Source organism: Providencia sp. PROV269, assembly GCF_028477785.1.
In the GTDB taxonomy this organism is placed as follows: Bacteria; Pseudomonadota; Gammaproteobacteria; order Enterobacterales; family Enterobacteriaceae; genus Providencia; species Providencia rettgeri.
The window spans coordinates 173015-230685 of sequence record NZ_JAMPLV010000001.1 but is presented as its reverse complement, the minus strand read 5'-3'; the positions used below and the strand labels follow the sequence as shown (position 1 = coordinate 230685).

The following is a 57671-nucleotide window of genomic DNA, read 5'->3' as shown; positions in this document are numbered from 1 at the left end:
CTCTAAAGATGGCGCACGTAAAGACAATGGTGACGGTTTCGGTTTCTCTACCGCTTATGACTTAGGTTGGGGCGTAACACTGGGTGGTGGTTACTCTAGTTCTTCACGTACTCCAGATCAAAGAGACACTACTATCAACCCTAACTATGCTGGTGGTAAAAAAGCACAAGCATGGAACGTGGGTGGTAAATTCGACGCTAACAACGTTTACTTAGCGGCTATGTACGGCCAAACTCAAAACATGACTCGTTTTGGTGATAACGGTATTGCAAACAAAACTGAAAACGTTGAATTAGTTGCACAGTACCTGTTCGATTTCGGTTTAAAACCATCTATCGGTTATAACCAATCTAAAGGTAAAGACCTGCGTGCATATGGCAACCAAGATTTAGTTAAATACATCTCTGTAGGTTCTTACTACTACTTCAACAAAAACATGTCTGCAGTTGTTGATTATAAAATCAACCTGTTAGACGACAACAAATTTACAAGAGCTGAAGGTATCAGCACTGATAACGTTGTTGGTTTAGGTTTAGTTTACCAATTCTAATTATCAGTTAACTGATAAGTTAGAAAACGGTAACATGTTTTTGTAAGCAGCGCTTCGGCGCTGCTTTTTTATTTCTCTTTTTCATCTCTAGCATAAATTCCTCCTCCACGAAAACACCAGAATTATCAATAAGACAGACTGATTCACCATCCTTATAGATATTTATGGTCAGATTACATGCAATTCCTACCTAGTTCACAAGATCTCGCCAATTTTTGGTAAAACGGTTGGCAAAAAGCCTTTATCACGTTACCCTGAGAACTCGACTCGTTCGACTAAACCCGTTTTCAGCTACACCCGCGAGTTTCGTATGGTCTGGGCAGATTACAAGCAAGGATAGCCAACCGCGTTCTCACTTATGCCTTCATACCTTAGGAACTGTGTGGGTACCACTACAGAGCTTTGGAATCGACAACATGTTTGAAAAAATTACTTCTGCCCCTGCTGACCCAATCTTAGGTCTTGCTGATAGTTTCCGTGCTGATCCCCGCGATAATAAAATCAACTTAGGTATTGGCGTCTATAAAGACGAATCAGGGAAAACCCCTGTGCTTGATACCGTTAAAAAAGCAGAAAAATACCTGCTGGATAACGAAAACACCAAAAACTATCTTGCGATTAGCGGAATGCCAGAATTTGGCCGTGTAACACAAGAACTGTTATTCGGTGCACAACATGAAATTGTCACCTCAAAACGTGCACGTACAGCGCAAGCTCCTGGTGGTACAGGCGCACTGCGTATCGCCGCTGACTTTATTGCCAAACAAACCAATGCAAAACGTGTTTGGATCAGCAACCCAACTTGGCCTAATCACAAAAACATCTTTGAGGCAGCTGGCTTAGAAGTTTTAACTTACAACTACTATGACGCAGCCAACCACGGTATGGATTTTGACGGCATGCTTAACAGCTTATCATCTGCGGTAGCGGGTGATGTGATTGTTTTACACGGCTGCTGCCATAACCCAACGGGTATTGACCCAACCGCTGAGCAATGGACAAAACTCGCCGCATTATGTGCAGAAAAAGGCTTATTACCGGTTTTTGACTTTGCTTACCAAGGTTTTGCAAAAGGCTTAGATGAAGATGCCGAAGGCCTGCGCATTTTCACTAAAAACAACCCTGAAATGATTGTGGCGAGCTCATTCTCTAAAAACTTCGGTTTATACAATGAGCGTGTCGGCGCTTGTACCATCATCGCTAAAGACAGTGACAACGCAGAGCGCGCATTCAGCCAAGCGAAAGCCGTTATTCGTGCAAACTACTCAAACCCACCAGCACACGGCGCCGCAGTGGTAACAACCATCCTTTCTGATGACGTGTTAAAAGCTGAGTGGATCCAAGAGTTAACCGCAATGCGTGAACGTATTAAACGCATGCGCCAATTGTTAGTGAAAACATTGGAAGAAAAAGGCGCTAAACAAGACTTTAGCTTCATTATCAACCAAAATGGTATGTTCTCCTTCAGTGGCCTAACAAAAGAGCAGGTAGAGCGTCTACGTAGCGAATTTGGTATCTATGCGGTCAGTTCTGGCCGTATTAACGTGGCAGGCTTAACACTGGAAAACATGGTTCCTTTATGTGACGCTATCGTGAAAGTGCTGTAATTATTCGGATGCATTAAAAATTAAGCATTGAAAACGATAAAACAGCGTTTTTAATATCATGCCAGTCAGTTACGTTACTGACTGGCATTTTTTATAAAAAACTATTTAAGATGGCTAAGGAAGCGCTCCGTTATTTGTACCGCTCCCCAATTCTTCCGGTAATTATCATTAGTGATACTAAGGTCGAGATTTCGTTCGTAATCAATGCGCTCTTCAACAAGTAACTGAACCAAGCGATCAATGGTTTGCTCTATATGTTGTTTCGATAATTCCTTGTAATTATTGAAATGACGCACCTGCATGACACTATGCATTGACCCAACATGGTTGTTATGAGATAGCGTCACTTGCCTTCCACTCTTTGAGCGATATGTTGTTTCTGCAACCTTAGCAGACAATTGTTTATAACTAACTTCTTCAGTATTAAAATCAATTAGAACCACTTGATTGCGTCCCTCAACATCCGTGATCTTCACATCACCTTTTCCATGACCGCTGACAATATAGAGGTCATCACCTTGAGTTCCCGTTAATTGATCTTCTCCATTTAAAGAGATTAGCACGTCTTGATGCATCCCTTGTGCCAGTAGTACATCATTACCTTGCCCGCCATACAGTACATTTTCACCGCCTAGGGTAATCAGCTTATCGTTACCACTACCCCCCTTAATAATACGCCCTTGTTGAGACATATCCATAACATTATCATTGCCGGCTAAGGTATCAATAAGCCAATTATTTCTCGTGCAATCCTGTTGTAATACAATCCCATCATCTTTCAATGTTAGGTTTAAAGGTCTCGCTCCGTCATTGGCTACCACGCCATTTAATGTGCTTGTAAGCTCATCAATGGGTTTCCAAGTGGTAAACTCCCCTGACTGTTTGGCTTTATGGAGTTTTTCAGAGAGATAATTAACGAGCGGGGTCATCCCGTGGCTCGTGGAGCAGTTAAATTTTTCATCCAGCCGCTCATAGTGGTGAATATTGAATTTACCCTCACCATCATCGATAGAAACCTTAATTTTGACAAGCTTGCCAGCTGATGATTCATAAAACTGGTATTCTGTATCACTCTTTTCAGTTGGCTGATGTTTAAAATTGATTAAATGAATATGGTTATTCCCAATCTGGTCTTTAATATATACCTTACTCGGCTGGTTACCATCGATGATATAGTGGTCATCCCCTACGCCTCCCAATAGTTCATCGTTTCCCTGACTTGATAGCAGCAAATCATCCCCAGACCCACCACTAATAGAGTTATCCCCCGCACCACCATATAAAATATTATTTCCAGCACTAGCTTTAAGATTATCATCGCCATCTCCCCCCAACAGGACATAACTTTCTAATCCTTTATTAATAATAGTGTCGTCACCACTTTGCCCATCAATGACATGCTTTTCAGATAGATACCCTATCGGTAATATAATTTCATCGTCGCTCGTGCTGCTTTCTTTAACTGGGTTTACTGGTGATAAGCGGTTTGCCTGTAAATTGACTTTAAATAAGTTGCTATGCTTATCTTGGATTAAAACAGCATTAGAGATCTTATTACCTACGTTGCTAAATTTAATAGCCAATTTTTTTTGCCCAAATTTATCTACGCTGTATAGCTGCCCATCATCCTTATAGAGTGAATAACCATTCTCTGTAGGTAACAATAGGCACAGGCTGTCTTTATCTGTAAAACTGTCATTTACTTTAGAGAAATCAAACTCAACCTCACCATACTCTTCTTTGCCTTGCACAATTTGATAGGTATCTATTCCATGGCTAACTTCAATATGGCTACCTAATTTTATCAGGGGTAATACGTTGTTTTGACTATTTCCACGGTAAGTTAAATGATTAGCATGGCCTATTGGCACAAACCATCCCCATGTTGGCTTTTTATAATGACGAGATTGGTTTATCGTTATGATCCCCGCAGATTCATCTATTTTGACGGATTTTCCTTCTGTAGAGGGAAGTTGATCACTTTCTTGTACATAGCTTAAGCTGAAATACTGGTTAGGATGTTTTTCATCTATCACTGTTGTCATCACCCAACCATCAAGTGTTTGTAGCTGATATCCATGATGCGGTGCCTTCAACGCCGCATCTTGAACATTTTCGAGGACAATGGTGACTTCACTTTCCACATGTTGAAAAAAATGGCCATCAATACTACTTTTTGGTTGTTTGAGGGTTAAAACCAAGTGGTTGCCGTCAATTTGAACGTGCTTTATTTCATCTAGAAAATACTCTAAAGTGACTCTGCTTTGTAAATAATTAGATTCTTTAATAACCACCTTTGCCTGAAACTGATGGCTACCTTCTGTATAGCTAGGGTTAAGAGACTTTCGCGTTTTAACTGCTTTCTCTTTTCTGTCGAAATAACGCTCTGTAAGGTACAAATCATCAACATGTTCAAGCCACTCATAGCGGCGAATATGATAGTTGTCATTTCCATCACCACCAGCTGCAATTCCTTGCGTTAAAATGAGTTTATCATCCCCTTCTTTACCCTCTAAGATATCCTTACCTAGTCCACCATCCAGTATGTTTGCAGTGTCATTCCCCTGTAAATGATCATTGCTATTCCCCCTGACCATCACATTTTCCATATTTTGCAAATGCGCAACGGGAATAAAAGGATGATCCCCTCCTCTTTGGTAATGCAGCCTATTTTCGTTTAAGTCTACAGACACTCGGTAGCCATCGGGTAGGTTATCAATAATGACGATATCCTGCCCTCCTTGACCGTCAAGGTACTTAGTCGGCTTGTTATCTTCTCGCGATGTTAACGAGGCTAAACAGCTATCTCGGATAAAAAATAGATCGCTCTCATCTCCTCCCGCAAAGTATTTCTCACCTGATAACACCTGAAAGGCATTTTTTTGTACTTTTTTACCAATGACAACATCATTACCATTCGCTGTATTCCAGCTGGTTCCTTCGCTATTAGTATTTTCAATATATAACGCTGTCCGCTGGCTGTTATTCACTATATGCTCACTAAAAGCACGTTCGTTTTCTCTGAGCATATGTTGCCCTAAGACGCCAAACTCCGTTTTTTTCGAATAAAAACTAATTTGTTCCGGGTTAGAATTTATTAACTGATATTGCAGGGGTAATGATAATTCATTATCTAAAATTTGATGTCGTGCTTTAAATGCCTCAAATAACGGGCTCTTATAAGCAGAATTTAAAGAGTAACGCTCGTGAGTGGCGATACTTCCGATATTTTTAAGGTCAAATACCGCTTTCTCTTTTGATTGAAGGCGAAAATTATGGCGAATAGACCAGCCCATTTTTTCATATAAAACCTTTAAATTTTTAAACCACGCGGTGGTTCTGACAATTTTATTTTTTAAAATAAAATCAATCTCATCAGCCGTAAATGTGGGAGCCCCTTTACGTACAAACCGCACAGAAGTATCCCCTGCCCCCATATATAGATTTCCCAGCTTACCGTAGAAATAATTACCATAATTATCAACTAAATAATATTTCGGCTCATTTTCATAAGTCGGCTTTTCAATAATACTGAGGTGATGAGCAAATCCTGCCTGTAGAATATTATTTTCAAATAAAGCTAGATCCATATGCCAATCTTGCTCTTTGAACGCATTAATATAATGCTGTATATTCATCTCTTGCTGGCTACGTAAGGTTGGGTCTAAGCCTAAAGCACCGCGGATCCCTTCTTCTAATTCACGATCCCAATCAATATCAATAACTTGTTTGATGTTTTCAACCGCACGAACGCCGCTATAAATCCAGCCTCCTACCAGTAAGATCCCACCAATAACTAGCCCAGCGACTGGAATTGTAGAAGACCCCACTAAGATACCAATAACGGTGACCCCATTGATCACCGCACTCGCAATAGAGAAAGAAGCATTCACAATAAGGTCTTGGCGCTGTTTAGGGTCTGTTACACTGTCCAGTTTAGATAAGCTGTCGTAAGCTTGATAGATATCAATTCCCATCCCCACCAAATTGAAAATCACCACCGTCCCCGTGGCGATCCTCGCGCGGACTAACGAAGTCGCACCCTTACCTGATGCGATATTTAATAGCATTGGTTGCACTATCATATCGCCATAATTAAATAGAGCAGACGCAGCAAGTAAATAAAACTGTTTTTCTAGCTCTTTAATTTCTTCGTCACTAAGATCTGGGTTATCTAATTTGTCCAAAATTGCATACGCGCTGATCAGGCTTTGGATAGCACCGGTTGCGCCCATTAGTTGACCAGCACGATTGGCTATGCGCTGAAATTGAGGAAGCTTATGACCTGCTTGACGAACCTTAGCTAAAGTGGAAGGCGCTATAGTCTCCTGTTGAGCATCAACATTATTCGCTAAATATTTAAACTGTCTTTTCAATACCCCCGATTCAGCAAAATTAACTTTGCGCTCGACTAGCTGATGGATATCTGCTGATTTTAATTGCTCATGGAACACTTTAATGAAAGCGAGATCTTCTTTTCCACCTTCCATCAGTGTGAAATACATCGCTAGTTTATCAGGAGAAAAACGGATTTTATTATGTAAATCAATGGATTTTAGGTCGCCTAGAGAAATCGGTTTTCCTTTAATAGTTGCACCAAGTTGTTGTAATTTGGCAAAAGCAATTTTTTCACCATTGAGCGTGACCCAGCGGTTTTTTGGTAGTGTAAATTCAGCTTGGTCAATAATTGTTTGTCGTTGGTTACGCATAGAAGACAATACGGTTTTAAAACCTGTCGAATCCAAGTCAATAAACTGGAAGTCTGCTCTAAATTCGCCATTAGAAAGTTGGAGGTTTTCACTAAAATAATGCTTAATTTTCCGTTGGAATTGCTGCTGAGCTTGCTGAGAAGATCTGTTTTTTACACTTAACTGAATCCCTTGAGGATCAAATAAGCTGATTTCATAACCTCCATTACGTTGCACATGAGTGACGGTGTAAGTTACCGATTTCCCCTTTAAGAATATTATTACGTTATTCGTATCTGTAACTGCTGAAAACAGATTTCCTATCGGTTGATCCGCTATTGATATTCCATTTTTGTGAACTTCAATATTAATATATTGGCTATACTGTTCCATCTTTTTCAACAGTGATCTTTCTGCTGATGTCGATGTATTTTTCACTATAGCTTGCTCTATTTGCGATTTACGTTCAATAAAGTCTCGTGCTAAATGACCGTCTGCTAAATAAAATTCAATCGCGTATGTCCCCCCCAACGTTTGATCCATACCTCGGTTTTGAGAGCCAGAACGAATAACCCCATGGTTCAGTAACTCAACCTTATTACCATACATTAATTGTTGGTTAAATTGTGCCAATCGCTGTGCTTGGCTCTGTTCATAAAAATAAAACGCTTCTGTAAAAGAATATTTTTTGAATGGTGCATTTTTCCCAATAAAATTAGCTGAAGATAGTTCACTAAACTCATTTAACCTATTGTTAAATGAAATCAGTTTATGATTATCAGTCACTAACTCTAAAATTTTACCTTTATCTATTCTATCCCCAGCAGGAAATAGTTTAATTAATATATTCTGCGAACGCTCACTTAAGTGATTTAATATTGATAAATCATTTTTTATCGCGATCAATAATGTCTGAATATCACTCGCTTGTTGTTTATAACTACTTGATATTGAGGGTTCTAAGAGCAACTCTAATGATAATATATTCGTTTCAGCGTTTTGACTTAGATATTCATTTAGTTTTCGGTTAACTAACGGGTCTGATACTGCAATTTTTAATTTTTTAATATCTATATTTCCATTTCCATCTGAAAAATACGTCAATAAATAAGCGTGATCTGTCTTATTGATATCTTGAATAGAAATTTCTTTTAACGCTATTTTTTCTAGTAATACAGTTAGCTGGTGGTGTGGCTGCCACTCTAATTTGGCAAACGGTTTACCGAAATTATTTTCAATATTATCAATGTATCCACTTTGAGTTTCTTTACCTTCAATAAAATTTCGCACAGCGATAGGAATACTTTTCTTACGCTGTATCTCTCTACTTGCATTAATATAGCTATCCGATATTTTTCTTTTTGGATTAAAGTATTCAGCATATTCCCCTTCACGCCAGTTAGCATTAAGAGGAGCACGATATCCCTCATTGATTAATAACTGTTGAAAATTTGAAAGGCTTTCAACATCATTAATAATAACCGCACCCGATGAATTCATTTGGAAATATGTACCTATCGACTGACGTGTTCCTGATAATTTATTTTTTCCTTTTAATTTATCCGGTAAGAAAAAAGTAATCGGAAAGTTATCTTTCATCACACTTCCAGGATTGGCATCATCAGCCCCATGATGTACTAACTCTAATCCAATGGGGCGCTCTAATTTTTTATTTAACTCTTGATTAATCTCCTTGATTTTTGCATTCGTAATACCATTATCTTTCCCCTCTCTTTTATTATATTCAGCTTCATTGTGATAAAGCTTTTTCTGTTCATTTGTGAGTTCATCATAGTTAACACTCGCTTTCCACTCTTGCCATGAAGGCATTTCTGACACTTTAACGTAATGCTCTAGCTCAGAAACTGGATAGATAACACTAAAGAGATCATAATCTGCTGTCATAGCTTTCCCTGTTTTAGGGTCACCGACTACCAGGAAAGGAGCTGTTTTATGACCAGACTGATAAAAGACTTGCCATAACTTAGTTTCTCCTCGTGTTATATTATTCAGAATAAAACTATGTGGTACATTATCCACTTTGGCAGTTGTTCTTCTTATATGGTCCCCCCTGCCTATATCCTCCAATGAAGTCACAGCCCCATATTTAAGTAGCTCATTCATACGCTCATGAGTTACTTCAAGTATTACCGGCTTTGCATGCCCTTGCTCAATAGACTGCGTTATATAACCATTATATTTTTCTTGCTCATCCCGGCCTGATTTTTTAGCAAACTGCTGCAAAATAGGAATAAAGCCACTATGAGGCCCCCAATCTGAACTTTTACCTTTAATCATGAGCCCTTTACTGCCATATAAGCCAGAAGCGATTAAACTTGTCGATTTATAATCAATAGGTCGCATACCTATAATAACATTATAGTCATTAGCAACTTGCGTAATGGCTCGTTGATGATTTTCTGGGATCCCTGTAATAGCCTTAGGTTCATTACTGGATAACGGTTTTAAATGCAAGTTGGTACGAATATAATCCCTTGCAATGTTTTGGTTATTATGGCTTTTATTGATATTTTCAAAGGTCTTGATGTCGAAATTTTTATTTATCGAATATATTTTATATCCATCTTGAGAGATAAAAACATCTTTTTTAATTTTTGCTATAGTTTCAGGATTATTAATTATCCGTGTATAAAGGTCTTGTCCATCTAAAATATCCGTATATGCTATAAACTCTGTGCTCCCTGTGACAACCTTAATTTTTAATAAACAATTTTCCGGATTAAATTCTTTATATATTATTTTACACTTACTCCCCTTCTTCTGATAAGTGATTCCCCTCTCAGCTAAAAGTACATTTTCAGTTATTTTTAAACTGGTATTATTTATTTTTTTAAAATCAATCCCACTATTTCCATTTTTTACAAACTCACTAACAGCTATATTATAATCATTCTCAAAAATAGGTATTTTGCTTTCTTTAGCAATTTTCTTAATATGACTATCTAAATAAGAAAAAAAATCAACCTGTTTGTTAATCATCGAAACACCATAATTAGGGTCAAAGAATTTATATTCCCATGATTTATTTTTATTGTTATACTTTGCGCTAACAACAACTACGTGGTTACCTAAAATCAATTGATAATAGAGTGGTGTTTTATTTTTAGCTGTATGGCCAATAACGACGTCCTTAAACCTCTTGACTGTCGTTCCCTTTAATGTATTGAATGAATAATTCTGATGTATATTATTTCCTTGAACACCTCGTTTTTTATTTATTAATTCTAACTTTAAATAATTATCTCTATTAACACTTTCAGATATCGAATCAATAAAAAAATTTGCATCAGAGACGGAGTATTTATTTCCTAATACCTCCCCACCCCGAATAAATCTATCTTTTAATTTTAAAAATATAGGGTCAGAACTAATAATCTCTCCTTCCTTTGTATTAAAGAAATCTTCTCCTACATATAGTGCATTGATATATTCTTTAAGTTTTATTTTTTGAGATTCATAAAGATACTGATAATACACTTTATCTTTTTTATTTTCATTTACTGCTTTATTAAAATTTTTATCAATTATATCATTAAGATAATCACGAAAAACTCTATTATTAATTTCATCATAGGCTAGGCTATCAAAATAAGTTTTATTCCTTAATGAGTTATTATGAATTCCCTGAATTTTAATAAAACCATAAATATAGTCATTCAATAAAACTTGGGCGTGCATTTTCAAAGCATCATACTTTACTTTATCTATTGCAGATAAACCCTCGCTATCAAAATTAATAATATCATATAAATAATTCAATTGCTGAATGTAATCAGCACCTTTATTGTTTATTTCATAGATTAAAAACTCATTTGTCAACCCATAACAATAACCTGGTGATTGACTATGATTGATACCATACTCAGTCATCATATTGATAAAAAATGTTTTGTTTTTAGGAGCATTAATATAATTATATAAATTATATTGCATGAAATTAATAGTTTGGTCATTTTCTTTCATCTAGTAATTATCCATAATTATTATTTAAAATAGAAAAATAGCAAAACCAATACTTTCATTCCATAAGTAATATAAAATTAGGAGTAAATTTAACTACACTCATAAAAATAAAAATGCCTCAATAATGAGGCATCAATGGATAATATAAATAGTTTTTAATTACCAAACTGGTTGTTCATCTTGCAAGAAAGGGTTTGTTTTTCGTTCAAAACCGAGATTAGACATCGGCCCGTGACCTGGTATAAATTGAAAATCATCACCAAGAGGTAATACTTTATTTTTAATAGAGGAGATTAAGTCTTGGTGGTTACCGCGAGGAAAATCACTTCGCCCGACTCCCCCTTTAAACAATACATCACCCATTGAAATTAATTTATCAGCGTGATTCACAAAAATAATATGACCAGGGGTATGACCGGGACAATGCAACACATCAAATGTGATATTGCCACAAGTTACTTTATCCCCTTCTTCTAACCAGTAATCTGGCGTAAAATCAGGGCATTCGCCAATGTAAAACATCGCATTTTGCTCTGCGAGGTTTTCAATCCAAAAAGCGTCTTCTTTTTGTGGGCCATAAATAGGCACTGAAAAGTGCTTAGAGAGGATAGCTGATGCACCGATATGATCAGAATGGCCATGAGTTAACAGAATTTTAGTTAACTTCAACCCAAGGTTTTCAATAGTAGAAATTAATTTTTCCGCTTCTCCTCCGGGATCAACAACAACTGCATCTAACGTATTTTCATCCCAAATAACTTGGCAGTTTTGCATAAACGGTGTTACTGGGATAATAGTATATTTCATCGAGCAATTACTCCGTAATCTATGTCACCTATGCACAGATTACCACGTTCTTGCTGGTCCTGTATCGATATGTATAAAATTGCTTCGAGGATAATAACCAACGCCACCCGCTTTCATTTTCAATGCGGCTTTACGGATATTGCTCAACTGTAAACCTTCAATATGGAAATCCATTGCCTGCCCGCGTGTGTGGTAGCTTTTTTTCGCCACACCAGAGCTTTTACTGCGTAATTTATTATTAGTCTCTAAAGAACGATAACCAGAAATAAGCTGCACAGGTTTATTTGTTCCCATCATCATTTGTAATAAATAGATTTGATCAAACAGTTTGGGGTCGATGGTTTTCACTTTGTCACAACGATAGTCACGGAAAAAATGATTTAAACGTGCTAGTTCAGACTTATTGTAGCGGCGCCCATCAAAAAATTCAGTTTTTAACGATTCGCCTGTATTAATATTTTGAAAACGTAAAATACGTGGTCGAGGGGTCGTCATTGCAGCAAATACATGGCTTGGTAATAAACTAAGGCCAATCGTTGCGGCCCCAATACCTAACCATTTTCTGCGGGATTGATCAATTATATCCATAGGTGATAGCTCAGACTCTAATAAATTCAGTATTAATCGATAAAATTTTGGCAACCTATTGAGTCTAGCAAATCATGCCTAGCTTTAATGTATAATAATGTAAAGATATGCATACTTCACAGAAATTTTATTGCAATTTTCGTCAAAAAGAGAGTTTTGTCACTCAAACCGCTCGAAACATGCAATTTAAAACACAAATTATGCTGCCTTTTTCAAAGGTGAATAAAATGGTAATGGCTGAATAGCCATAAAACAATAGAATAAACAGGATAAAACGGATTTTAGTGGAATTTTGCTGAATGGAAATGTACAGCAAAGAATATTCAGACAGTTAATTTAAATATCTAAGGGGAGAAAAACTCCCCTTTTAAATAAACAATTAGTTTAAAATCTTTTTCAAAATTGGCAAATATTTATCTGCATTATTAATAGAATTATCATACTGATAAATATCGGCTCGATATTGTGGTTGCTGGTCTTTATCTACCCAAGCAGTTTGATAGTACAGAAAAACTGGGATCCTATCGGGTATATTCACATACCGTGTTGCGCCTTCTTTCAATGCACCATCAATTCGTTTTTGTTCCCAACCAGCATCACCTAACAAAATACTGGCTAATTCGCTTGCTTTATTCACTCGCACACATCCAGAGCTTATTGCACGTGCATTACGATTAAATAAACTATGGTTTGGTGTATCGTGTAAATAAATCGCATCTGAACTCGGCATATTAAACTTGTAGCGCCCTAATGAATTGGTAGGGCCAGGGGCTTGTCGAATGCGATATGGGAAATTCGCTGGGGTGATATTTTCCCAATCTATCGCATAAGGATCAATTTCGTACGAATCGGAGCCTCAACCTGAATACACTGTATACCCTTTACGGCTAAAATAACTTGGATCTTGCTTTCCTTTTGGTGCGATATCTTTACGAGCCATACTGGTTGGCACGCTCCAAGGCGGATTAATAACCACGTTATTTAGTGCACTACTCATGATCGGTGTTTTGCGATCAGCACGACCAACAATCACTTTTGAATCTAAAATCACTTCATCATTTAAATAGAAATCTAAAGAATAGCCAGGAATATTGACTAAAATTCCGGTACCACTACTTGCAGGAATAATACGCAAGCGCTGAATATTAAGTGCCATTAAACCCGCTTTCTGCTTAGGCTGCATATTTAGCCAAACACGCGTACCTTTTCCAACCACACCATCTGCTTCTAAACCATATTGTAATTGGAATTTTTTTACAGCCTCGACGAGTTCTTGGTCATAGACTTTCGACACAGCGCTCGCTGGTGTTTCTGATGGTTCGACTGTTTGTTCAACCGCCTGTTCTGCGACTTGAGCCATTGTCTCAGGAGGTTCAATTTCTTCGGTTACACTTCCACCTTCAAGTAACCCTTCACGTTGTAAGATTTGACGTAACATAACCACATCATCGCTAGACTGCCCTGGCTTTAATGTTTTCGTTCCCACAATTTCCAAATTATCTTCAGGCATCGCCAATAATTTCAACATTTCCTTGCGCATTGGCACATACATTGGATGATTTGGCGCCTGTGATTTTACCCAACTACTTAGGTTATTAGACTCAACTGCATCTAGCCATGGTTTCATTTGAGCCGTCGTGGGCGCAATAATTTTATATGGCCGATTCGTGTATAACCAATACTGCCCACTCGCTTCTATCGAAGATAAATACTGTAAATAGCCAAGCATGGCATCAGACAAAATAGCGTCACGGCCCAACTCATTTAATTGGTTATTTTCCAATATCGCCAACCATTCCCCGAATTGCGGCTGAACGCCAGCAAGAGATAATTCTGCCAATTGCTGTTGAAATTGGCTAATTGCTGTTTCATCTTGCCACAATAGCTGCATTTGCCTTTCAGCATATAGTTTTGCTAATTGCGTAGAAAAAATGGGTTTCACATCCGTAGGAAGCGACTGTGTTATTTTGGCTAAACTTTCTGTTGGTGTAACTGAAGCTATCGTTTGAACTTCAGAAACACTTTGCTGCGTATTTTCTTCGTTTGAAAATGCAGGAAATTGTAACGCCATCAACCCGCATATTACTGAGACTTGCAGAGCTCGCACTCTTCTCTTCGCCATACATCCACCTTAATTTACTACATGGATAACAATATTTTTATTATAATTACAATTTTATTGTATTTGATTTTAGCAGTAATGTTATAGGAATAGACTAATTTTCCTTTTTTCAGATTATATGCAGTTACGTTAACAATTAGTGAGAAAAAGAATTATTTTCATCATAGATAAATTCAAACATTTATTGGTGCCTTAAACATAGATGAAATTTATTTTAATTAAAAGCTTTAACTAATGCTTTCTTTGCCACTTAATTCCATATAAAAAAAGTGGTTTTTATCATGGGATAATATATTTTAAAAATCGGGTTTTATTCAAATTAATTAATAATCCTGTGAAACTGCTTCTATGCTATTTGTTAAATATAAAAAAACCGATATTCATTCCTAAATACCGGCTTTCATTTTATTCACAAAGACTATTATTGCAATGAGGGTGCTTGTACATTCGGGTTTTCTTGCCCGAATCCCTTTAGGCCAACAACATGCACATGCTCATGTGTGCCAATCACTTTACGAACTAATTTATACGTCGTGCCTTTCTCTGGGCTAATATTTTCTGGTGCGGCAATAATCAATTGCATTTCAAGCCTATCGCACAGCTCAAATAACGTCGCAATAGATTTAGCATCTAATCGCGCAGCTTCATCTAAGAATAATAAACGACAAGGAATAATATCTTTCGCACGTAAACGACGAGACTCTTCTTCCCAGCTCTGTACGACCATCACTAAGATCGACATCCCAGTACCAATCGCTTCACCCGTTGATAACGCACCACTTTCCGCTTTTAGCCAGCCATCTGAACCTCTGTTCACCTCGACGTCTAACTCTAAGTAATTACGGTAATCAAGTAGTTCTTCACCTATCGTTTGTGGCAACCGCTGCCCAACATCCACTTGTGGGTTAAGGCGTTGATACAATTTCGCCATCGCTTCAGAGAATGTTAACCGTTGGCTGGTGAACAAGTCTTGATGCATTTCACTTTCTTCAGAAAGCACACTAAGTAACAATGCATGGCTTTCACGAATATTCACATTGAGGCGAACCCCTTTAACCTGGCCAAACGCCACCGCTTGCAGCCCTTGGTTTAGCATACGAATACGATTCTGCTCGCGCTGAATGGTTTTGCGAATAATATTCGCCACACTTTTTGAACTGATCGCCAATTTTTGCTCACGCGCTGTTAGCTCTTCTGTTAAACGCGCCAGTTCAATCTCCATTTGCTCGATTGCATCAATCGGGTCATCTGTACGAATAATATCTTGGCGAATACGTTCACGTAGGTGTTGGTATACCGCGATAAAGAATTTTATCTTCCGATCTGGGTGTTTTGGATCTTCAGATAAACGCAATACATCGCGTAAATGTTCGTTATCCGCAACCGCTAAACGCAGCGCACCCAAGGCTTTATCCGACATCGAACGTAAGCTATCACCGTCAGTATAGGCCAGCTCACGGCGATGTAGACGACGCTCAACGCCATTGTCTTTCACCAAGCGCATGACCGCACACCAACCTGCTTTTGCCGTCACTACCTGCTCACGCAGCATATAGTAGTCTTTTTCTAACTTACGAAGACGCTTCTGTAAGTTATCCATTTCAGCTTCACATAATGTCAGCTGTTTTTCTAACTGGTTAATACGACTACGATTTTCCATGACCCGCTGGTGCAATTCATCGCGTCGAATGCGAGCACGTTCTTGAGCATCAGGATCTGCTTTTACGCCAATCTCTTGCATTTCAACTTCGAGTTCTTTCAACATCTCTTGTTTGGTATCGAAAGAACTGCGTAACGAAGCAAGGACTTGATGGAACTGTGCACTTTGTGCTTGGTGCTGACGCAATTGTTCACGAGCACGTGTACGTTCAGTTTCTGCCTGCTCTAAACGTTGGCGTAGTTTTTCATTCAAGTCCGCATTTTCATTCACCATCCCCGTTGAATCACTGTAACTAAAGTGAGCACGGCGCTGAACGACTTCGACTAATGCAAAAGCTTGTTGTTTAGCATTTTGTTGGCTGTGTTTTGCTGCCTCATAATCTTTACGTAATTGCTCATGTTGTTCAGGGTCACTGAGCAACACGGTCACAATCGGTTCTAATTTTTCTAACGCATGACCATGCTTATTCAGAAAATGCGCGGCTTCTTCCGCTTCCGTTAGCTCTTCGCTTATCTCTTCGACTCTGTCCACCAATGTTTCATCGAGTAATAACCCCATCTGAGGTAATAAGCGATTAAGAGCCGCAAGGCTTTCTTTGCCTTGTGCAAATTGTTGACGTTGTTGCTGAGTTTGCTCTTCAAACTGTACCAAAGCACGTTCAATTTCCGAACGTTTCTGATTAAGCGTACGAATTTCAGCTTCAGGATCATCTTCAAAGGCCACCGAAATATGTTGACCAATAAACCGACTGAATGCTTGGTGTGAACGCTGAATTTTCTGTACGTCAAATGACAGGTTCGCGTAACGCTCAGCCAGCTCATCACGCTCAGCAGTTAATGACTCTAAATGACTTTCACGAGCAGCACGACCAAACAAAGGCAATTCAGGATAACGAGAGTAACGCCATTGACGCTCAGACGAACGGACTAATACCGCACTTTCAAATTCTTGTGCATCAAAAACGCTGTCATCGAACGATTGAGGATCCCCTTCGATAAAATAAACATCATCAGGGCAATCTTGTAATGTTTCGAGCTGGCTACGGACCACAGATAAGTCTTGAACCACAATACCATGACGAGCAGGGCCATATAATGCAGAAAAATAAGCCGCATCTTCAATGGTAATATCATCATAAATTTCAGATAACAAAACACCATTAAAGCGCTCTGCCAACGCTAACATGCGGCCATCTTCCGCACCGCTTGGCTGGCTTAGCCGCTCAATTTGCTTTTCGAGATCTTTACGTTGCGCAGCAACTTCATCTCGTTCAACCGTTATTTCCCTTTCTTGTTCGAGGAGTTGCTGCATAAATTCAGTCACTGCAGTACTTGACTCAAACGTTTCATGAGATTGCTCATTAAGCTGTGTTAGTGCTTCTTGAGCCATAATCCATGCGGGAGCTTTAGATGAAAGTTGGCTAATACGCAGGCGAATTTGTTCCAATTCTTGGCGCATTTGCATCCGCCTTTCGCCACTCTCATTCACACCAACACTAAGTTCCTCTTGTTGTGCTTCCAGTTCAGCCATAAATGCGTCAAGCTCATCTGGCTCATAGCTTTGCCCATGACGTTTACAAAATTCCGCCAACATACGTTCTGCATTTTGCTGGCTATTCAAACGCTGTTGTAATTCAGAGAGTTGCATACGTAACGGTTGCACTCGCTCCGCTAAATGCTGTTGAGATGACCAATCACGTAATAATGTACGCGCTTGTTGGTATGCATCACTGCGGCTAACTTCCCCTATCATATTTTTAACTAATTGATAGGCTTGTTCAAATTGGCTATGAGCAGCATCCGCTACACTTATTTTTTGCTCAAGCGCTAATAACGTTTGAGTTGCTTGTTGCTCACGCGCTTCGAAGGTATCTAACCATTCATCTGCATTATCAATGGATAATTCAGGAAGTTGACACAATTCACGAGCACGCGTTAAAGCATGCAACGCTTGTTGGTACTGAATAGCGCGTGTTTGTTGTACATCCAAAGCTTGTTGGTAATCGGCGAGTTGATTTTTTAGTTCGTCAACTTCAATTTCAGCGGCTTCAGCTCGTGCTTCATATTCTTCTTGAGTTTCAGTCGCCTCAGCAACAACTTCACTTTGTTCTTCAAGACGATAAGTCAGTTCTTCGATGTCTGCTTGATAGCGATCGATTTTTTCTTGTTGACGCAGCGCGGCTTGCACTAAATTTAAATGGTCACTGGCTGCTTGGTAGTCCGCTTCTAATTCTGTAGAAGCCCCATTCTGCTCATTCAACTCACGCGCCATTTCGACACTGCGGACTTGTTCAATTCGCAATTGTTTACGGCTGGCTAATAGCTCATTGCGCGCAGCTAGTGCTGCATCAAGGTGAATGCGTCTTTCATTGGAATGGCGCATATAATCCGCAGAAACATAATCAGTCGCCTGGCTAATTAAATGTTTGAATAAGTCGCGGTCTGATTGAGTGACACGAATGGCTTCTAATGTTAAACGGTTTTCACGCAAAGCCGCTTCCATATCTTGGAATGCTTTACGTACCCCACTGTTTTCTGGCAATAAATAATCACGTAATGAGCGGGTGATTGCGCTAGAAATACCGCCATATAGTGACGCTTCAATCAGTCGATAATATTTGCTTCGATCACTCGCGGAGCGTAAACGTTTAGGTAAAACCCCTAATTCAAACAGGGTCGAATGGTAATCGGTAATTGAGCTAAACTGCTTAAATAAAACGCCTTCCTGTTCCTCAAGACGTTCTTTTAGTTCATTGAGTGGAATGACTTTGGCTTGTCGCCCATCGATAACTTCCGTCAATATTTCCGTTGGAACTGTCGCCAATGGAATGCCTTGTACCATAAATGGCTTAATATCAACTTTCTTATCGCGCCCAGCGACTTGCTGTAAACGCACACCCACCATGACACGCTGATGCTTCGAGTTTAATACATCCAAAATAGCGTAGCAGACACCTGGGCGTAATTTCCCGTGTAAGCCTTTATCCCGCGAACCAGATGTCGCACCGGCTTCCGTTGTGTTACGGAAGTGAAGTAAGGTTAAATCGGGGATCATTGCGGTAATAAACGCCGCCATTGTGGTTGATTTACCCGCACCATTACCACCCGATAACGTGGTCACTAATTCATCAAGGTCAAAGGTTCGGGCAAAAAAACCGTTCCAATTCACCAGCGTCAGTGAGCGAAATTTTCCGCGTTCAATCATTATTCTTCATCCTCATCACTTTCTGCCGGTTCTTGACTCTCTTCGCCATCCTCTTCATCACCATCTTTTAGTGATAATTCACCGTCAAGAGAGATAGCTTCACCATCACGGATCATCCTTAACTGTGCATCTTGTGGGTTATCACCACTGCGTACATCGGCACCAAAACGAAATACAGATTCGCTAATAATAAATTTACTTGAATCATTTTGCAGAAAATGCACCATTCCCAAACGGCGTAAGCGATTGAGTGATGTTCTTAATTTTTCCTGCAATTTTTGTTTATCTAGGTCAGAACCTGTCGAACGTTGATTAACAAATTTAAGTAATTTGCTTTCATCCGCTAATGATAACAATTCTTCAAATAACTCTTGTGAGGTAAAAATACCTTGGTTACTCAAGCGTTCAGGGCTGAGATAGAGATAACAAAGAATTTTTCCAACCATCATATCTAATTCAGATAACACGGAGCGAGGTATTAAGGTTGTTGAGCGCGGACGTAAATAAAAGAAACCTTCAGGGGCGCGAATTAGCTCTACGTTATACCGTGCATAAAATTGTTCTAATGCTTCCTGAAAATCCATTAAAAATGCGTGGTTATCAAGGTCATCAACACTAATATGGCGACCTGAACGCAATTGGCTGTCTAGCTCTGGAAAAATCGGGTTAGCTAATGCTTGAGCCAGCTTAACTGGCATAAATTGTTCAATATTTGTCGATGACATGTGCCTGTACCTTGGCTCCGTGATCATTAATAGCTTGCCATTCTGCCGGTAATCCCGCCAAATCAGCCTCTGCGATACCTAATTTAACAGCTTGGTCGATAATAATTCGAGCAACATCAAAATGACGTTTTTGTGGGTATTGCAGTAAGTAGTCATGCAACACACGGCCCACATCGAGTGGCCGCTGCTCTGTTTTATAAATGGCTAACTCAATTTCCATTAGCTCTGCAAGCTTGTCATTTAATTCACTAAACTCTTCAAATTCAAGCTCTGGGGGTAATTCACCCATGACTTCTTCATCATGCAACGCAAGCTCTTCATCACGCATATCGAATAATCGATCCGCATTGGCGTAAGTGAGTGCCCAAGGGCTATCAAGGTAATGCTGAACAGATTGACGTAACCGCTGAGAAAAAATTCTATTTTTGTCCATATCGATGGCCGTACGGATAAACTTATGAACATGACGATCATAACCAATCCATAAATCGATAGATTGTTGACCCCAGCTAACGATACGATCTAATTTATTTTGCAGGTCAAAAACCAGCCTATCCACTAAATCCGAGAACGCTGGCGCATTCATATTGGCTTCTTGAATACGTAATAAATTCGCTTGCAGTTTATCCCCTGCGGCTTCCAATGTGTCTTGCAGCTCACGCAATGTACCTGATGTTTCTGAGAGTAATTGCTCACAGTTAGCGATAGCTGCCTGCCAGTCTTGATTTAATAATGCCGCAATATCTTCTTTTACTGAATTTTGTTGTTCATCCATAATGCGTTGCGATAAATCAATACTGTCAAAAATTTCAGCAACTGAATATTTTAGTGGAGCAAACACATAACGATGCCAATAAAATTCATCGCCCCCTTCCTCAGCAGCCTCAGCGGCACGTTGTAGTTCTCCAGCAACAATAGAAAGCTGCATGGAAAGTCTTAATGTTGAGAACTCTCGCTGACGAATATAATAATCGCTGATACCAATCCCCAAAGGGGTTAGGCGGTAAATTGCATTACCTTCAACAATGTCACTAGCAAAACGGTTAAATATCTTCTGGCGAACCATATCATTGATAGCATTATTGGCTCTTACCGCCAAAGATTCAGTCGTCTGTTCAAACCCTTTGCAAACCTCACGAAAGGCATCAATCAGCTCCCCTTCACTCATTTCACCATTGACTCTTTCACTGTTTAATACCGCTACCGCGAGCAAAAATGCTAAACGTTCAGCGGGAAGTGAAATCGAAAAATCATTTTTTCGTGCCCAAGACACAAGTTCAGGGACGGTCTGGGAAAAATCACTCATAAATCGTCCTTTTGTATTTGTTTGCGTGCCATGACATGAATATAACGCCCCATGCTAATATAGGGTTCTTCACGGCAATACTGCTGTTCTAATGCCAACAATGCCGGAAAATCTTTCTGCTGTAACTGCCGACTTTGTAAATAGTCATGGAATACCCTGACACCACTTTTACCGATAATTTGCATATTACACTCACCCAACCAAGCATCAACTTGATGAGGAAAAAGCGGTTTTTGTGGTGATAACGAGCGTTTACGACGACGTTGAATATGTGGCGTTGCAAGATGAAAATTTCCCAAAATTGCGTTACGCATCACCAAGCCATTTGCATTATAGAACATGACAGAAAATACGCCTTCAGGTCTAATTATATCTACCAGTTGTTCAATTGCATATTTTTGATCGCTAATCCATTCAAGTACTGCATGAAATAAAACAAGGTCAACCGGTTCATCAATATACTGAGCTATGTCTTGCGCTGCACAATGAATAAAACGCATGTTATCGCTTATGCCTTGTTCCTTGGCGAGTTCACCGGCGCGCTCCAACATCTCTTCGGATAAATCGCAAAGTATCACTTGATGTCCCATTTCGGCTAGTTTGCGTGAAAAATGCCCTTCTCCCCCGCCTGCATCAAGTATTTTTAGGGTTTTCCCTTCAAATTGGCTGCACAATAATTGAGTTAAATCTTGCCAAACTACCGCTTCTCGTATTTTTCCTTTTGTCGTTCCGTAGATATTTTTTGCAAATTTATCGACAATATCATCAAAGTTGCGGTCTGCCATGTGCTATCCGGTTGCCTATCATCTATTATTTAAAGCGGTTTATGCGCCAATTTGTCGCGAAAAAACGTAAAATGGTTGATTACACCCTGATACTGGGAAAATTAATGCTAACCAGAAATATTCTCACATTGTATTGCACTTATCACATACAATGCGAAGCGACAGTTAAAGCAGGAATTATAACAGATAATCGCTATATTTTTGCATAGTACTTTATTGTACTCAGCAAATTTCAATTTAGTGCTATTAAACACTAATTTGTTATTTTTACGCCAATTTAGCTGCTTTATTGCGTTTTTTTTCTGTAAACACCACCACAACGATTGTTCGATAACCCTTAAGAATAGGCTTAGTTATGTTATTTCTCTTAAAAAAATATATTGGTTCGCTATTGATGCCATTACCATTATTGCTCATCGTCGGGTTTATCGGGTTACTTTTGCTTTGGTTCACGCGCTGGCAACGTTGTGGGAAAGCATTTGCTACACTAAGTTTAGTTTTAATAACCCTATTAGGGTTACAGCCTATTTCAGATACTTTGCTTGCTCCTGCAGAAAAGCAATTTAATAAACGCTATGAACTTATCACTGAAACTCCACCTCAAGAGGTACGTTACATTGTTGTACTCGGAGGCGGTTTTACATATAACCCTGATTGGAGTCCAAGTTCTAACCTATTGAATAATAGCTTACCTAGAGTGACTGAAGGCGTCCGCCTTTATCTTAACCACCCCGGCAGTAAACTCATTTTCACTGGTGGTAAAGCAAGTAGCCCTATCAGCAGTGCCGAAGTTGCCGCACAAGTCGCTCAATCCTTGGGGGTTCCTGCACAGGATACGATCCCACTCACTGAACCCAAAGATACACAAGAAGAAGCTTATGAAGTTGAAAAAATTATTGGGAAATCGCCTTTTTTATTAGTAACTTCTGCTAACCATTTACCTCGAGCGATGACTATGTTTACTCAACGGGGAATGAACCCTTTCCCAGCCCCTGCAAATCAGTTAGTTATCACGAGTGAAATCAATCCATGGGAGAAATATATCCCTTCCTCGTATTACTTCGGTCATAGTGAACGTGCTTGGTATGAATTTCTTGGTACGCTTTGGTGGCATTTAAAACCCAATAATACACAAACGTTAGAAGAGCAACTTGCCACGCCTGAAGTTGTTACCGCTGAATAGTAACAAAAAAGGTGTAATCTATTGAGATTACACCTTTCATTTAGCTAAATCGCATATTGGCCATTCCCGCTATCAGGAAAATGCTGACTACGGAATAAATTGCTTTCTAACTAGTTCAAGATCTTCAGGGGTATCAACACCAGCGCCTGGCGTAGTTTTCGCAACATCCACATGAATTTTCTCTCCATACCAAAGCACCCTAAGTTGCTCTAACATTTCGATTTTTTCTAATGGACTTGCTTCCCACTTAATATAACGGCGAATAAACCCTGCACGATAGGCGTATATACCAATATGACGTAAAAAGGTATCACCTATCGTGTCTTGGCTTTTCGCAAAGTTGTCTCTATCCCAAGGAATCGTTGCCCGAGAAAAATACAATGCATAACCTTCGTGATCAATAACAACCTTCACAGCATTTGGGTTAAATGCTTCATGGGCATCATAAATAGGCACAGCTAGTGTCCCCATTTCAGCTTTGCTCCCCCGAAGGTTATGAGCAACTTGGCTAATAATCTCAGGTGGAATTAAAGGTTCATCACCTTGTACATTCACGATGATTTCATTGTCAGAGAAAGCGTAAGTATCAATAACTTCAGCCAATCTTTCAGTTCCAGATTGATGATCTGGATCCGTCATACAAGCTTCACCACCTGCTTCAATCACCGCTTTAGCAACATCAGAGTGATCTGTCGCAACTATCACTCGACTCGCCCCCGATTTAATAGCTTGCTCCATCACTCGAACAACCATCGGTTTGCCATGGATATCGGCCAAAGGTTTACCAGGTAGACGTGTTGACGCATAACGAGCAGGAATAATAACCGTAAACATGATGATTACTGGCCTTCATCTAATGAAACAGGGCGCGCTTCATTTTCTAGCAATACAGGAATGCCATCACGAATGGGATAGGCTAGATGATCAAACTTACAGATAAGTTCAAGGTTTTCTTTGTTATAACTCAATTTGCCGTGGCATACAGGACAGGCAACGATTTCAAGTAAACGGTGATCCATGTTTTCTCCCGAATGGATTTTAACTCACTTGGAGTCAGGATATCACATGCAGATATCACCGTTAACTTTAATCTTCCTGAATAAGATCTCCTGCAGGAGATGAGAGGATAAGCAGGAGAAATTGTTCTGTTTATTATTTAATAAGCAATAACGTCAGCTGCCGTTACGCCATCCGAATTACGAGTAACAGAGAACTCAACGTTTTGACCTTCGAATAATGATTTGATTTTTTTATTAGCAATTGACTTTGTTGTCACAAACACATCATCACCACCATTGAATGGGGAAATAAAACCATAACCTTCTTTTGCGTCAAACCATTTAACTCGACCCATATGTAATTGAAAATTCATATTAAAACTCCTTTTGTTCTGAGAACAATATTTTTTTATCTTTGTATCATTACTCTTTCTTGCTTCCCATTTATAAATTGCCGATCTATTAATACATCAAAGAGTAATTAAACTTTACCAATTCATGCGCACAAATCATTGTGCATATTTTATAACGCTCATATATGTAGATTTCAGACACCGCAAATCTACTGCGAAGTTAACAGTCTATTTTGACATTATGATGACAAAACGTAGTGACAACGACTTTACAGTGTAGATTGTGCGAGGATATGAAGACTAACTAAAGAACGGAGCGTGAAATTTAAGCTAGTATAAAATCCAATTATCAATGTATTGCATCTAGATACATAATAAGTGGATCTATATCACATTGGCGATATTATTATCACAGAGAAACGTTATAGACAAGTTTTTTTGTTATTTGTGATAAGTTTTTTTATTCCGCTTAAGATTTTTTCAGCATCAGTTGTCTGTAATTGTGCTTGGACTGGCAGGAACCACCAATTCGGCTGAGCAAAAGCACGGCATTTCACCGCATCCTTTTCAGTCATTAATAAGTTTTGTTCATTTTTAACTAACCGTGAAAGCTGTTTTAATTCATATGACTGGTGGTCAGCAAAAGCATGAGTGTTAATGACGTCTACCCCTTTGTTTTCTAATGAGGTAAAAAAACGAGGTGGATGACCAATGCCTGCCATTGCGATAACCGCAGGTAATTGTGTAACCGCTCGTTTTTCCCCACTAACAAGGTTACAAGCAACATCACCTTCAAGGGCCATTAAGGCTTCATTTTCTTGAGCTTCACCGCCGTTAACAACAACAGCATTAACACTTTTCAAACGCCCAGCCCTTTCGCGCATAGGCCCTGCAGGTAACCACCAACCATTACCAAACCGACGTTGACCATCAATAACGACAATTTCGTAGTCACGTTGCAAAGCATAATGTTGCAACCCATCATCAGTAATAATCACATCTAATGGAAATTTCTCTAATAAGGCTTTAACTGCATCACTACGCTTGGGGGCAACCGCTACAGGAGATTTAGTACGATGAAAAATTAATACGGGCTCATCTCCTGCAACTTCAGTTGTCGTTGTTTCATCGAGTATCAGCGGGTACTTTTCAGATTTACCACCATAACCTCGAGAAACAACCCCTACACGGTAGCCTTCTTTAGTAAGTGATTCCACTAACCAGATAACAACAGGGGTTTTACCATTTCCCCCCGCTGTCAGGTTTCCAACCACTACTACTGGAATTGGGGCTTTCCATGAACGTTTTAGCCCGATTTTATAAACCATATCTCTAATTACCGTTACTAACCCATAAAGGAAAGATAACGGCAGTAATAAGAGATACAGCCATGATTTACCAGACCAAATACGTTCTATCATTGTTTAAATTGAATACTATGTAATTGTGAATATGCACCATCTTGAGCTAATAGCGATGCATGGTTACCACGTTCAATGATTCGTCCATCTTGTACAACTAATATTTCATCCGCATTTTCTATCGTCGATAACCGGTGGGCAATGACCAAAGATGTTCTATTTTTCTGTAACTCGTCGAGGGCCGCTTGAATAGCACGTTCAGACTCTGTATCTAGTGCAGACGTCGCCTCATCAAGAATAAGAATTGGAGCGTCACGTAGAAGTGCTCGAGCAATCGCTATTCTTTGACGTTGTCCGCCAGAAAGCATCACACCATTTTCGCCAATAACGGTATCTAGACCTTTTTCAAGTTTAGCAATGAAATCCATTGCATAGGCCATTTCTGCAGCTTTCTCTATTTGCTCACGACTGTAGCTACCATCTGTTGCATAAGCAATATTATTCGCTATCGTATCGTTAAATAGATAAACATGCTGAGAAACCAACGCGACTTGGCTACGTAATGAAGACAATGTGTATTCGCGGATGTCATGGCCATCAATTTGAATAGACCCTTCATCAATGTCATAAAAACGAGTAATCAAATTTGCAATTGTGGATTTACCTGAGCCTGATCGCCCAACTAGAGCAACTGATTTTCCTGCTGGCAAAGTAAACGAAACATCGTCTAACGCAGGATGCTCTTTGGTTGCATAGGTAAAGGTGACATGCTCAAATTTAATATCACCTTTAACTTCTTTAAGTACTTTGGTTCCGTTATCTTTCTCTTGTTCAGAATCTAAGATAGCAAATAAAGTTTGGCAAGCCGCCATACCACGTTGGAATTGAGAGTTAACATTTGTTAATGATTTTAACGGACGCATCAATGCAAACATTGATGAGAATACAACAGCAATTGTACCCGATGTTAATTCATCACGAATTTCAGGAAAACTCGCAGCATATAGAACAAATGCTAATGCAAATGATGCAATTAACTGAACAATAGGGTCTGAAATTGCTGAAGCGGTTACCATTTTCATATTTTGGCGGCGCATATTGTTACTGACTTTATTAAAACGTTCAGTCTCAACTTTCTGCCCACCAAAAATTAAAACTTCTTTATGGCCTTTTAACATTTGTTCAGCACTAGCCGTCACATGCCCCATACCCGTTTGCATATTTTTACTGATCTTACGAAAACGTTTGGAGACAATACGAATAGTGATTGATACAACGGGGGCGATCACGATTAAAATAAGGGAGAGTTGCCAGCTATAATAAAACATCATCGCAAACAACCCGATGATATAAGCACTTTCCCGAATAATTGTAATTAATGCCCCAGAAGAAGAGGATGCAACTTGTTCTGAGTCATAGGTAATCCTAGATAACAGTGTTCCTGTCGATTGCTGGTCAAAAAAACTAACCGGCATTCCCATCATATGACCAAATAATTTACGGCGCATGTTCATCACGACTTTACCTGCAACCCACGAAACACAATAGGTTGAAACAAAGCTAGACCCACCACGAACAACCATTAATCCTAACACCGCGAGCGGAAGCCATTTTAAAACGTCATTATCTGCCTTATCAAAGCCTTCATCCAATAAAGGTTTTAATAAAGAAATCATAAACGCGTCACCTGCTGCGTTTATGATAAGTGCTATTGCTGCAACGATTAAACCCGCTTTAAAAGGCGCTATTATTGGCCACAAGCGACGAAAAGTTTGTTTTGTCGAAAGGTCTTTATCATTCATACTTTTAATTACCAGACTTAATGTAAGCGCACTATTCTACTCGGGAAATAGCGGTAAGCCAAACCACAGATGATACCAGCGGGGCTGAATTTCATAGCGATAACGCGAAATCTGAATTTTTTCCTTTTTAAACCATAAAGTTAACTGCCCATCTTCTGCTGTATTTAACCATTTAATGTTACTATTTTTATATCTAAAATAGACTTTTGGAGATGGAATTTTCCATGCACTATACCTTGCTGATGATACTACCACCATTGAAGGTTGAACATTTCTTAACAATAAATCTGTTGATGAAGTGCTGCTTCCATGATGTGGAGCGAAAAGAAGAGTCGAACGTAATCGATTTTTGTACATTTCAACAAGTGATTTCTCCCCTTGTTTTTCGATATCCCCTGTTAATAAAATTTTATGGTAGCCATCCGTTAATTGAATGACACAAGAATCATTGTTATGCGATATTGGCGCTAACTTTTCAGGCCATAATACTTCAAAAGTTAATATTCCCCACCGCCATTTTTGACCTTTAAAACATGGAAGGTGAGCCATATTTTTTATCTTATTAAGTTTATTATTTTTTTTCCTGTATGCCGAAGTTTTTTGTGGCCCAAAACTACTTCTTACACTTAGCCATGGATATTGCTGGATTAAATAATTAGCCCCTCCAGTGTGATCTAAATGATTATGGCTTAAAATTACTCCAATTGGGGTTATATCATGATATTTAAGAAAAGGAATAATTTGACGCTGTGCATTGCTATCCCCTTTCCATGCATTACCTGTATCATAGAGTAATGCCACATTATTTTGTTCTATCACAACTGCCAAACCGTGTCCGATATCTAATACCGTCATTCTCCAGCCTTCTTTGAATTGTTTACCACTTCCCCTTTCTAAGAAAATCAAAATAACCACACAACTAACAAGCCCGAAATAACGCTTATACCACTTAAATAAAACGACAATGATACTTAGCCAACATATTAAGAATAAATAATAGGGGACATTGATGAATTCTGACCAAAAAGTACTTAAATAAGGTAATGGTTTTAGTCCTAAGGCTATAACGCTATCTATCACATATAAAAGCGACTGCTGAACTACTTCTATTGGCACTAAAAATACGACAAAAATAGCAGGAACAACACACCAGGAAACGAGCGGGACAAACCAAAGGTTAGCCACTAAACCCATTATGTTAATACCATTAAATATGATAAGTTGCATTGGAATAAGTAATACTAGTAAGCCAATTTGTAAGTGTATTAATCCTATAATTTTTCCCTGAACACCTTTAGCTAAATGATATGGTAGTGGAAATATCGATAACCAATAAAGAATGGCTAGAACAGCGAAACTAGACAACCAAAAACTATCTGACAAAATCGCCAATGGATCAAATAATAATATTCCCGCTATACTCCAAAGAGCCCATTGCCAAACAAAATACCTTGCTGGTTTATTTTTAATATATATCCATAATAGTAAGGCAAATAATGCTCGAGTCGCAGGGATAGCAACCCCCGAGATCCACGCATAAAAAACAGCTAACCCCAAACCTATTACTGTTGGTAGTATTTCATTGATATATTTTATTGGTAAAAAATATTGAATTCCTCGAGTAATAAAAATGCCAAACAAGTAAGCTAAGCCAATATGCAAACCTGATATGGCCATTAAATGTGTTAAGCCCGTTTTCTGTAGTAAATAGGCTTGATCTGCGGCTAATAAACTTCTATCACCAAACATTAACCCATAAATAACTCCTTTATTAGACAATGGATTAATTAGTTCCATGTAGTTATAAATGATTTTTTGCCTTACAGAACACCTCATTTGTAATGGTTTTACTTTTTGGCTTTTCAAAACCCCTATAATTCTATTAGCTAAATAGTAGCGTTGTAGATTAAATCCACCTTCATTTAGTGAGCTGTGCAATGGCCTTACTTTACCATTGATTCGCCAAGATTGCCCTGCGCAAACAGATTCTTTTGTTTTCCATGTAGCATATAAAGGCGGAAAAACAATACGGTTGTTAATTTTTTCAATACGTACTTTGATTTTTTGCTCTTTGTTATTCAAAGGAGTACCAATAATAACCACATCAATATCATTATTTTGGTTAGATAGATAATTAACATGATTAATAATGTTAACTCCATGCCAATTACCCCACAGGAAAAACATAATAATTAATGCTAAAAATTTACCTAACTTACCAAATACAAAAAACATTATTATCAACGTAAAAAATAAAAAAACAAATAACAATTCACTCAACATTATAATTTTAGGTATAAATAAAAGTGGTAACGTACCAAAAATCAATGCAATAGAAGCCATTGTTATCGAAACAGGTAAACTTTTACTAAAGATTGAATTATATTTTTTGAGTCGATTGTTTAGCCATCTTATTATGTAGATGATATTTTTTATCAATTTTTGTATCCCTACATAGCATTTATTCGCTTTAATTTATTTATTTCTATTATTTTTTTAAAGTTTCCTTCTTTTATTTTACGTAGCGCTTTCCAATATATTTTTCACCGACAAAAAAGTACATATTCGTTTGCGAGGAGCTTCGCAAAATATGGATATACCACTCAATATGGTTTTGAATTGGTTTTAATATTTTTTATAAATATAGAGAGGTGTTGGTGTTGGTGTTGGTGTTGGTGTTGGTGTTGGTGTTGGTGTTGGTGTTGGTGTTGGTGTTGGTGTTGGTGTTGGTGTTGGTGTTGGTGTTGGTTAGATATAAAAAACAGTGCCGTATAGAATACAAGCACTGTTTTGATGTAATAATTAAGATTTACAGCCTAATTATTGGCCGTAAATATTTACACGATCACGTAATTCTTTACCTGGTTTAAAATGAGGAACATATTTACCTTCTAGTTCCACTTTATCACCAGTTTTCGGGTTACGGCCAACGCGTGGAGCACGGTAGTGAAGAGAAAAACTGCCGAAACCACGGACTTCAATACGTTCACCGTTAGCTAACGTATCCGCCATATGCTCAAGAATTTCCTTTACAGCTTCCTCAACGGTTTTTGCTGAAAGATGAGACTGCTGGCTAGCCAGTCTTTCAATTAATTCAGACTTGGTCATAGTACCTCCCTAAACTACCGTTACAAAGGGACAACACTACTGTTGTCCCCACTTAATTATTCGCCTTTAGCTGCTTTGAAAGCTTCAGCCATAGCATTGTTGCCGAATGCTGTATCTTCTTGTTTGTTCACAGCTGCGACAGCGTCTTTCTCATCAGCTTCGTCTTTAGCGCGAACAGACAGGTTGATTACACGGTTTTTACGATCAACACCAGTGTATTTAGCTTCAACATCATCACCAACGTTCAGAACCAGAGTTGCATCTTCAACACGGTCACGTGAAGCTTCTGATGCACGCAGGTAACCTTCAACGCCCAGTGTCAGCTCAACAGTTGCACCTTTAGCATCAACTGCGATTACTTTACCAGTCACGATTGCGCCTTTCTTAGTTGCTGCTAAGTAGTTATTGAATGGATCTTCAGCTAACTGTTTAACACCTAAAGAAATACGCTCACGCTCTGCGTCGACTTGCAGAACAACAGCTGCGATTTCATCACCTTTTTTGTATTCACGAACTGCTTCTTCGCCTGCAACGTTCCAGGAGATGTCAGACAGGTGAACCAGGCCATCGATGCCGCCGTCCAGACCAATGAAGATACCGAAGTCAGTGATAGACTTGATTTTACCTTCAACGCGGTCGCCTTTGTTGTGAGTCTCAGCAAATTGCTGCCATGGGTTAGATTTGCACTGTTTCAGGCCCAGTGAGATACGACGACGTTCTTCATCGATATCCAGAACCATAACTTCAACAACATCACCAACGTTAACAACTTTAGATGGGTGAATGTTTTTGTTAGTCCAATCCATTTCTGAAACGTGAACCAGACCTTCAACGCCTTCTTCGATTTCTACGAAGCAGCCATAGTCAGTCAGGTTAGTAACGCGACCAGTCAGTTTAGTACCTTCTGGGTAACGTTTAGCGATTGCGACCCAAGGATCTTCGCCCAGTTGTTTCAGACCCAGAGAAACACGAGTGCGCTCACGGTCGAATTTCAGAACTTTAACATTGATTTCATCACCAACGTTGACGATTTCGCTTGGGTGTTTAACACGTTTCCAAGCCATGTCAGTGATATGCAGCAGGCCGTCAACACCGCCCAGATCAACGAATGCACCGTAGTCAGTAAGGTTCTTAACGATACCTTTAACTTCCATGCCTTCTTGCAGATTTTCCAGCAGTTGATCGCGCTCAGCGCTGCTTTCAGATTCAATTACAGCACGACGAGAAACAACAACGTTGTTGCGTTTCTGATCCAGCTTGATTACTTTGAACTCAAGCTCTTTGCCTTCCAAGTGAGTAGTATCACGAACTGGACGTACATCAACCAGTGAACCTGGTAAGAACGCACGAATACCGTTCAGTTCAACAGTGAAACCACCTTTAACTTTACCGTTGATAACACCAGTTACAGTTTCAGCTTCTTCGTAAGCTTTTTCCAGCATCAGCCATGCTTCATGACGTTTAGCTTTCTCACGAGACAGGATAGTTTCACCGAAACCATCTTCTACTGCATCCAGAGCTACATCGATTTCATCGCCAACTTGGATTTCTAGCTCACCCTGAGCATTTTTGAACTGTTCTACTGGGATAGCAGATTCTGATTTAAGACCTGCGTCAACAAGGACTACGTCTTTATCGATGGCAACAACAGTACCACGGACGATAGAACCAGGACGAGTTTCAATATTCTGCAGGGATTCTTCAAAGAGTTGAGCAAAAGATTCAGTCATATTAATGATCTTCAAGAGTTTTAAATTAACGTCCACTTAGCTTCCCGCCAAATGGGGTTGTTTCACATACCCCACAACATTCCATGTCGCAAGGTTGATGCTATGCTAATAATATAATCACATAGCGATAACTGCGTATATTATCTAATTATAAGCTAAAATAAAGCCTATTATCACGATAATTGTAGAATTTTTTTTGCATAGGTGTGTGCTTTTTCAATAACTTCCCCAATAGACATACTTGTGGAATCCAGCACTAATGCGTCTTTCGCGGCAATAAGGGGGGCAACAGAACGGTTACGATCACGAAAATCACGTTCTTCAATTTCGCTCAAAAGACGTTCAAAATTAACATCAAAACCTTTCTCTTGCAACTGCTTCATCCGCCGATGAGCCCGTTCTTCAGCTGAGGCATCAAGAAAAATTTTTACCGGTGCATCGGGGAAAACCACCGTTCCCATATCACGGCCATCAGCAATAAGCCCAGGTAATGTTCTAAATGCACGTTGGCGTCGAAGTAAAGCTTCACGTACGCGAGGAAAAGTTGCTGTTTGGGATGCCGTATTTCCTACTGTTTCGGTTCTAATTTGATTTGAAACATCTTCCCCTTCCAGAATGACTTTCAGTACATTGTCTTCAGGAACAAATTTCACATCTAAATTTGCAGCCAAAGGAACTAACGCATCTTCGGATTGGATATCAACATGGTGATGTAACGCAGCTAACGCTAATACACGATAAATTGCGCCTGAGTCTAAAAGTTGCCACCCAAATTCGTTTGCTAATGCTTGGCAAAGTGTACCTTTACCTGCTCCGCTTGGTCCATCAACGGTGATTACAGGGGCTATCGCCACCATAAAAAATCTCCTTTTCTGCAAATAGCCGAGCTACCCGCAATTAAAATCTGTGAAAGTATTATACCAATTCAGTAGATTTGTGAAATAAGCAGGTTCTGATGATTGCTAAAAAATAAGAAAAAATTGATATTTGAACCATAAAAATTAGGTTGATATCAAACAAAGTAATATCAACCTAATCAATAAATTAATGACTTAAACGTGCCAGCTGTTCGAAGTAATCAGGAAATGTTTTTGCCGTGCAGCCCGGATCCAAAATTGTTACTGGCGTATCTGATAATGCAACTAATGAAAAACACATTGCAATACGATGGTCGTTATAGGTTTCAATTTCAGCATGTTGTAATTTTTTCGGTGGGACCACACGTATATAATCATGCCCTTCTTCCACTTCAGCGCCAACTTTTCTTAGCTCTGTCGCCATCGCATATAACCTGTCGGTCTCTTTTACTCGCCAGTTATAGATATTACGTATCACTGTTTCGCCTTCAGCAAATAAAGCGACGGTGCCAATGGTCATTGCCGCATCAGGAATCGCATTCATATCCATGTCAATGCCCGTCAATGTTCCGCGTTCACATTCAACGTAGTCATCACCCCAACGAATAGTCGCGCCCATTTTTTCTAATACGTTGGCAAATTTAGTGTCCCCCTGCAAACTATTGCGCCCAATTCCTGTTACACGCACTACGCCCCCCTTAATGGCGGCCGCAGCGAGGAAATAAGACGCTGATGAAGCATCACCTTCCACTAAATATTCGCCTGGTGATTGGTATTGTTGCTGCCCTTTGATAACGAAATATTCATATTGATGATTTTCGACATTAACACCGAACGTTTTCATTAATGCTAATGTGATATCAATGTAAGGTTTGGAGACTAACTCGCCAATAATTGTAATTGTTGTGTCTTGCTCTGCACGCGGTGCCGCCATTAACAGCGCAGTTAAAAACTGGCTGGAAACAGACCCATCGACTGAAATTTGGCCACCGATAAAACCACCTTTTAAACGTAGTGGTGGGTAATTCTCTTGTTCCAAATATTCAATCTCTGCACCGCCTTCCCTCAGCGCATCAACCAAATGCCCAATTGGGCGCTCTTTCATGCGAGGCTCACCCGTTAAAATAATATTATTACGGCTTAGTGATAGTGCTGCAGTCAGTGGGCGCATTGCAGTTCCTGCATTGCCTAAAAAGATTTCTGTTTCATCTGGATGAGATAAATTTCCACCTAAACCTTCCACACGACAACGTGTTTTATCTTCAGACAGTTGGTAGCTAACACCTAGCTGGCTTAATGCATTCAGCATATGGCGAATATCATCACTGTCCAATAAATTAGTGAGTGTGGTCGTTCCTTTAGCCATCGCTGCTAATAACAGTGCGCGGTTTGAGACACTTTTTGACCCTGGCAAATTAATTGTGCCGTTAATTGAAGGAATAGGTTGTAATGTCAGGGATTGCATAAAAAGCAGTTTCTCCAGTGAAGTTTTGCAAGTAAATAAAATTTGGCTCTATTTTCTTTTAAGTCAAATACAAAGAGCACAAATAACCGACTGAACATCCTATTTCAGTCGGCAAATCTCATTATTGAGCGTTATGACGTTCAAAATCAGCCATAAAGTCAACCAAAGCCTGAACTCCCGCTAATGGCATCGCATTATAGATTGATGCACGCATACCACCAGCCACTTTGTGGCCTTTCAGCGAAAGTAAGCCTTGTTCTTTGGCTTCTTCAATAAATTTCGCATCAAGAGTTGGGTTTTGCATTTGGAACGGTACATTCATCCAAGAACGGTTTTCAACCGCAACACGGTTAATATAGAACTGACTATCATCAATTGCATTGTAGAGTAATTGTGATTTTTCATAATTACGCTTAGCCATTTCTTGCAAACCACCTTGCTCTTTTAACCATTTGAAGACCATCCCCGCGAGATACCAAGCAAAGGTCGGTGGAGTATTAAACATTGAATCGTGTTTTGCTAATACCGTGTAATCAAATACGGATGGAGTCTGAGGTGAAGCTTTACCGAGCAGGTCTTCTCGGATAATGACGATAGTTAATCCAGCTGGCCCAATATTTTTTTGAGCTCCCGCATAGATTACACCATAACGGCTTACATCAATCGGTTTAGATAAGATAGAAGAGGAATAGTCAGCAACAATAATTTTATCTTCAGGGAAGTCAGGTTCCTCATGAATAGCTAAACCGCCTATGGTTTCATTTGGGCAATAATGGACATAAGCTGCATCATCACTTAATGGCCATTCTTTCATGGGTTTTAAACTCACTACACCGTCTTTTTCTTCAGTAATTTGAATCACATTAGGAGAGCAGTATTTTTCAGCTTCTTTTGCTGCAGACTCGGACCAATAGCCGCTTACAATATAGTCTGCTGTCGTTTTATCACCTAATAAATTCATTGGTAACGTTGCAAAATGGGCCCGTGCCCCGCCGTGACAAAATAAAACTTTATAGTTATCAGGGATGTTTAATAAATCACGTAGATTTTGCTCTGCTTCTGTTGCCACTTCGACAAAGTCTTTTCCGCGGTGACTCACTTCCATCACAGAAACGCCTAACCCCTTCCAATTACAAAATTCTTGTTCAGCACGACGCATGACTTCAACAGGTAGCATAGCTGGACCTGCACTGAAATTATAAACCTGACTCATTGACCTCACCCTATCCATCTTCAATTATGGTTAATAAAATTCACTCAGATAGTTAAAGTTGTACCACTCCAAGCCTTTAGCTGCAACGGTTATTGTCAGCAAGTCCAAAAAAGAAAGAGGGGTTATTTTTTGATAATGAGGAAAAGAATTTTGTTAATCTTGTCACACTCTCAACAAGCATCATTTTATGGAGAAATTAACAATAAATAAGCGATAATATCCCGAATTACGTCATTGCGCTGTATTTCGGGATATTCATTGAATATGTCTTTTATTAAGGATTAAAAATTAGCGAATAACTTTGTTTACGATTTCAATCGCTTCTTTTTCTATTTGACGTAAATGCTCTTCACCACGGAAACTTTCACAATAAATTTTATAGGCTTCTTCCGTGCCTGATGGCCTTGCTGCAAACCAGCCATAATCCGTCATGATTTTTAAACCGCCGATTGGTGCATTGTTACCTGGCGCAGCGGTTAAACGCTGTGTAATTTTATCTCCCGCCAATGTATCTGCTGCAACCATTTCAGGTGATAATTTACTTAGCTTTGCTTTTTCTTCGTGAGTGGCTTTCGCTTGGATACGGTTATAAATCGGCGCGCCGAATTTCTTAGCGAGATTATTATAACGTTGTTGAGGATTTTCACCTGTAATAGCCGTAATTTCAGCTGCGAGTAAGCAAAGAATGATACCGTCTTTATCCGTTGACCACGGTGTGCCATCAAATTTTAAGAACGATGCTCCAGCGCTTTCTTCGCCACCAAAACCTAATTTACCGCTAAATAAGCCATCAACAAACCATTTGAACCCTACAGGTACTTCGACTAGTTCACGACCGATGTCATTAACCACACGGTCAATCATGGCGCTCGAGACCAATGTTTTTCCGACCGCAACATCTTTACCCCATTGAGGACGATGTTGAAATAAATAATCAATAGCAACAGCAAGATAGTGATTAGGATTCATTAGCCCATCTGGCGTGACGATGCCATGACGGTCGTAATCTGGGTCATTGGCAAACGCAAGATCAAATTTTTCTTTCATCCCAAGCAAACCCGCCATCGCCCAACTTGATGAGCAATCCATGCGAATAACACCATCATGGTCAAGTGGCATAAAGCGGAAAGTTTGGTCGAGTTGGTCGTTTACGATTTCAATATCGAGTTGATAATATTCTGCAATTTTTTTCCAATATTCAATACCGGAGCCGCCTAGAGGGTCAACACCAATTTTTAAACCTGACTTAGCAATTGCTTGCATATCAACAACATCACCCAATGCACAGACATAAGGCATGATTAAGTCTTGCTGGGTCACATATTCGCTTGTCATTGCTGTATCAAAACTGACTCGTTTTACACCTTCGAGGTTATTGGCTAGCAATTGGTTGGCATTTTTCTCAATCACAGAGGTTAAATCGGTATCAGCCGGCCCGCCATTTGCTGGGTTGTATTTAATACCGCCATCTTCAGGTGGGTTATGTGATGGTGTAATCACAATGCCATCTGCAATATCTTGGTGTGATTGGTTATAACTTAAGATAGCATGAGAGATAGCTGGAGTTGGAGTAAACCCATTATTCTCCTGAACAATAACATGAACCTGATTTGCCGCTAACACTTCAACCACAGTCATAAATGCCGCTTCTGATAACGCATGGGTGTCTTTGCCCACAAAGCAAGGGCCTGTTACGCCTTGCTTTTTGCGTAAATCAGCAATTGCTTGTGCAATGGCTAGTATATGGTTTTCATTAAAGTTTTTACGCAATGAGCTACCGCGATGCCCTGATGTTCCAAACTTAACAGCCTGAGATGCATTTCCAGGTTGTGGTTGCTGCGTATAATATTGAGCGGTTAATTGAGCGACATTGATCAAGTCACTTTGAAACGGAAGCTGCCCTGCACGTTCATGTATTGTCACTTGTTTTCTCCCAAAGCACTGATGCTTTGTTATCAACACCAGTGGCCTGTCAGTTTTTAAATAGTATTACAAACTTTTTCAATCACATTGGCTGGAAATTGCATTTCCTGCATGATTGCATCAACCATACTACGCTTACGATTAGTATTCGTATTTGTGATCACCCAATAGGGTGTTCCTGGTATATGACGCGGCTTAGATTGCTTGCCAGCTGCAAGTAATGTTTGCTCATCACCAGCAAAATAAATACGAGTTCGGCCATGCATTAACTCTGTTGCACTCGCAAAACGATTTGCATCTAAACTATATAAGGTAGATAAAATCAACATAAAGCGGTCAATCGCTTTACTTTTTTCTGCATAAGCGTCAGATAACAGAAGCTCTCTAATGACTCTAACAGGATTTAATGCAACAGCGGGTGTACTCATCGCAGGTTCAGCCTTAATGACGGCATGTTCCTGACTAATTTCTTTTGCTTGTACTGGCTGCCCGGATTTGAAATTTAACATACGGCGCAAAATATCCGATGCACTTTCACCGATATGCTGTGTATGGCTCGCAATATAGCGGTAAAGCTCTTCATCAACTTCTATCGTTTTCATTTTTTCCCAGTACTTATTTAACTAAAATTTGCGGTGTGATTATAAGACAGATTTAAAAAAAACAAAACAATTAAAATTTCAATAACTTAAAGTAAACACTTTTCTAAGTTCAAAGATAATTCAGTGGGTTATCATGCCATTAATTTCAATATTTTACTTCCGTGAGCGAATTCAATTTTCTGAAATTTATTGGCTATAAACCTCCTAGTTATCGACTATTAACTTACCTCAGCCAAGATAGCCGTTTATTCGACCATTTGGATTTTACTCAGAGCCGTGACATGATAAGACCACATGTACCACTGACGAATTGATCAAATAAATATGACTGTGTTACTTAACCATACTATCCATAAACCTGAAAATCCAATCTCAAATAGCCCTATAGTACTCATACATGGGTTATTTGGTGACCTCAATAACTTAGGTGTTTTAGGTCGTAATTTACAACAATATTTCGATACGATTCAAATTGATGTTCGTAATCACGGTGACTCATTCCGTGATGAGCAAATGAGTTACCAGCAAATGGCCCAAGATGTTATTACATTAATAAAATCTTTAGGGTACGAAAATGCTATTTTAATTGGTCACTCAATGGGTGGCAAAATAGCCATGGCTGCAACTGCAATCGCCCCTAATTTTATTGATAGCATCGTTGCTATTGATATGGCGCCTGTCGCTTACCAAGTCCGTCGTCATGATAAAATATTTGCGGCTCTTGATGCCGTCACGGAAAAAAATGCGAAAACTCGCCAAGAAGCTACCGTGATTATGCGTGATTACATTAACGAAGATGGCGTTATCCAATTTCTGCTTAAATCTTTTAAACAAGGTGAATGGAAATTTAATTTGCCTGCCCTCAAAGCGAATTATGAACATATTATTGGTTGGGAAACCGTACCCGCTTGGAATAAACCCGTATTGTTAATCCCCGGAGGAAACTCCCCTTATGTGCAAGCGGAATATAAAGAGCAAATAGCGCAACAATTTCCACAAGCCAAAGCATGGGTTGTCGCCGATACGGGCCACTGGGTTCATGCAGAAAAACCAGACCATGTATTAAGAGCTATCCATCGCTTTTTATCTATTCCTGATCCTGAATAATTAATCATATTTAAATATAGATATTGGAAAGACATGTATCTTTTCAATATCTTTAAATATATTTGTAGTTAAATATAATTACTTTATTAATTACACAATAAGACTAACTTCAATACACAGCGAATTATAAACCCTGTATTATCCAAATTCTACTCTACCTTATTACTATCTAGTGCATATTTTATTAATGCAAGTTTGGATTTAAAAATTCAAATAACTTAAGGAATTTATTAATATAGAAAATGGATAGTCTAAAATCAAAATCAACATTATATTTCATTAGTGTCATTGCTAAGTTATCAGGGCAAGTAAATCCTAAAGAACTAGAACAAACACTCAATCAATCTATTGGTTATAATGAAAAAATTAACATTATTAAATCGAAACACAACATTCGCTGTAGGAATAAATATCAGAAAGATAAAAATATAGCTAAAATCGTTTGCCCAGCAATTTTATATAATACCAAAAGCGAAGCTTTTCTATTAGCTAACCGCAATCAAGAACAAGTTCTCATTCAGCAATTTGGGAATAAACCGCCAGAGATATGGAGCATTGACGAGCTAAACCAACAATGGAGTGGCCATTGGTTACAGGTAAGCCTTAAACAAGGGCAATTTGACATCACTTGGTTCCAAGCTGAATTTATGAAATACAAATCCATTATTTTGTGGGTTTTATTTTTTTCATTTATATTGCAAATCCTCGCATTAGTCTCCCCTATTGTTATGCAAGTGATTATGGATAAGGTGCTCGTTCATAATAGCTTAGTCACCTTGGACGTTTTAATTTTTGGGTTAATGGTTGCTGCACTAATAGAAGTAACGTTAAAAGGGTTACGTGAATATATTTACCATCATACAGTTAACCGTATTGATATGACACTCGGCTTAAAGCTAGTTAATCATTTATTGAGATTGCCTATTCCCTTTTTTAAAAGTAGGCAAATAGGCGCGATTGTCACTCGCGTAAAAGAGCTCGAAACTATTCGCGAATTTTTAACCAGTAGTTTTTTCACGCTATGTGTTGATGTGTTGTTTTTATTTGTATTCATTTTCGTGATGAATTTAATATCCACAACACTCACAATAATATTTTTGTGCTCTATTCCTTTTTATCTTTTATTGGCTTGGTGGCTAACGCCTAAAATCGAGTCTGCCGCACAGCAACAGTTTACTAATATCGCCATTAATACCTCTTTTTTGACCGAAAGTATTAATGGGATAGAAACCGCCAAAAGTTTATCCGTCGAACCGAATTTTACGCGTCGCTGGGATGGTCAAACCTCAGATATGAGCCAAACTAACTTTGTAGCAGGACAAATTAGCTCCCGTTCCGAGCATCTCGTAATGGCTATCGAAAAAATTACCAGTGCGATTTTATTGTGGGTTGGTGCCTCTGAAGTTTTAGCATTGCAGATGACAATTGGCCAACTTATTGCTTTTTATATGATGGTTAACCATGCTAACCAGCCTCTCATCAAACTGACCAAGCTATGGGGAGACTATATTCGCACGAGCGTCGCTATCGAAAAACTTTCCCAGATTATCAACTTACCCATCGAACAATCTCAGCAAGAAAATAAATTACCTCTTCAAGGGCATTTAAACCTAAAAAATATCTCGTTCCGCTACCAACCGAACATGCCGTTTGTTCTAAAAAACTTTAATTTAAATATTGCAGCGGGAGAAACCATTGGCATTGTTGGCACATCAGGGTCAGGCAAGAGCACTCTTGCTAAATTATTACTACGGCTTTATACCCCTGAAAGTGGAACCATATTTGTGGATGGCACTCCCATATCCGCGATTAACTTACACTCTCTTCGTCAGCAAATTGGTATTGTGTTGCAAGAGAATTTCTTATTCAGCCAATCTGTTTTTCATAATATTGCTCAAACCTCACCTAATGCCTCCATGGATGAAATGGTTCATGCTGCCAAAATGGCGGGAGCACATGAATTTATTTTGAAATTACCCAAAGGCTACGACACTGTTCTTGCTGAGGGGGGATCATCTCTTTCTGGCGGTCAACGCCAACGCATTGCAATTGCTAGAACGCTGCTTTCAAACCCTAGAGTAATTATTTTTGATGAGGCGACTAGCGCTTTAGACGACGAATCCCAAGCAGTTATTCAAGAAAATATGCAATTCATTGCCAAAGGAAGAACCGTCATCACAATTGCTCACCGCTTATCAACCATTCGCCATCACCAGCGGATTATTGTGATGCAACATGGTGAAATCATTGAGCAAGGTAGCCATCAGCAACTTATTGAACAAGGTAATTTTTATAAACACTTGTGGACTCTACAGCAGTCTCTGAAATCAGACATGGACGTAAAATGAAACATCGATTAGACAAAAACCGTTATAACAGCTTTTTGCCTTCACACTTGGCGATATTAAAAACTCCCCCATCTTACTTGGCACTATACGTCGCTATTTCTATTAGTGTGGGTATTTTTCTTGCTGTGACTTGGTCGTTTTTTGGTAAGTTGGATATTCAAGCCACCACGCAGGGTAAACTTATTGTTTCAGGGCGAACACAATTAATTCAAGCGTTTGAATTAAGCCGTTTAGAACATATTCATGTTACTGATGGGCAAACAGTAAAACAAGGCGATCCTTTAATTACCGTCAATGTGTTAGGTGTTGACCAAGATATTCTAAGTTTAAATTATCAACACAACTTCCATTTGGCCGAAATAGTAATTTATCAAGCATTGATTTCACAACAGCCTATTGAGCAGTTACCTCTATTTAATCAATTAACTGAACTAGAGCAAAACAACACGCGGGCTAGCTATCAAACACAAAAATTAGAATTTGATTCATTAATGAATGAACTTAATAATGAAATTCAATTGAATACCGTCAATCAACAAGCCCGAAAAGATGAATTACTTACCATCAACTCCCTTATTGTCAATATCAAAAAACGCCTCGATGCACACCATTCGTTAACTGAAAAACAGTTAATCAGTCAAAAGGAATTTTTAGAACAAGAGCGAGAGCTATTAATCGCTAAAAAAGAAAAAGTGACCAAATTATCTGAGCTTTCAATTCTGAAAAGCCAGCACCATGCCTTAAATGAAAAAATAGACCGGATAAAAGCCCAAAAAAACCAAGAGTGGGATGAGAAATACAAACAAGCTGACTTTAAACGAGCTTCTCTTGAGCAAGAACTATTAAAAAATAAAGAAAGAAATCAATTAGAAATTATACGAGCCCCCGTTGATGGCACTATTCAACAGCTTGCTACACACACTTTAGGAGCTGTATTGCAACCCGCACAGCAACTAATGGCTGTTGTTCCTAACAATAATGTTCAATTAGCTGAAATTAAAATCTTGAACAAAGACATTGGGTTCATCCATGAAGGGTTGAGAGCAGAGGTGAAAATAGATGCATTCCCTTACACACGTTATGGCACGATTGAAGGTGAAGTGATTTCCATATCGCGCGACAGTACTCTCGATGAAAAGCTTGGATTAGTGTTCTTAGGGCAAATTGGTCTTAACCAAAAAGAACTATCCGTTGATGGTGAATCTATTGAACTGACTCCCGGTTTATCAATTGTGGCAGAAATAAAAACGGATAAACGCCGTATTATTGACTACTTGCTTAGCCCTATTAATGAATACACCTCAAACGCGATGAGAGAAAAATAATCGATGGAACAGTTTAATAATCATGGCTTGGATGCCTTAGTTTGGGTGGCTAAATATTACCAAAACAATGTTTCATCAGATCAACTCAGGCACGCAATTGGTATGCAAACTATATCTCCTACAGAGTGGGAAATTAGAGAGTGTGCACATACATTGGGGTATGAAACCGAGCTTATTACTGCACGATACACACAATTAATAACGCTACCTTTACCCGCTTTAATCTATATAGATGGTTTTTGGCAAGTTATTAGCCAAGAAAATGAATTAATTCTCATTAACCCTACTAATGAGGAACGAAAACCTATTCATAACTCTATTGGACATCAAGAAACTGAATATGATGTATTACTCATTAAGGAGCAATTAGAGCCAGAGCAAAAAAAGGCCTTTGGCTTTAGCTGGTTTATTCCCTCTGTTTTGCGACAACATGTTAAATTACGAAATATTTTTATTCTCTCTGCCATTATTCAGCTTTTCGCCTTAATTAGCCCGCTGTTGTTTCAGAATTTAATCGACAAAGTGTTAGTTGGTCGCAGTCTCTCAAATTTACATGTCATTGCATTAGCGATTTTTGCCATTGCTGTTGCAGAACCGATATATGGTTTTATTCGTAATAAAATTTTTAGTCATAGTAGTAGCCAGATCAGTGCTGAGTTGTCAGGGAAAATTTATCGCCACTTAATGGCCTTACCGTTAAATTATTTTAAGTTAAGGCCAACAGGGAAAATTATTGCCAGAATCCGTGAATTAGCCCATATAAGGCAATTTTTAACGGGCTCAACACTGATGCTGTTTATTGATTTTATCTTTGTCATCCTTTTTGTCGCAGTTTTATTTTCCTACAGTAGTTTGATGGCTTGGATTTTATTGGGCTCAATGGGGGTATTTTTTGTTTTATGGATGATACTCGGCCCCATTATTCGCCAGCAAACTGAAAAATCTTATCAAGCGGATGAAAATGGTCTCACTTTTCTCACCGAAAGTATTACTGGGATTGAAACCATCAAAACAACCGCAACAGAAAAATACTTTAATCAACGTTGGAAAAAAATATTTAGCAAACAGCTAACTCAAAGCTTTAAAGTCTCAATGCGCAGTGAAGTAGCCTCTCAATTAATGACATTTGTGAGCAAAATAACGACTGCGATCCTTTTGTGGGTCGGTGTCAAAGAGGTATTAAATGGTGGAATTTCTCCTGGCGAATTAGTGGCATTTAATATGCTAAGTGCACATGTTACGCAGCCCGTATTGCGGTTTGCTCAGGTTTGGCAAGATTTCCAACATACCATTATTTCATTACGCCGAGTGGGAGATATTCTTGATGAACCGGTAGAAAATGAACGTAAAGGGATTGCAAATACATCAAATATTCACGGAAAAATAGAGTTTCAAAATATCCGTTTTCGCTATCAACCTGATACACCTGAAGTTCTCAATAATTTATCCTTAATGGTTAATGCAGGTGAATTTATTGGTATTACTGGCCCCTCAGGTTCAGGAAAAAGTACCTTAACGAAATTATTACAGCGGCTTTATGTCCCACAACATGGGCAAGTTATTGTTGATGGCATGGATTTAGCTGTCGCAGATACCGTATCATTACGCCGAAAAATGAGCGTCGTATTACAAGAAAGTACCTTATTCGTTGGTTCTATCGCAGAAAATATCCGTTTGAGTCATCCACAAGCGACTGACGAGCAGGTGATTCACGCAGCAAAATTAGCGGGAGCTTATGAATTTATCATGACATTGACTGATAATTTTAATTATCCCTTATCAGAAAAAGGCTCCAATCTTTCAGGTGGTCAACGTCAAAGGATTGCACTTGCGCGTGCATTACTCACCGAACCCGATATCTTAATTCTCGATGAGGCCACTTCTGCACTCGATTACGAGTCAGAAGCCGCCATTATGGAGAATATGCCATTAATTACTCAAGGAAGAACCGTCATTAGCATTGCTCACCGGCTAAATACGATTATGCACGCTGATAGGATATGTGTGATTTGCCAAGGAGAAGTACACGAGATGGATACCCACGAAAACTTACTCAAATCAAATGGTTTATACGCCAATTTATGGCACCAGCAGACACAATAATACGAATAAAAAAGCATCACGCTTATAGCAAGTGGTGCTTTTTTACCAAAAGCGCTCATTTTACAATCAATTAAACCCAATCATCATTGATGAAGCTATAGCACAAGGGGATTAGCTAGGGTATCATGGCGCGCTGAATTACTGGCACACCCTTTTAGCAGTTATAGACATGGCAAAAGAACAAACGGATCGAACGACACTAGATTTGTTCGCTGAGGAACGAAGGCCTGGGCGACCTAAAACAAGCCCGCTATCACGGGATGAACAACTGAGGATCAACAAACGCAACCAACTGAAACGAGATAAAGTGAAGGGATTGCGCAGAGTTGAATTGAAACTGAACGAAGACGCTGTCGCGGTATTGAATCAGTTAGCTGAAGATAAAAATATAAGCCGTAGTGAATTGATCGAAGAAATTTTGATGTCACAACTTGAACATGTTGATACATCAATACTCAAGTAACGTTATCTTGATAAATCACACAAATTTGACAGACTTAGCAACATTTTTTCGCCAAAATAAGGCGTAATATTCTATCTATTTTCGTTCTAAACGGGCTATAGAAGGCGAATTTTCACCTCTAGCTCTCTTAGAAAAACAAGAGGTTAATCACTTTATGGCAGTCATAGGCATTTTCTTCGGAAGTGACACAGGTAACACAGAAAATATTGCCAAAATGATCCAAGAAAGATTAGGCAAAGATGTAGCAGAAGTTCACGATATCGCGAAATGCAGCAAAGAAGATATTGAAGCTTTTGACATTCTACTTCTTGGTATTCCAACTTGGTATTATGGTGAAGCCCAATGTGACTGGGATGATTTTTTCCCTACTCTCGAAGAGATTGATTTCGAAGGTAAACTTGTCGCCTTATTTGGTTGTGGAGACCAAGAAGACTACGCTGAATATTTCTGTGATGCTATGGGTACGATCCGCGATATTATCGAACCACGTGGTGCTGTTATTGTTGGTCACTGGCCAACAGAAGGTTATCACTTTGAAGTATCCAAAGGCATGGCAGATGACAACCATTTTATTGGTTTAGCTATTGATGAAGATCGTCAACCTGAGCTAACTGATGAACGTGTTGATGCATGGGTAAAACAAATCTCTGAAGAAATGTCTTTAGCTGAAATTTTAGGCTGATAGACTACATAAAGAACCCTTACCCATAGATTACACCACTGTCTTACACAAAATGACCCCCCTAAGCCAGTGGCGTAGTCTAAAATAACCGATAAGGTATCCTAATAGGATAGGTTCTCAAGAGATTATCAAAATAATGAGACAATGCATGGTTTCTATTTTTATTTTCCATGCCTATAATTGTAAATCAGTTTAGAAGACAACTGTATTGATGTTAAAAATGTCTCATTATTGTTAAATTTATGATTTAAGATACAGGACAAACCCGCATGACAGACAACAATAAAGCATTGAAAAATGCTGGACTCAAAGTCACTCTTCCAAGATTAAAAATTTTGGAAGTACTTCAAGAGCCTGAGTGCCACCACGTCAGTGCGGAAGATCTCTATAAAAAGCTGATCGATATGGGTGAAGAGATCGGGTTAGCAACTGTATACCGCGTGTTAAACCAGTTTGATGATGCCGGTATCGTAACCCGTCACAACTTCGAGGGTGGTAAATCTGTATTCGAACTAACTCAGCAACATCACCATGACCATTTAATCTGTTTAGATTGTGGAAAAGTGATTGAGTTTACTGACGAATCCATTGAAACCCGCCAAAAGAATATCGCTGCTCGCCATGGCATTAAACTATCTAACCATAGTTTATATCTATATGGTCATTGCGCAGATGGTGATTGCCGTGACAATGCTGACGCACACGAAGCAAAAGAGTAATAGTATTCAACCATCGTTGATGAAACATCATGGTTAAAAATGCCAAAACCCTGATAATACAATTTTATCGGGGTTTTTTATTTTAAGTATTAATATTCCCTTTTTTACTCGATTAGTGATAATTGTTAGTAAGTAACTTAAACACAATTATTTATCACTGTATTTTAGCAACAATGCAAGATTTTTATAAAAACTATAATAGTTGCAATTCAAATCAAAACCCTTATATTATTTCAGAGATAAATATATTCCGTTATCTAGAATAATACTTTACATATCAAAGTGGTATATAAATAACATCATAGATGATTCCAAACATTTCATACTATTTAAAATTATTTAATTACCTTGCTATAATTTCAACTCCAAATTAGAGAGTTAATGATCCAAATGTAGTCATAACGTTAAATCATCATTTAAATGCGTAATTACATTTATTGACTAAACTAATTGAGTACTTGAGTACTTGAGTACTTGAGTAATTTGTAAGAGATTAACTGATGAAAAAAACCTATCTTTTTCTCAATACAAGTTTTTTCTTCTGGTTTCTTACTTTAATAGGGTGGTTTTTTAGCTATTCGTCTATCACCTTATTTTCGTTTGTATTATCAATACTGTTCTTGATCGTATACTTCAATCAAAAAAAGGTAAGTAAAATGTTCACCAAAAGACAAAACAAGCCCACGCCTACAGCGACGTCCCCTTCTATAAGTAATGAGCCTGAAGTGACTACAAAAATAGAAGAACAAATAACACTGTCAACTCCGACTATTAGTGAAGAAAAATCGAATACGATTATCTCTAGGGACGTTATTTTTGAAGGAAATATTACGTCTAATGAGCAAGTGCATATCTATGGGAAAGTCATTGGAAATATAACAGGAAAAGAAAATACGGTTAAAGTTATGTTAAACGGCCAAGTTACGGGAAATATCACCTGCAAAGAACTGGTGGTTAATGGTCGTATTGAAGGTGAATGCTTATCTGATACTATTTGTATTGAAAATAATGGGGAAATCCACGGTACTATCCATTACAGTAGTTTATCAATTAAAAAAGGGGGAATTTTATCTGGCCAAGCACAAGTTAAAAACCCACCCCATCAATCAGAAAAAGTTACCGTATTAAAAGATAAATTAAAACAAGATACCCTTATACTCAATGAAAGTGTAAATAACGCATCCTTGTAATCAAAAATAAAATAAGGTGAATAAATTCACCTTATTTTTAACTCTTAATATAAGTGTTTATTCTTGTCTTAATATTCCATTCAATATTAAAAATATATGGTAAGCCTTTAGCTATCAGGGCAAATGACTGCTATGGTTTCTTTATAGCAGTCATTGCTACTAAAGGATTTTACTAATTAGAATACCGTGAATGGCATCATCACCATAAATTTAATATCTTTTTCATCTTGGAAGATATTTCCGTAACCACCGCCATAGCTCGGAATATCTGTATGGTTATCATACTTGGTAAAATGCAGTTTAAATAGCGTATCTTTTGCTCGACCTGATTGTACGGTATATAAAATATCAAAGTTCCATGCACTTTCTTTTAAGCGTACATCCTGAGCATATTGGCTATTAGTACTTGGTTTAGCATCCCATCCATAAATATATGAGGTTCCAACCTTCCATCCAGCTAAGTCCCAATTTTTTAAATCATACATAACACCGGCCATAACGGCTTTTTCATTATTAGCATTCCAATCCGAACGGCCATCCCACCAAATGTCCATGCGACCATTTGATGTTGCCCAACCGGGGGTCATACGCTGCAGGAAATAACCTTGGTTACCTTTGGCTTTTACATAGGTTCCTTCTAATTTAAAATCAAATTCATCGTAAGTGTAGCCTAGTGTCATCGCTTGCAACCAAGCTAAACCGTCATAAACATCGTTAACTCCACCGCCTGAAACCTTATCTTTTGCACCATAAAATTGATAAGACATACGTAAGTCACGGTCAACAACAGGAACTGCATAGGAAACCTTGGCAAAATATTGATCCATATAGCTTTTAGCTTGCCCATATGCCCCTTCTAAGACTAAATTGTTTTTAAAGTCATATTTAAAGCCAATTGAGTGTAAATAACTGATCCCAGTTTCACCATCCGCTTCACGAAAGTCATACATGCTACGGTACCAAGGTGCTTTATAGCGGTCAGTCCACATATAGGACATGCTAAGTTCACCATTTTGCTCAAAATCAAACACCCCGCCTACCTCTAATCCGCGATATGTACCCGGCATATAGCTCCAGTGGGATGCGAGTATAGTTTGACCAGTAGGTTGAATATAGCCACCTCTACCCCAGAAAGGGCCATATTTCAATTTTGCAGCAGCCTTATAAAAAGTCACACCACTACGATCTCCAGTCCATTTTTCATCCCAACGTGATTTCGCATCACTAAAGCCGATTTCATTGGGTGCAGCTGGCCCACTATTAGATAACTCAATAGCGGTAAAACCCGCTAAATCTAGCCCGATGATGTCCTGAAAATAACCGGATGAGAAATCAAGACTGGCATTAAATGTTGAGTGTTTAAGATTATCCGCATACTTTTTATATTTATCGCTATTTGGGTCTAAATCTTTACGTGAACGATCGCGTTGCCAGTAGTAAAGGCCACCTGTAAGTTTTGAATCTTCAATAAATTGCTCCGCATGCATGATTGGTTGATAACCAATAGGAAGCATTGCTATTGCAATTTTTAAGACGAGCAATTTCCTGCCAGTATTGACATTTTTATTAACCATTCTTGTATTCCTCTAATATTTTTTAATTTTATTTTTCGGCCGAAATACGATTTAACTTTCCATTTAAATCTAAATATTCACAATGAGTTATATCTCTTGCGATGTATTTAGCCTATTTTTTGCAACGCGAATTATCAACACAGATACAGGCTTTGTTGCCAAAATATGATCAACGGCACATTAATTTTAATTAACTGTCATTATCACCGATGATGACCTTGCTAAAAATAAAAAGTAATTGATTGATAAATATAAAAAATATGCATGGGATACGTATAAGGAAGTGTTTAAGAAAAAATCAATAAATTAACTAATTGTTCCTTAATTTCGTCTATTCTGCAGGAATTCGCTAAGTTCTATCACCACATTGACCTAATTGCCTTAAAATAGATCAGATTACTGAGTCAAATAATTAGGATAAATGTTGTTATGCTGAAAAATAACATACACAGCTATAAAATTTCTCAATAAATAATCAAATAAAATGTACAGCATTATTAAGAAAAGCACCGCATTATCATTTGCTATTATGAACTCTCCTTTTCAATATAAAGAGTTCGTAAATGAAAATAGACTTAACAGGCAAACGCGCATTAGTCAGTGCATCAACAGCTGGAATTGGTTATGCAATTGCTAAAGGCCTCGCTAATTGTGGCGCAGAAGTTTTGATTAATGGCCGTAACAATATACGTGTTAATGATGCCGTTTCTCTGCAGCGACTGCCGAAGAAGTCGCGAATATGGTAGTTTATACCTGCTCTAAACAAGCCTCAGCGACTGCCGAAGAAGTCGCGAATATGGTAGTTTATACCTGCTCTAAACAAGCCTCAGCGACTTCCGGTGCAGCCTTACGTGTTGATGGTGGCGTTATCGATGACATTGTGTAATTCGAGCATTCAATAATATTGCCTTATTGTCACAGCAAAACTAACGGGGTACAGGCTACTGCACCCCGCTGTATGAAATAAATACTCGTTTTGATAATTAATATTTTTCGAATAATGCCTGAATTTGCTGAGGATCTTTAGTCTGAGTTAAGGCTAATTGCAGCAATACGCGCGCTTTTTGCGGATTTAACCTTTCTGAAGCAACAAAACCATATAAGTTATCATCCACTTCGGCATTTCTTGTCGTATACCCTGTTGGTACACGGCTTGAGCGAACGACAACCACGTCTTCTTTCGCTGCTTTTGCTAAAGCGTCAAAGACAGTCTTATACATATTACCGTTACCCACACCCGCGCTTACAATTCCTTCAACCCCTTCTTCTCTCAAGGCTTTCACAGGAGCTGCTGATGCATTGGCATAGTTATAAACGATACCTACCGCAGGGAGCTTTTCGAGCTTACTGACGTCGAATGCCGCTTTGTCACTACGAGGTTGCGCTGCTTGGAAATAAGTAACTTTACCATCATGAATAAAGCCTTCTGCCCCACTATTAACGGCATCAAACGCTTGTACTTCAGTGGTGCTCATTTTCATCACATTACGGCCTTGCACGACTTTATCGTTCATTGCCATCAAAACACCGCGCTCTCCAGCAGACTTATCCGTCGCTAAAACGACTGCATTATACAGGTTCAAAGGACCGTCAGCACCTAAAGCCGTTGACGGTCGCATTGCACCAACCAAGACAATGGGCTTTTTACATTGCGTGGTTAAATCAAGGAAGAATGCCGTTTCTTCTAAAGTATCAGTCCCGTGAGTGATTACAAAACCATCTGTTTTATCGCAATCTTGGTTAATTTTTTTCGCCAGTGCCAGCCAAACTTGGTCATTCATATCTTGCGAACCAATATTCACCAATTGCTCACCGCTTAAATTAGCGATTTTTTTGGTTTCTGGCACCGCATTAATTAAAGCATCAATCCCTACTTTACCCGCTTGGTAACTGGAGGATGTGGCTGAATCACCACCACCTGCTATCGTTCCCCCTGTCGCCAATACCGTAATATTCGGTTGAGCGATAGCGGATACGGCAAACAGTGAAACCAATGTCGCCAAAAGCGCTTTATTTCTGTTTTTCATCCTATTTTCCTTTCATTAATAAACTTCGGTTATTATGTGGAATTGTGCTGAATTTTATGTGACCTATACAATTATTTTAGGATAAATAATGAATTTTAAGATGATTTATCTATGAATGAATAAAAAGCGTGAGGCTTGCAGCAAAAATCCGTATCATAGCCCGTTTGAAACACTCTATTCACAAGTGACTGACAATGAGCCAAACTTTTATTCCCGGCAAAGATGCCGCTCTTGAAGATTCCATTGATGCATTTCAAACCAAATTAAAGAAATTAGGGTTTGATATTGAAGAAGCCTCTTGGTTAAACCCTGTACCTAACGTTTGGTCTGTACATATCCGCGATAAAGCGTGCCCACTTTGCTTTACTAATGGTAAAGGGGCGAGCAAGAAAGCTGCATTAGCCTCAGCGCTTGGTGAGTATTTTGAGCGTTTATCAACGAATTACTTCTTTGCGGATTTCTACCTAGGTAAATCTATTGCTGAAGGGGATTTTGTCCACTACCCTAATGAAAAATGGTTCCCATTAACCGAAGATGATAGCTTACCTGAAGGGTTATTAGACAATCGTTTGATTAAGTTTTATGACCCCGACAACGCCTTAGCCGCCAGCCAATTAATTGACTTACAATCCGGCAATGAAGAACGCGGTATTTGTGCCCTGCCATTTACCCGTCAATCAGACAACCAAACCGTATATATTCCAATGAATATTGTTGGCAATCTCTATGTTTCTAACGGGATGTCTGCGGGCAATACAGCCAACGAAGCTCGTGTACAAGGACTTTCCGAAGTCTTTGAACGCTTTGTAAAAAATAAAATCATTGCTGAAAGTATTAGCCTACCGGCTATCCCAGCAGACGTCATGGCACGCTACCCTGCGGTAGTTGAAGCGGTTGAAACCTTAGAAAAAGAAGGTTTTCCAATTTTCTGTTATGACGCATCACTCGGTGGCCAGTACCCTGTGATTTGTGTGGTGTTATTTAACCCACAAAATGGGACTTGTTTTGCCTCATTTGGTGCTCACCCCGACTTTGGTGTTGCCCTTGAGCGTACCGTCACGGAATTACTGCAAGGCCGTGGCTTAAAAGACCTCGATGTGTTTAATGCACCGACCTTTGATGACGAAGAAGTGGCTGAGCACACGAATCTTGAAACTCACTTTATTGATTCAAGCGGTTTAATTAGCTGGGATCTGTTTAAAGATGATGCCGATTATGTCTTTGCAGATTGGAGCTTTAAAGGCACAACTCAAGAAGAGTTTGCAACACTTATCAGTATTTTCAATACATTAGATGCTGAAGTCTATATTGCAGATTATAACCACTTGGGTGTCTACGCTTGCCGAATCTTAGTCCCAGGTATGTCTGATATTTACCCAGTTGAAGACTTACATATCGCCAATAACGCGATGGGCGCTTATTTACGCGACACCATTATCAACCTACCTGATAGCCAATGGGAAAAACAAGACTATCTTGCCCTTATCGAGCAATTAGATGACGACGGTTTAGATGATTTTACCCGTGTTCGTGAATTACTTGGTTTGGCAGTAGGTAAAGACAATGGGTGGAGTAACCTGCGTATTGGTGAACTAAAATCCATGTTGGCACTAGCGGGTGGTGATCTTGAACAAGCACTTGCTTGGGTTGAATGGACACAAGACTTCAATAGCTCAGTATTTACTGCCGAGCGCGCAAATTATTATCGTTGCTTGCAAACCCTGTTGTTGTTATCTCAAGAAGAAGAACGTGACCCTGCGCAATACTACAACGCCTTTGTGCGTATGTATGGTCAAGAGGCAGTAGATGCTGCATCAGCCGCTATCGCTGGGGAATCATGCTTCTATGGCTTGTGGTCTATTGACGAAGAACTTAAAGCACTTCCTGCGCATCAAGCTTTGCTGGCTGCTTATGAAAAGCTGCAAAAAGCAAAGCGTGATAATGCATAATGTGAATTAAATCGTTGACGGGGAACTTGCCCCGTCAACATTTTTACATTTTATTGGTTTATATTAATTATAAATCCAATGAACGTTTCCATAATAAGAAATCAAACTGTTCTAGGCGATCCGCTTGGACCTGATAGTCACCGCTTGCCGTATCAATTACCCGTTCAAATAGCCCTTTACTTATTGTCGGTAATGGAACCCCATCAATAATTGGCCCGCAATCATAATCAATTATGTCCGATAGGCGCTCTGCAATGGCACTATTCGTCGATATTTTTAAAACAGGTACAATCGGGTTCCCTGTGGGAGTGCCAAGCCCTGTTGAGAAAATAACCACATTACACCCTGCAGCAACAAGTCCTGTGACTGCATCAACATCATTACCCGGCGTACAAACTAAGGATAACCCACTGTCAGGCATCGGCTCCGCATAGTCACACACCGCACTAATCGGTGAGGTTCCGCCCTTTTTAGCCGCTCCGGTCGATTTAATCGCATCGGTTATTAACCCGTCCGCAATATTGCCGGGACTTGGGTTATCGGCAATGGTAGTATTAAAGAAATTCGCTGTTTTTTCATAACGTTCCATCAAATCTAAGAATTTTTTCTTATCCTCAAAAGAGACGCACCGCTTCACCATATCCCCTTCTGCACCACATAATTCCGGAAATTCAGCTAACCCTGATGCGCCCCCCAAAGTCACTAGCCAATCAGAAACTAGCCCCATCGCAGGGTTACCCGAGATCCCAGAAAAACCGTCAGAAGCGCCACATTTCACACCGAGTTTTAAATGAGACAACGGAACGTCCACACGAGATTGCGGTATGACGGCCTTCATGCACTCATAGGTTTGCTTCAATGCTGTTTGCATCATTTCTTCTTCGCTACTCCACTCTTGCTGGCGAAAGTAAAGTGCAGGTTTAGCAAAATTAGGGTTACGAGCAACAAGTGACTCTTTAAACATTTTACGCTGTGCTTTTTCACAGCCCAAACTGAATACCGTAATACCGATGACATTAGGGTGGTCCGCATAAGCAGCAAGCACATCACACATCGTTTTACTGTCAGAGGTCGCTCCACCACAACCACTCGTGACCGTAATACATCGTACACCTTCTATATGTGGGAATAATTTAGGTTTTGCCGTTCCCCCTTGCTCACCAGCTGTTAAATCCAACGCAAAATTTTTCAAACTATTATTGGTATAACCTAATGCTTCATTTAAGGCGTCTGTAAGTTTTGTTACATTGCGGTTTTCACAAAATACCAATGGAAAAATTAACCAGTAGTTTGCGGTTCCTACTCGCCCATCCTCACGTACATAGCCTTTAAATGTGCGTCCTTGATATGCAGATACATCAGGTGCATTCCACTCGTACGGTGCATCTTGTTCTAAAGAAACTGGGGCTGCATAGTGGCGAATATTATCGACTGTGATAACTTCACCTTTTGCAATTGGCTTTGTTGCTTTTCCTACTGCTGTGCCATACATAGAAACAATGCCATCAACGGGTATCGCTTCCATGGCAAATTTATGCTTTGCTTTAACATCAGTCACGAGGATCACATCTTCACTTCCCCAGTGATAAATATCCCCTGCTTGCAAGTCCTTTAAGGCAACAATTAGGTTGTCGCTCTCATCAATTTTGAGAATTTTTTGCATGTCACACCTTCCTAAAAATTGTCATTAGTTAGATGACAATGCGTTGAGATTCTTGTTATGCGTATTTTTTTTAAGTAATGCGATTAAGACGGCACAACCTACGGTGATCACCGCTAATGTCACGATACCTGCGGTATTGCTATTCATCATTTTATCGACTTCCACGCGAATGATTGGCGCGAGGAATGAACAAAATGCCCCCATGGTGGTACAGAAACCAATTCCTGCTGCTAATGCAGGGCCGCTTAATAACTGAGGAGGAAACGTCCAAAACACTGGTTGAACGGATAAAAAACCAACAGCGCTTAAACATAATGCTGCAATAGCAAAAACAGGGCTTGCAAATGCTGACAATGCCAAACCTAATGCTGCGGCTAACATACACAGCACTGAGATTTCGATGCGACGAGTTGGATGGCGGTCAGCAAAACGAGGAATGTAATACACCCCGAATGCAGAACAAGCCCAAGGTATGGCAGCAACTAAGGATTGTTTAAAACCTAAACTTTCCCCCATTAAGGACGCAACTTGGGAAGGCAGAAAGAACATCAAACCGTATACTGAAATTTGTATCGTGCCGTAAATCAGTGCAAGGTGCCAAACTTTGATATTTTTTAGTGCAGATAATACCGATGTGGTTTCAGTTTTTGCATTTTCTTTGGCTAATTGTTCAGTTAGCGCTTTTTTCTCTTCTTCGGTTAAAAAACGGGCTTTTTCAGGGCTATCATCCAAATAAAAGAAAGCAAAAATACCAATCACAACGGCAGGAAGTCCTTCAATGACAAACATCCAGAACCAACCTGGCCGGCCTAACCAGCCATGCAATTCCAGTAACGCGCCTGATAATGGCGAACCCAGTGTCAATGCCAAAGGTACACCTAGAACAAAGATCCCAATTACAGACCCACGTACATTATTGGGGAAATAAATTGAGGCTAATAATAGAATGCCTGGATAAAAGCCAGCTTCCCCAAGTCCCAACAAGAAACGCAAAACTATAAATTGCGTTTCATTGGTGATAAAACCTGTCATTGCCGACAGAACGCCCCAGATTACCGTGGTAATACTCAGCCACTTTTGCGCACCAATTTTGTTTAAAATTAAGTTAGCGGGAATGCCAAATAGCGCATATGCAGCAAAGAAAATACCGGCACCAAAAGCAAACGCTGAATCAGATAAACCAATGTCGACTTGCATTGCATCTTTCGCAAAACCTACGTTGACTCGGTCAATAAATGCAACAAAATACAAAATAAACATCAGGGGTACTAAACGTTTCCACGATTTGGCTATCGCAGAATTTAAAACAGGATTGTTATAAGCTTTAGTTGTCGCCATGATATTTTTCCCTGTTGGTAAGATGTTCTATTGTGTTTGATTCAGGAAAGGTCAGAGCGGTGAATCAGCAAGGGTTAACAACTGCTGAAGTTGCTCAATCTGTATATTGTTCAACCCAATAAATGGTGCTGTACAATAATCTGAATTAACCACACCTTTTAGCTGCAACGCTTTCTTAAAGGTTGGGATGAATGGCGCATTGACGCCATATATAGCCATCAATTGGTCTACTCGTTGCTGGTGTTTTGCCACTAACGCTAAATCACCTTGGGTAAACGCCTGCATCCATGATGCAAAAAATTGCGGCACAATATTTGAAAGCCCACCAATGCACCCATTTCCCCCCGATAACACCACATGAGCAAAGTTATTATCGTAACCTGCGTATACCTCAAAATGAGGCAAGCGTGATTTCACCGTTTCAATCACTTGGGCGGTATGAGTCGTGTCAGGAATGGTATCTTTCAATCCGATGATATTGGGATATTTATCCGCTAAACGTAGGCAAACATCAGGGGAGACAGAATAACCTGTTCGTTCAGGAAAGTTATAAATGAAAATG

The 57671-nt window shown here is 39.1% G+C and carries 37 protein-coding genes and 3 pseudogenes (2 of these 40 running past the window's edge); 14 read left to right on the top strand and 26 right to left on the bottom strand.

What is annotated here, in order from left to right:
* A protein-coding gene (ompC, locus tag PR683_RS00955; RefSeq protein WP_269204334.1) for a porin OmpC crosses the window boundary here: on the top strand, positions 1 to 550 show its end. The gene continues 566 nt to the left of window position 1, outside the view; 550 of the gene's 1116 nt are visible here — the last part of the coding sequence; the start codon falls outside the window, past its left edge; it ends in the stop codon at positions 548 to 550.
* A gap of 416 nt (positions 551 to 966) precedes the next feature.
* Complete coding sequence (locus PR683_RS00950) at positions 967 to 2157, top strand: amino acid aminotransferase (protein ID WP_109911054.1); 1191 nt, start codon at positions 967 to 969, stop codon at positions 2155 to 2157.
* A gap of 101 nt (positions 2158 to 2258) precedes the next feature.
* On the opposite strand, the gene PR683_RS00945 is transcribed toward PR683_RS00950, so the two are convergent.
* The 8 genes and pseudogenes from PR683_RS00945 to cmoM form a co-directional block, all read right to left on the bottom strand.
* Positions 2259 to 10829 carry an anthrax toxin-like adenylyl cyclase domain-containing protein gene (locus PR683_RS00945; RefSeq protein WP_272581623.1) on the bottom strand — a complete coding sequence of 2857 codons (8571 nt, stop codon included), beginning with the start codon at positions 10827 to 10829 and terminating at the stop codon, positions 2259 to 2261.
* Between the two features lie 159 nt (positions 10830 to 10988).
* Positions 10989 to 11636 (bottom strand): MBL fold metallo-hydrolase, encoded by a 648-nt coding sequence (locus PR683_RS00940; RefSeq protein ID WP_164528978.1) that lies wholly within the window; start codon positions 11634 to 11636, stop codon positions 10989 to 10991.
* A gap of 39 nt (positions 11637 to 11675) precedes the next feature.
* On the bottom strand, positions 11676 to 12224 hold the full coding sequence (locus PR683_RS00935; protein ID WP_004256173.1) for a YcbK family protein: 549 nt from the start codon (positions 12222 to 12224) through the stop codon (positions 11676 to 11678).
* A 379-nt stretch (positions 12225 to 12603) separates the two neighbouring features.
* Positions 12604 to 14346, bottom strand: a pseudogene (gene ldtD, locus PR683_RS00930) (L,D-transpeptidase).
* A gap of 421 nt (positions 14347 to 14767) precedes the next feature.
* The gene (gene mukB / locus PR683_RS00925) at positions 14768 to 19210 is read right to left on the bottom strand and encodes a chromosome partition protein MukB (RefSeq protein ID WP_164528980.1); all 4443 of its coding nucleotides are present in this window, start codon (positions 19208 to 19210) and stop codon (positions 14768 to 14770) included.
* Positions 19210 to 19935 carry a chromosome partition protein MukE gene (gene mukE / locus PR683_RS00920; RefSeq protein ID WP_004909591.1) on the bottom strand — a complete coding sequence of 242 codons (726 nt, stop codon included), beginning with the start codon at positions 19933 to 19935 and terminating at the stop codon, positions 19210 to 19212. Before mukE ends, mukB begins: the two co-directional genes overlap by 1 nt.
* Complete coding sequence (gene mukF / locus PR683_RS00915; protein ID WP_109911049.1) at positions 19916 to 21241, bottom strand: chromosome partition protein MukF; 1326 nt, start codon at positions 21239 to 21241, stop codon at positions 19916 to 19918. Before mukF ends, mukE begins: the two co-directional genes overlap by 20 nt.
* On the bottom strand, positions 21238 to 22026 hold the full coding sequence (gene cmoM, locus PR683_RS00910; protein ID WP_004909582.1) for a tRNA uridine 5-oxyacetic acid(34) methyltransferase CmoM: 789 nt from the start codon (positions 22024 to 22026) through the stop codon (positions 21238 to 21240). The genes mukF and cmoM overlap by 4 nt, the downstream gene beginning before the upstream one ends.
* A 355-nt stretch (positions 22027 to 22381) precedes the next feature.
* Between cmoM and elyC the strand changes: the two genes are divergently transcribed.
* Positions 22382 to 23209 carry an envelope biogenesis factor ElyC gene (gene elyC / locus PR683_RS00905; RefSeq protein ID WP_117162081.1) on the top strand — a complete coding sequence of 276 codons (828 nt, stop codon included), beginning with the start codon at positions 22382 to 22384 and terminating at the stop codon, positions 23207 to 23209.
* An 87-nt stretch (positions 23210 to 23296) separates the two neighbouring features.
* On the opposite strand, the gene kdsB is transcribed toward elyC, so the two are convergent.
* The 13 genes from kdsB to seqA all read right to left on the bottom strand — a co-directional run bounded on the left by kdsB (position 23297) and on the right by seqA (position 38621).
* Positions 23297 to 24043: a 3-deoxy-manno-octulosonate cytidylyltransferase gene (kdsB, locus tag PR683_RS00900; protein WP_117162082.1), complete on the bottom strand. Its 747-nt coding sequence runs from the start codon at positions 24041 to 24043 to the stop codon at positions 23297 to 23299.
* A gap of 5 nt (positions 24044 to 24048) precedes the next feature.
* Complete coding sequence (locus PR683_RS00895) at positions 24049 to 24228, bottom strand: Trm112 family protein (RefSeq protein ID WP_004256203.1); 180 nt, start codon at positions 24226 to 24228, stop codon at positions 24049 to 24051.
* A gap of 137 nt (positions 24229 to 24365) precedes the next feature.
* Entirely contained in the window at positions 24366 to 24581 is a 216-nt protein-coding gene (locus PR683_RS00890) for a cold-shock protein (protein ID WP_004909576.1), read from the bottom strand.
* 401 nt (positions 24582 to 24982) lie between these two features.
* Positions 24983 to 25981, bottom strand: a complete 999-nt coding sequence (lpxK, locus tag PR683_RS00885) for a tetraacyldisaccharide 4'-kinase (RefSeq protein WP_004909572.1) — start codon at positions 25979 to 25981, stop codon at positions 24983 to 24985.
* A complete protein-coding gene (gene msbA, locus PR683_RS00880) occupies positions 25978 to 27723 on the bottom strand; it encodes a lipid A ABC transporter ATP-binding protein/permease MsbA (protein WP_123382110.1) in 1746 nt (581 codons plus the stop codon). Before msbA ends, lpxK begins: the two co-directional genes overlap by 4 nt.
* 36 nt (positions 27724 to 27759) lie before the next feature.
* Positions 27760 to 30162 (bottom strand): DNA internalization-related competence protein ComEC/Rec2, encoded by a 2403-nt coding sequence (locus PR683_RS00875; RefSeq protein WP_272571638.1) that lies wholly within the window; start codon positions 30160 to 30162, stop codon positions 27760 to 27762.
* Positions 30163 to 30543: 381 nt separating this feature from the next.
* A complete protein-coding gene (ihfB, locus tag PR683_RS00870) occupies positions 30544 to 30831 on the bottom strand; it encodes an integration host factor subunit beta (RefSeq protein WP_004256221.1) in 288 nt (95 codons plus the stop codon).
* A gap of 56 nt (positions 30832 to 30887) precedes the next feature.
* Complete coding sequence (rpsA, locus tag PR683_RS00865) at positions 30888 to 32561, bottom strand: 30S ribosomal protein S1 (RefSeq protein WP_004909559.1); 1674 nt, start codon at positions 32559 to 32561, stop codon at positions 30888 to 30890.
* 173 nt (positions 32562 to 32734) lie between these two features.
* A complete protein-coding gene (cmk, locus tag PR683_RS00860; protein ID WP_004909557.1) occupies positions 32735 to 33418 on the bottom strand; it encodes a (d)CMP kinase in 684 nt (227 codons plus the stop codon).
* A 187-nt stretch (positions 33419 to 33605) separates the two neighbouring features.
* Entirely contained in the window at positions 33606 to 34883 is a 1278-nt protein-coding gene (aroA, locus tag PR683_RS00855) for a 3-phosphoshikimate 1-carboxyvinyltransferase (protein WP_196718684.1), read from the bottom strand.
* A gap of 121 nt (positions 34884 to 35004) precedes the next feature.
* Positions 35005 to 36096, bottom strand: a complete 1092-nt coding sequence (gene serC / locus PR683_RS00850; RefSeq protein WP_004909549.1) for a 3-phosphoserine/phosphohydroxythreonine transaminase — start codon at positions 36094 to 36096, stop codon at positions 35005 to 35007.
* Positions 36097 to 36384: 288 nt separating this feature from the next.
* On the bottom strand, positions 36385 to 38019 hold the full coding sequence (gene pgm / locus PR683_RS00845) for a phosphoglucomutase (alpha-D-glucose-1,6-bisphosphate-dependent) (RefSeq protein WP_272571637.1): 1635 nt from the start codon (positions 38017 to 38019) through the stop codon (positions 36385 to 36387).
* 56 nt (positions 38020 to 38075) lie between these two features.
* Positions 38076 to 38621, bottom strand: a complete 546-nt coding sequence (gene seqA, locus PR683_RS00840) for a replication initiation negative regulator SeqA (RefSeq protein WP_004909543.1) — start codon at positions 38619 to 38621, stop codon at positions 38076 to 38078.
* Positions 38622 to 38945: 324 nt separating this feature from the next.
* Between seqA and ybfF the strand changes: the two genes are divergently transcribed.
* From ybfF to PR683_RS00800, 8 genes are all read left to right on the top strand, one after another.
* Complete coding sequence (ybfF, locus tag PR683_RS00835; protein WP_109911041.1) at positions 38946 to 39728, top strand: esterase; 783 nt, start codon at positions 38946 to 38948, stop codon at positions 39726 to 39728.
* A gap of 242 nt (positions 39729 to 39970) precedes the next feature.
* Positions 39971 to 42076 (top strand): peptidase domain-containing ABC transporter, encoded by a 2106-nt coding sequence (locus tag PR683_RS00830; RefSeq protein ID WP_272581622.1) that lies wholly within the window; start codon positions 39971 to 39973, stop codon positions 42074 to 42076.
* Complete coding sequence (locus PR683_RS00825) at positions 42073 to 43401, top strand: HlyD family type I secretion periplasmic adaptor subunit (protein WP_004909537.1); 1329 nt, start codon at positions 42073 to 42075, stop codon at positions 43399 to 43401. Before PR683_RS00830 ends, PR683_RS00825 begins: the two co-directional genes overlap by 4 nt.
* Positions 43402 to 43404: 3 nt before the next feature.
* On the top strand, positions 43405 to 45504 hold the full coding sequence (locus PR683_RS00820) for a type I secretion system permease/ATPase (protein WP_123382115.1): 2100 nt from the start codon (positions 43405 to 43407) through the stop codon (positions 45502 to 45504).
* 169 nt (positions 45505 to 45673) lie between these two features.
* Positions 45674 to 45967: a LexA regulated protein gene (gene ybfE, locus PR683_RS00815; protein ID WP_004909532.1), complete on the top strand. Its 294-nt coding sequence runs from the start codon at positions 45674 to 45676 to the stop codon at positions 45965 to 45967.
* Positions 45968 to 46121: 154 nt separating this feature from the next.
* Entirely contained in the window at positions 46122 to 46649 is a 528-nt protein-coding gene (gene fldA, locus PR683_RS00810) for a flavodoxin FldA (protein WP_004256261.1), read from the top strand.
* Positions 46650 to 46918: 269 nt separating this feature from the next.
* On the top strand, positions 46919 to 47368 hold the full coding sequence (gene fur, locus PR683_RS00805) for a ferric iron uptake transcriptional regulator (protein ID WP_004256285.1): 450 nt from the start codon (positions 46919 to 46921) through the stop codon (positions 47366 to 47368).
* 656 nt (positions 47369 to 48024) lie between these two features.
* A complete protein-coding gene (locus PR683_RS00800; RefSeq protein ID WP_004909525.1) occupies positions 48025 to 48558 on the top strand; it encodes a bactofilin family protein in 534 nt (177 codons plus the stop codon).
* Positions 48559 to 48734: 176 nt separating this feature from the next.
* Here PR683_RS00800 and chiP read toward each other — a convergent pair whose 3' ends face one another.
* A complete protein-coding gene (gene chiP / locus PR683_RS00795; protein ID WP_109911038.1) occupies positions 48735 to 50132 on the bottom strand; it encodes a chitoporin ChiP in 1398 nt (465 codons plus the stop codon).
* A gap of 563 nt (positions 50133 to 50695) precedes the next feature.
* Here chiP and PR683_RS20355 point away from each other — a divergent pair.
* Together PR683_RS20355 and PR683_RS20350 are read left to right on the top strand one after the other, a co-directional pair.
* Positions 50696 to 50842, top strand: a pseudogene (locus PR683_RS20355) (oxidoreductase); the annotation flags it as partial.
* A gap of 53 nt (positions 50843 to 50895) precedes the next feature.
* Positions 50896 to 51018, top strand: a pseudogene (locus PR683_RS20350) (SDR family oxidoreductase); the annotation flags it as partial.
* A gap of 97 nt (positions 51019 to 51115) precedes the next feature.
* On the opposite strand, the gene ansB reads toward PR683_RS20350, so the two are convergent.
* Complete coding sequence (gene ansB, locus PR683_RS00785) at positions 51116 to 52159, bottom strand: L-asparaginase 2 (protein ID WP_109911037.1); 1044 nt, start codon at positions 52157 to 52159, stop codon at positions 51116 to 51118.
* A gap of 194 nt (positions 52160 to 52353) precedes the next feature.
* Here ansB and ycaO point away from each other — a divergent pair, with 194 nt between their 5' ends.
* Positions 52354 to 54108: a 30S ribosomal protein S12 methylthiotransferase accessory factor YcaO gene (gene ycaO / locus PR683_RS00780; protein ID WP_272513414.1), complete on the top strand. Its 1755-nt coding sequence runs from the start codon at positions 52354 to 52356 to the stop codon at positions 54106 to 54108.
* Positions 54109 to 54175: 67 nt separating this feature from the next.
* Here the strand turns inward: ycaO and PR683_RS00775 are convergent, their stop codons facing one another.
* The 3 genes in view from PR683_RS00775 to PR683_RS00765 are tightly spaced (at most 51 nt apart) and all read right to left on the bottom strand, a layout consistent with a single transcriptional unit that may run on beyond the window.
* The gene (locus PR683_RS00775) at positions 54176 to 55771 is read right to left on the bottom strand and encodes a UxaA family hydrolase (protein ID WP_196718686.1); all 1596 of its coding nucleotides are present in this window, start codon (positions 55769 to 55771) and stop codon (positions 54176 to 54178) included.
* Positions 55772 to 55795: 24 nt separating this feature from the next.
* A complete protein-coding gene (locus PR683_RS00770) occupies positions 55796 to 57109 on the bottom strand; it encodes an MFS transporter (protein WP_117162151.1) in 1314 nt (437 codons plus the stop codon).
* A gap of 51 nt (positions 57110 to 57160) precedes the next feature.
* Positions 57161 to 57671, bottom strand: partial view of a dihydrodipicolinate synthase family protein gene (locus PR683_RS00765; RefSeq protein ID WP_117162152.1) — the 3' portion only. 383 nt of this gene lie beyond the right edge of the window; the window shows 511 of its 894 coding nt (coding positions 384-894); the start codon falls outside the window, past its right edge; the stop codon is at positions 57161 to 57163.

Coding starts and splice junctions, on each gene's coding strand:
- PR683_RS00950 (WP_109911054.1), top strand. CDS start 967: ATGTTTGAAAAAATTACTTCTGCCCCTGCTGACCCAATCTTAGGTCTT.
- PR683_RS00945 (WP_272581623.1), bottom strand. CDS start 10,829: ATGAAAGAAAATGACCAAACTATTAATTTCATGCAATATAATTTATAT.
- PR683_RS00940 (WP_164528978.1), bottom strand. CDS start 11,636: ATGAAATATACTATTATCCCAGTAACACCGTTTATGCAAAACTGCCAA.
- PR683_RS00935 (WP_004256173.1), bottom strand. CDS start 12,224: ATGGATATAATTGATCAATCCCGCAGAAAATGGTTAGGTATTGGGGCC.
- mukB (WP_164528980.1), bottom strand. CDS start 19,210: ATGATTGAACGCGGAAAATTTCGCTCACTGACGCTGGTGAATTGGAAC.
- mukE (WP_004909591.1), bottom strand. CDS start 19,935: ATGTCATCGACAAATATTGAACAATTTATGCCAGTTAAGCTGGCTCAA.
- mukF (WP_109911049.1), bottom strand. CDS start 21,241: ATGAGTGATTTTTCCCAGACCGTCCCTGAACTTGTGTCTTGGGCACGA.
- cmoM (WP_004909582.1), bottom strand. CDS start 22,026: ATGGCAGACCGCAACTTTGATGATATTGTCGATAAATTTGCAAAAAAT.
- elyC (WP_117162081.1), top strand. CDS start 22,382: ATGTTATTTCTCTTAAAAAAATATATTGGTTCGCTATTGATGCCATTA.
- kdsB (WP_117162082.1), bottom strand. CDS start 24,043: ATGTTTACGGTTATTATTCCTGCTCGTTATGCGTCAACACGTCTACCT.
- PR683_RS00895 (WP_004256203.1), bottom strand. CDS start 24,228: ATGGATCACCGTTTACTTGAAATCGTTGCCTGTCCTGTATGCCACGGC.
- PR683_RS00890 (WP_004909576.1), bottom strand. CDS start 24,581: ATGAATTTTCAATTACATATGGGTCGAGTTAAATGGTTTGACGCAAAA.
- lpxK (WP_004909572.1), bottom strand. CDS start 25,981: ATGATAGAACGTATTTGGTCTGGTAAATCATGGCTGTATCTCTTATTA.
- msbA (WP_123382110.1), bottom strand. CDS start 27,723: ATGAATGATAAAGACCTTTCGACAAAACAAACTTTTCGTCGCTTGTGG.
- ihfB (WP_004256221.1), bottom strand. CDS start 30,831: ATGACCAAGTCTGAATTAATTGAAAGACTGGCTAGCCAGCAGTCTCAT.
- rpsA (WP_004909559.1), bottom strand. CDS start 32,561: ATGACTGAATCTTTTGCTCAACTCTTTGAAGAATCCCTGCAGAATATT.
- cmk (WP_004909557.1), bottom strand. CDS start 33,418: ATGGTGGCGATAGCCCCTGTAATCACCGTTGATGGACCAAGCGGAGCA.
- aroA (WP_196718684.1), bottom strand. CDS start 34,883: ATGCAATCCCTGACATTACAACCTATTCCTTCAATTAACGGCACAATT.
- serC (WP_004909549.1), bottom strand. CDS start 36,096: ATGAGTCAGGTTTATAATTTCAGTGCAGGTCCAGCTATGCTACCTGTT.
- seqA (WP_004909543.1), bottom strand. CDS start 38,621: ATGAAAACGATAGAAGTTGATGAAGAGCTTTACCGCTATATTGCGAGC.
- ybfF (WP_109911041.1), top strand. CDS start 38,946: ATGACTGTGTTACTTAACCATACTATCCATAAACCTGAAAATCCAATC.
- PR683_RS00830 (WP_272581622.1), top strand. CDS start 39,971: ATGGATAGTCTAAAATCAAAATCAACATTATATTTCATTAGTGTCATT.
- PR683_RS00825 (WP_004909537.1), top strand. CDS start 42,073: ATGAAACATCGATTAGACAAAAACCGTTATAACAGCTTTTTGCCTTCA.
- PR683_RS00820 (WP_123382115.1), top strand. CDS start 43,405: ATGGAACAGTTTAATAATCATGGCTTGGATGCCTTAGTTTGGGTGGCT.
- ybfE (WP_004909532.1), top strand. CDS start 45,674: ATGGCAAAAGAACAAACGGATCGAACGACACTAGATTTGTTCGCTGAG.
- fldA (WP_004256261.1), top strand. CDS start 46,122: ATGGCAGTCATAGGCATTTTCTTCGGAAGTGACACAGGTAACACAGAA.
- fur (WP_004256285.1), top strand. CDS start 46,919: ATGACAGACAACAATAAAGCATTGAAAAATGCTGGACTCAAAGTCACT.
- PR683_RS00800 (WP_004909525.1), top strand. CDS start 48,025: ATGTTCACCAAAAGACAAAACAAGCCCACGCCTACAGCGACGTCCCCT.
- chiP (WP_109911038.1), bottom strand. CDS start 50,132: ATGGTTAATAAAAATGTCAATACTGGCAGGAAATTGCTCGTCTTAAAA.
- ansB (WP_109911037.1), bottom strand. CDS start 52,159: ATGAAAAACAGAAATAAAGCGCTTTTGGCGACATTGGTTTCACTGTTT.
- ycaO (WP_272513414.1), top strand. CDS start 52,354: ATGAGCCAAACTTTTATTCCCGGCAAAGATGCCGCTCTTGAAGATTCC.
- PR683_RS00775 (WP_196718686.1), bottom strand. CDS start 55,771: ATGCAAAAAATTCTCAAAATTGATGAGAGCGACAACCTAATTGTTGCC.
- PR683_RS00770 (WP_117162151.1), bottom strand. CDS start 57,109: ATGGCGACAACTAAAGCTTATAACAATCCTGTTTTAAATTCTGCGATA.